General features: G+C 63.5%; 46 protein-coding genes (1 of these 46 running past the window's edge). 18 read left to right on the plus strand and 28 right to left on the minus strand.

Translation table 11 applies throughout. The annotated features are described in order from the left end of the window. Positions 1–142 precede the first annotated feature (142 nt). A complete protein-coding gene (locus tag Q2M23_RS27325) occupies positions 143–1,201 on the minus strand; it encodes a phosphotransferase family protein (RefSeq protein WP_092082388.1) in 1,059 nt (352 codons plus the stop codon). Between the two features lie 135 nt (positions 1,202–1,336). After that, positions 1,337–2,569 carry an acyl-CoA dehydrogenase family protein gene (locus tag Q2M23_RS27330; RefSeq protein ID WP_168857056.1) on the minus strand — a complete coding sequence of 411 codons (1,233 nt, stop codon included), beginning with the start codon at positions 2,567–2,569 and terminating at the stop codon, positions 1,337–1,339. Positions 2,570–2,898: 329 nt separating this feature from the next. On the opposite strand from Q2M23_RS27330, the gene Q2M23_RS27335 reads away from it, so the two are divergent. After that, entirely contained in the window at positions 2,899–3,588 is a 690-nt protein-coding gene (locus tag Q2M23_RS27335) for a TetR/AcrR family transcriptional regulator (RefSeq protein ID WP_057019566.1), read from the plus strand. A 29-nt stretch (positions 3,589–3,617) separates the two neighbouring features. Here the strand turns inward: Q2M23_RS27335 and Q2M23_RS27340 are convergent, their stop codons facing one another. Next, on the minus strand, positions 3,618–4,013 hold the full coding sequence (locus tag Q2M23_RS27340) for a RidA family protein (RefSeq protein ID WP_168857057.1): 396 nt from the start codon (positions 4,011–4,013) through the stop codon (positions 3,618–3,620). Between the two features lie 246 nt (positions 4,014–4,259). Next, positions 4,260–5,486: a CaiB/BaiF CoA transferase family protein gene (locus Q2M23_RS27345; RefSeq protein ID WP_076831417.1), complete on the minus strand. Its 1,227-nt coding sequence runs from the start codon at positions 5,484–5,486 to the stop codon at positions 4,260–4,262. Positions 5,487–5,770: 284 nt separating this feature from the next. Between Q2M23_RS27345 and Q2M23_RS27350 the strand changes: the two genes are divergently transcribed. Continuing rightward, the gene (locus tag Q2M23_RS27350) at positions 5,771–6,022 is read left to right on the plus strand and encodes a hypothetical protein (protein WP_076831419.1); all 252 of its coding nucleotides are present in this window, start codon (positions 5,771–5,773) and stop codon (positions 6,020–6,022) included. Here the strand turns inward: Q2M23_RS27350 and Q2M23_RS27355 are convergent. The 4 genes from Q2M23_RS27355 to nirB all read right to left on the minus strand — a co-directional run bounded on the left by Q2M23_RS27355 (position 6,019) and on the right by nirB (position 12,632). Continuing rightward, complete coding sequence (locus tag Q2M23_RS27355; RefSeq protein ID WP_244558918.1) at positions 6,019–7,074, minus strand: amidohydrolase family protein; 1,056 nt, start codon at positions 7,072–7,074, stop codon at positions 6,019–6,021. The two genes, Q2M23_RS27350 and Q2M23_RS27355, sit on opposite strands and share 4 nt — an antisense overlap. A 97-nt stretch (positions 7,075–7,171) precedes the next feature. After that, positions 7,172–9,835, minus strand: coding sequence for a molybdopterin-dependent oxidoreductase (locus tag Q2M23_RS27360; protein ID WP_316397674.1), 2,664 nt, complete (start codon positions 9,833–9,835; stop codon positions 7,172–7,174). 11 nt (positions 9,836–9,846) lie between these two features. After that, a complete protein-coding gene (gene nirD, locus Q2M23_RS27365; protein ID WP_076831426.1) occupies positions 9,847–10,176 on the minus strand; it encodes a nitrite reductase small subunit NirD in 330 nt (109 codons plus the stop codon). Continuing rightward, a complete protein-coding gene (gene nirB / locus Q2M23_RS27370) occupies positions 10,173–12,632 on the minus strand; it encodes a nitrite reductase large subunit NirB (protein WP_316397675.1) in 2,460 nt (819 codons plus the stop codon). Before nirB ends, nirD begins: the two co-directional genes overlap by 4 nt. Before the next feature lie 114 nt (positions 12,633–12,746). On the opposite strand from nirB, the gene Q2M23_RS27375 reads away from it, so the two are divergent. The 3 genes from Q2M23_RS27375 (at position 12,747) to Q2M23_RS27385 (ending at position 16,263) form a co-directional block, all read left to right on the plus strand. Then, positions 12,747–13,034, plus strand: a complete 288-nt coding sequence (locus tag Q2M23_RS27375; RefSeq protein WP_316397676.1) for a hypothetical protein — start codon at positions 12,747–12,749, stop codon at positions 13,032–13,034. A gap of 232 nt (positions 13,035–13,266) precedes the next feature. Continuing rightward, positions 13,267–14,526 (plus strand): MFS transporter, encoded by a 1,260-nt coding sequence (locus Q2M23_RS27380; protein ID WP_076831717.1) that lies wholly within the window; start codon positions 13,267–13,269, stop codon positions 14,524–14,526. 63 nt (positions 14,527–14,589) lie between these two features. Beyond that, positions 14,590–16,263 carry a bifunctional protein-serine/threonine kinase/phosphatase gene (locus Q2M23_RS27385; protein ID WP_316397677.1) on the plus strand — a complete coding sequence of 558 codons (1,674 nt, stop codon included), beginning with the start codon at positions 14,590–14,592 and terminating at the stop codon, positions 16,261–16,263. Between the two features lie 162 nt (positions 16,264–16,425). Here the strand turns inward: Q2M23_RS27385 and Q2M23_RS27390 are convergent, their stop codons facing one another. From Q2M23_RS27390 to Q2M23_RS27405, 4 genes are all read right to left on the minus strand, one after another. After that, positions 16,426–17,052, minus strand: a complete 627-nt coding sequence (locus Q2M23_RS27390; RefSeq protein ID WP_253639608.1) for a hypothetical protein — start codon at positions 17,050–17,052, stop codon at positions 16,426–16,428. After that, positions 17,049–17,543 carry a c-type cytochrome gene (locus tag Q2M23_RS27395; RefSeq protein WP_035631104.1) on the minus strand — a complete coding sequence of 165 codons (495 nt, stop codon included), beginning with the start codon at positions 17,541–17,543 and terminating at the stop codon, positions 17,049–17,051. The genes Q2M23_RS27390 and Q2M23_RS27395 overlap by 4 nt, the downstream gene beginning before the upstream one ends. Positions 17,544–17,677: 134 nt before the next feature. Next, positions 17,678–19,450 (minus strand): PQQ-dependent dehydrogenase, methanol/ethanol family, encoded by a 1,773-nt coding sequence (locus Q2M23_RS27400; protein ID WP_253639606.1) that lies wholly within the window; start codon positions 19,448–19,450, stop codon positions 17,678–17,680. Positions 19,451–19,585: 135 nt separating this feature from the next. Then, positions 19,586–20,056: a copper chaperone PCu(A)C gene (locus Q2M23_RS27405; protein ID WP_307720401.1), complete on the minus strand. Its 471-nt coding sequence runs from the start codon at positions 20,054–20,056 to the stop codon at positions 19,586–19,588. Between the two features lie 280 nt (positions 20,057–20,336). Between Q2M23_RS27405 and Q2M23_RS27410 the strand changes: the two genes are divergently transcribed. Beyond that, positions 20,337–21,179, plus strand: coding sequence for a phosphotransferase (locus Q2M23_RS27410; RefSeq protein ID WP_316397678.1), 843 nt, complete (start codon positions 20,337–20,339; stop codon positions 21,177–21,179). 45 nt (positions 21,180–21,224) lie between these two features. On the opposite strand, the gene Q2M23_RS27415 is transcribed toward Q2M23_RS27410, so the two are convergent. The 3 genes from Q2M23_RS27415 to Q2M23_RS27425 all read right to left on the minus strand — a co-directional run bounded on the left by Q2M23_RS27415 (position 21,225) and on the right by Q2M23_RS27425 (position 22,596). Next, the gene (locus Q2M23_RS27415; protein WP_168857061.1) at positions 21,225–21,407 is read right to left on the minus strand and encodes a hypothetical protein; all 183 of its coding nucleotides are present in this window, start codon (positions 21,405–21,407) and stop codon (positions 21,225–21,227) included. Positions 21,408–21,495: 88 nt separating this feature from the next. After that, positions 21,496–21,951, minus strand: coding sequence for a cupin domain-containing protein (locus Q2M23_RS27420; protein ID WP_253639602.1), 456 nt, complete (start codon positions 21,949–21,951; stop codon positions 21,496–21,498). An 87-nt stretch (positions 21,952–22,038) separates the two neighbouring features. After that, a complete protein-coding gene (locus Q2M23_RS27425; RefSeq protein WP_253639601.1) occupies positions 22,039–22,596 on the minus strand; it encodes a zinc-dependent metalloprotease in 558 nt (185 codons plus the stop codon). 621 nt (positions 22,597–23,217) lie between these two features. On the opposite strand from Q2M23_RS27425, the gene Q2M23_RS27430 reads away from it, so the two are divergent. Continuing rightward, the gene (locus tag Q2M23_RS27430) at positions 23,218–25,056 is read left to right on the plus strand and encodes a caspase domain-containing protein (RefSeq protein ID WP_253639600.1); all 1,839 of its coding nucleotides are present in this window, start codon (positions 23,218–23,220) and stop codon (positions 25,054–25,056) included. Positions 25,057–25,254: 198 nt separating this feature from the next. On the opposite strand, the gene Q2M23_RS27435 is transcribed toward Q2M23_RS27430, so the two are convergent. From Q2M23_RS27435 to Q2M23_RS27445, 3 genes are all read right to left on the minus strand, one after another. Then, positions 25,255–25,902, minus strand: a complete 648-nt coding sequence (locus tag Q2M23_RS27435) for a DUF4384 domain-containing protein (protein ID WP_256527870.1) — start codon at positions 25,900–25,902, stop codon at positions 25,255–25,257. A gap of 21 nt (positions 25,903–25,923) precedes the next feature. Further along, entirely contained in the window at positions 25,924–27,702 is a 1,779-nt protein-coding gene (locus Q2M23_RS27440) for a caspase domain-containing protein (protein ID WP_316397679.1), read from the minus strand. A 141-nt stretch (positions 27,703–27,843) separates the two neighbouring features. Next, the gene (locus Q2M23_RS27445) at positions 27,844–29,568 is read right to left on the minus strand and encodes a hypothetical protein (protein WP_076831460.1); all 1,725 of its coding nucleotides are present in this window, start codon (positions 29,566–29,568) and stop codon (positions 27,844–27,846) included. An 81-nt stretch (positions 29,569–29,649) separates the two neighbouring features. Here Q2M23_RS27445 and Q2M23_RS27450 point away from each other — a divergent pair, with 81 nt between their 5' ends. Then, positions 29,650–30,021 carry a hypothetical protein gene (locus tag Q2M23_RS27450; protein ID WP_316397680.1) on the plus strand — a complete coding sequence of 124 codons (372 nt, stop codon included), beginning with the start codon at positions 29,650–29,652 and terminating at the stop codon, positions 30,019–30,021. A gap of 88 nt (positions 30,022–30,109) precedes the next feature. After that, a complete protein-coding gene (locus Q2M23_RS27455) occupies positions 30,110–31,090 on the plus strand; it encodes a DUF4424 domain-containing protein (protein ID WP_316397681.1) in 981 nt (326 codons plus the stop codon). Positions 31,091–31,098: 8 nt separating this feature from the next. On the opposite strand, the gene Q2M23_RS27460 is transcribed toward Q2M23_RS27455, so the two are convergent. From Q2M23_RS27460 to Q2M23_RS27500, 9 genes are all read right to left on the minus strand, one after another. After that, positions 31,099–32,904, minus strand: a complete 1,806-nt coding sequence (locus Q2M23_RS27460) for a serine/threonine-protein kinase (protein WP_253639597.1) — start codon at positions 32,902–32,904, stop codon at positions 31,099–31,101. After that, positions 32,901–33,677, minus strand: coding sequence for a PP2C family protein-serine/threonine phosphatase (locus Q2M23_RS27465; protein ID WP_316397682.1), 777 nt, complete (start codon positions 33,675–33,677; stop codon positions 32,901–32,903). The genes Q2M23_RS27460 and Q2M23_RS27465 overlap by 4 nt, the downstream gene beginning before the upstream one ends. A 6-nt stretch (positions 33,678–33,683) precedes the next feature. Then, positions 33,684–34,385, minus strand: coding sequence for a type VI secretion system-associated protein TagF (gene tagF / locus Q2M23_RS27470; protein WP_168858792.1), 702 nt, complete (start codon positions 34,383–34,385; stop codon positions 33,684–33,686). Beyond that, positions 34,382–37,933, minus strand: a complete 3,552-nt coding sequence (tssM, locus tag Q2M23_RS27475; RefSeq protein WP_316397683.1) for a type VI secretion system membrane subunit TssM — start codon at positions 37,931–37,933, stop codon at positions 34,382–34,384. The genes tagF and tssM overlap by 4 nt, the downstream gene beginning before the upstream one ends. A gap of 45 nt (positions 37,934–37,978) precedes the next feature. After that, positions 37,979–39,214 carry a type VI secretion system protein TssL, long form gene (gene tssL, locus Q2M23_RS27480; RefSeq protein ID WP_256527869.1) on the minus strand — a complete coding sequence of 412 codons (1,236 nt, stop codon included), beginning with the start codon at positions 39,212–39,214 and terminating at the stop codon, positions 37,979–37,981. A 287-nt stretch (positions 39,215–39,501) separates the two neighbouring features. Then, complete coding sequence (gene tssK / locus Q2M23_RS27485; protein ID WP_316397684.1) at positions 39,502–40,839, minus strand: type VI secretion system baseplate subunit TssK; 1,338 nt, start codon at positions 40,837–40,839, stop codon at positions 39,502–39,504. 48 nt (positions 40,840–40,887) lie between these two features. Then, positions 40,888–42,261 carry a type VI secretion system-associated FHA domain protein TagH gene (gene tagH, locus Q2M23_RS27490; protein WP_316397685.1) on the minus strand — a complete coding sequence of 458 codons (1,374 nt, stop codon included), beginning with the start codon at positions 42,259–42,261 and terminating at the stop codon, positions 40,888–40,890. A 12-nt stretch (positions 42,262–42,273) separates the two neighbouring features. Beyond that, the gene (locus Q2M23_RS27495) at positions 42,274–42,837 is read right to left on the minus strand and encodes a DUF6931 family protein (protein WP_057019592.1); all 564 of its coding nucleotides are present in this window, start codon (positions 42,835–42,837) and stop codon (positions 42,274–42,276) included. A 5-nt stretch (positions 42,838–42,842) separates the two neighbouring features. Beyond that, positions 42,843–44,711, minus strand: a complete 1,869-nt coding sequence (locus tag Q2M23_RS27500) for a type VI secretion system Vgr family protein (protein WP_316397686.1) — start codon at positions 44,709–44,711, stop codon at positions 42,843–42,845. A gap of 349 nt (positions 44,712–45,060) precedes the next feature. On the opposite strand from Q2M23_RS27500, the gene Q2M23_RS27505 reads away from it, so the two are divergent. From Q2M23_RS27505 to Q2M23_RS27545, 9 genes are all read left to right on the plus strand, one after another. Beyond that, positions 45,061–46,374 (plus strand): type VI secretion system ImpA family N-terminal domain-containing protein, encoded by a 1,314-nt coding sequence (locus Q2M23_RS27505; RefSeq protein ID WP_316397687.1) that lies wholly within the window; start codon positions 45,061–45,063, stop codon positions 46,372–46,374. A 128-nt stretch (positions 46,375–46,502) separates the two neighbouring features. Continuing rightward, positions 46,503–47,030 (plus strand): type VI secretion system contractile sheath small subunit, encoded by a 528-nt coding sequence (gene tssB, locus Q2M23_RS27510; RefSeq protein WP_316397688.1) that lies wholly within the window; start codon positions 46,503–46,505, stop codon positions 47,028–47,030. Positions 47,031–47,047: 17 nt separating this feature from the next. Then, the gene (gene tssC, locus Q2M23_RS27515; protein ID WP_057019596.1) at positions 47,048–48,550 is read left to right on the plus strand and encodes a type VI secretion system contractile sheath large subunit; all 1,503 of its coding nucleotides are present in this window, start codon (positions 47,048–47,050) and stop codon (positions 48,548–48,550) included. Between the two features lie 52 nt (positions 48,551–48,602). Further along, positions 48,603–49,088 carry an Hcp family type VI secretion system effector gene (locus tag Q2M23_RS27520; RefSeq protein WP_016843423.1) on the plus strand — a complete coding sequence of 162 codons (486 nt, stop codon included), beginning with the start codon at positions 48,603–48,605 and terminating at the stop codon, positions 49,086–49,088. Between the two features lie 68 nt (positions 49,089–49,156). Next, positions 49,157–49,705, plus strand: coding sequence for a type VI secretion system baseplate subunit TssE (gene tssE / locus Q2M23_RS27525; protein ID WP_092082332.1), 549 nt, complete (start codon positions 49,157–49,159; stop codon positions 49,703–49,705). Between the two features lies 1 nt (position 49,706). Next, complete coding sequence (gene tssF, locus Q2M23_RS27530) at positions 49,707–51,674, plus strand: type VI secretion system baseplate subunit TssF (protein WP_316397689.1); 1,968 nt, start codon at positions 49,707–49,709, stop codon at positions 51,672–51,674. Continuing rightward, on the plus strand, positions 51,638–52,702 hold the full coding sequence (tssG, locus tag Q2M23_RS27535; RefSeq protein ID WP_316397690.1) for a type VI secretion system baseplate subunit TssG: 1,065 nt from the start codon (positions 51,638–51,640) through the stop codon (positions 52,700–52,702). The genes tssF and tssG overlap by 37 nt, the downstream gene beginning before the upstream one ends. 97 nt (positions 52,703–52,799) lie before the next feature. Beyond that, the gene (gene tssH, locus Q2M23_RS27540) at positions 52,800–55,436 is read left to right on the plus strand and encodes a type VI secretion system ATPase TssH (RefSeq protein ID WP_141339672.1); all 2,637 of its coding nucleotides are present in this window, start codon (positions 52,800–52,802) and stop codon (positions 55,434–55,436) included. A gap of 5 nt (positions 55,437–55,441) precedes the next feature. Further along, on the plus strand, positions 55,442–57,028 hold the full coding sequence (locus Q2M23_RS27545) for a class I SAM-dependent methyltransferase (protein ID WP_168858783.1): 1,587 nt from the start codon (positions 55,442–55,444) through the stop codon (positions 57,026–57,028). A gap of 56 nt (positions 57,029–57,084) precedes the next feature. On the opposite strand, the gene Q2M23_RS27550 is transcribed toward Q2M23_RS27545, so the two are convergent. After that, positions 57,085–57,671, minus strand: partial view of a hypothetical protein gene (locus tag Q2M23_RS27550; protein ID WP_316397691.1) — the 3' portion only. 43 nt of this gene lie beyond the right edge of the window; 587 of the gene's 630 nt are visible here — the last part of the coding sequence; the start codon falls outside the window, past its right edge; it ends in the stop codon at positions 57,085–57,087.

Here is a 57,671-nt window from a genome sequence, read left to right on the forward strand (position 1 = left end):
CCCAGCCGTCGGAAATCAACCATCTCACCTGACCAGATGGAGCTCCGCTATGCCTGAATTTCCCCGGACACCCCTGCCGCAAGCGGGGCGAGGTAAAAAGAAAAGCGGCGCGAGCCCTGTTGGATCGCGCCGCATTCTTGGATCAGGTTGCGCCGGCCTTCTGCGCGTATTCCCATGACGCCTGCGACAGCGGCACGGTGCGCTTGGCCGACTCGAGGGCCTTGGCATTCGCCGCGGTGCCGTCGCGAACCCGGCCCGCGATGCCCTGCGTGATGCCGGCAAGGCGGAACAGGTTGTAGGAGAAATACCAGTTCAGGTCCGGCACCGGGATGCCGGTCACGTCGCAATAGATCTGCGCCGCTTCATCCTGGCTCGGAATGTTCAATGCCTTGAGGTCGGCATTGACGAGGCCCGGCATGGTCCACTGCATCAACAGGTAGGTGAAGTCGGCCATGGGATCGCCGAGCGTCGACAATTCCCAGTCGAGCACCGCCTGCACCCGCGGCTCGGTGGCGTGGAAGATCATGTTGTCGAGGCGATAGTCGCCATGCACGATCGAGACGCGCTTCTGCTCCGGAACGGTTTTCGGCAGCCACTCGGCGAGCTTCTCGAATTCGGGAATGTGCTGCGTTTCGGAGGCGCGGTACTGCTTGGTCCAGCGATCGACCTGTCGCGCAAAATAATTGCCGGGCTTGCCGAAATCGCCGAGGCCGATCGCCTCGGGATTGAACAGATGAAGCTTGGCCAGCGTCTCGATCTTGCTGGCGAAGATCTTTCGGCGCGCGTCGGGCTCCTGGGTCGGCAGCGTCGGGTCCCAGAACACCCGCCCCTCTTCCATCGACATGATGTAGAAGGCCGAGCCGATCACCGCATCGTCGGTGCACAGGGCGTAGGCTTTCGCGACCGGGAAATTCTGCTTGCCAAGCGCCGCGATCACGCGGAACTCGCGATCGACCGCATGCGCCGACGGCAACAATTTACCGAACGGCTTGCGCCGCATCACATAGTTGCGGCCGGGGGTCTCGAGCTTGTAGGTCGGGTTGGACTGGCCACCCTTGAACTGCAGGACCGTGAGCGGCCCCTGATAGCCTTCGACGTGTTCCCTCATCCAGGCGTCGAGACTGGCCTCGTTGATACGATGGCGCTCCTCGACTTCCCTTGTGCCGGAAAATTCTTCGTCTTTCCTGACGCCGTCCGCCACGATGACGCTCCCTCAACTCGATTTTTCAAGGAGCGCGTCGGGGCGCTCCCTCAATCAGGCTGGCACGCCAGCCTGATCTCTCTTTTTCATTCTGAGCACGATGTGCGCGCGAACGCCATGCGTTCCGCATCATGCTCAGTGCGACGTGTTTGCATACTTCCGAAGTTCAAGTCTGGCAATGGCGCGATTGTGCACCTCGTCCGGACCGTCGGCGAGACGGAGCGTGCGGATGTGGGCATAGGCGCGGGCGAGGCCTGCGTCGTCGGAGACGCCGCCGCCGCCAAAGGCCTGAATCGCCTGGTCGATGATCTTCAGCGCCATGTTGGGAGCTGCGACCTTGATCATCGCGATCTCGGCCTGCGCGGTCTTGTTGCCGACCTTGTCCATCATGTCGGCGGCCTTGAGGCAGAGCAGACGGTTCATCTCGATGTCGGTGCGGGCATCGCCGATGCGCTGCTCCCAGACCGAATGCTCGATGATCTTCTTGCCGAACGCGGTGCGCGAGGCGAGCCGCTTCACCATCTTCTCCAGCGCCTCCTCGGCCTGGCCGATGGTGCGCATGCAGTGATGGATGCGGCCCGGACCGAGACGGCCCTGGGCGATCTCGAAGCCGCGGCCTTCGCCGAGCAGGATGTTTTCCTTCGGCACGCGGACGTTCTCGAGCAGCACCTGGGCGTGGCCGTGCGGCGCATCGTCGAAGCCGAACACCGGCAGCATCTTCTCGACCTTGATGCCGGGGGTATCGAGCGGCACCAGGATCTGCGACTGCTGCTGATGCTTGGCGGCGTTGAAGTCGGTCTTGCCCATCAGGATCGCGATCTTGCAACGAGGATCGCCGACGCCCGACGACCACCATTTGCGGCCGTTGATGACGTAGTGATCGCCGTCCTTCTCGATCCGAGTCTCGATGTTGGTGGCGTCGGACGAAGCGACCGCCGGCTCGGTCATCAGGAAGGCGGAGCGGATCTCGCCGTCCATCAGCGGGCGCAGCCATTTGCGCTTCTGCTCCTTGGTGCCGTAGCGGATGAACACTTCCATGTTGCCGGTATCGGGAGCGGAGCAGTTGAACACTTCCGAAGCCCAGGAGATGCGACCCATCTCTTCCGACAGCAGCGCGTATTCGAGATTGGTCAATCCCGCGCCGTGGAATTCATCGTCCTCATGCGAGGACGGCGGCATGAACATATTCCAGAGGCCTTCGGCCTTCGCCTTCTTCTTCAGATCCTCGAGGATCGGGATCACCTTCCAGCGCGGGCCCTCGGCATCCTGCTTGTCGTAGATCGGCACGGCGGGCCGAACGTGCGTTTTCATGAAGGCCTGAACGCGCTCCAGCCACTCCTTCTGCTTGGGCGACATCGTGAAATCCATGGGACGCTCCTCGTTTCCTAGACTTGGGCCACTCACTTGGGCCGTGAACCTGGGCCGCAGCCATTTGTCGACATTGTTGACCCCGCCTCCGCGGCTCGCAAGGGCGTTCGCGGAAGGGCGGCGTTGGCGTGCCAGAATGCTGCCCCGCGATCCGCGGATTGACATTTCCGACCGTTCAAACGATAGTTTCATACAAATGTTTGAAATGCAACCTCGCGTTCGTCATTCCGGGGCAGCCCGCAGAGCTGAACCCGGAATCCGGAAATTGTGGAGCGAGATTCCGGGTTCGATGCTGCGCATCGCCCCGGAATGACCGGAGGCTCTCAGCCATGGCCAGCGACCAGACCCGATCAGCCATTCTCGCCGCCGCCGAGCGTCTCTATGCCGACCGCGGCTTCGGCGACGTCACGCTGCGCGACATCGTCGCGGAGGCGAACGTCAACCTCGCTGCGGTGAACTATCATTTCGGCTCCAAGGACGAATTGATCGCGGAGCTGTTTGTCACCCGCAGCATCCAGACCAACCGCGAGCGCCTCAACGAACTGCGGGCGGCGGAGGAAAAAGGCGGCGGCCGCGCCGCGATCGAGGACATCATGCGCGCTCTCGTCGGCCCCACCCTGCGCGGCTGCCTCGGGCCGGATCGCGAGGGCTCGACCGCGGCGCGGTTCATGATCCGCGCCTCGATCGAATCCGTGCCGCCGATCCGCCGCATCAAGAATCGCGAGGTCGATCACCTGCGCAAGTTCGCCGCGGCGATGCGCCGCGCGATGCCGGCCAGCAGCGACACCGAGCTCTATTGGGGCCTGCACTTCGCGCTCGCGATGGCGCACCACACCATCCGCGAGAAGGAACGCCTGCTGCGGCTGTCGGAAGGCAAATGCGATCTCGACGACGTCCGCGGCATCATCGATCGCGTGGTCACGGTCTCGGTGATGGCGCTGACGATGGGCGACGTGCCGAGCAAGCCGGCGCCGCGACCGGTCGCGATGCACGGGCGGCTGACGCGGCAGGATTTGTGAAGCGAGGGCGCCGCTGCGGCGCCCTGCCCTTACACCATCGCGATGCAGTCGATCTCGACGTCGAACGGCCCGGTCCATTCCGGGATGCAGACGAAGATCCGCGCCGGCGGCTGGTGCGGGAAGTACCTTGCATAGACTGCATTGAAGGTTGTGAAGTGCTTTGCCGAAGTGCAGAACACGTTGCACTTCATCACATTGTCGAGCGTGGCGCCGGCCGCCTCGAGGCATTGCTTGAGCTGCTCCATGACCAGCTCGCTTTGCCGCTCGATCGACGCGCCGGCGGCGAACTCGCCGGTCGCGGGATCGAACGGCGGCAGGCCGGAGACGAACACCATGTTGCCGGCCCGGGTCACCGGCGATGCCGGCGCCTTCCAGCGCTCCAGCCAAATCGAGATCGGTTCGACGCGGACCACTTCCCGTTTCATGATTGGCACCTTCGATGAGGATCGATGGCGCCAACCTAGCAGGCGGATGTCAATGATGCTTCGATGCTGGTCGAAGTGTTGTTGCGGAATGACGACCCTGGTCCCGTCACCCTGAGGAGCGCGCCCTTGCGCGCGTCTCGAAGGGTCGACGGCCACCAGCGGGGCCGTTCATCCTTCGAGGCTCGCAAGAGCTCGCACCTCAGGATGACGGAGAAACTCCACCGCCCGCGGCCTCGAAGTCAGCGCCTACAGAATCCCCTGCGCCTTCAGTCCCTCGACCTTGGCGTCGTCATAGCCGATGGTCGCCAGCACGTCCTTGGTGTCGGCCCCTAACAGCGGCGGGGCGCGGTACTCGGTGATCGGCGTGCCCGAGAAGGTCAGCGCGTTGCGGATCAGCGACAGGTTCGGCTCGAACGGATGGTCGACCTCGACCCGCATGCCGCGCGACTGCACGTGGGGATCGCTGAACACCTGCTCGAAATTGTTGATCGGGCCGGACGGCACGCCGGCCTCCTCGAGCTTCTCCAGCCAGTAGGCCACCGGATGCTTCAGGAACAGCCCGGCGAAGATCGCCATGATCTCCTTGCCGTGCACGACGCGGTCGTTGTTCTTGACGAAGCGCTTGTCGTTCGCGAGCTCGGGCTCGCCGAGCACGGCGCAGGTGCGCTGGAACTGGCCGTCATTGCCGACCACCAGCATCAGCTCGCCATCAGTGCAGCGGAACACGCCGGCCGGCATGCCGCCATTGCCCCAGGTGCCGCGGCGCGGCGGGGTCTTGCCATTGACGAGGTAAATCTGCAGCCAGTGCGACAGCGATGCGATCACCGTGTCGAACAGGCAGACGTCGATGTGCTGCCCTTCCCCGTTGTTGGCGTCGCGATGGTAGAGCGCCGAGAGGATGCCGATCGAGGTGTTCATGCCGGTCATGTAGTCGACGATCGAGGGGCCGACCTTCATCGGGCCCTCGCCCGGCTCGCCGTCGATATGGCCGGTGACGCTCATCAGGCCGCCCATCGCCTGCAGGATCGCATCATAGCCCGCGCGCGGCGCGTAAGGTCCGGTCTGGCCGAAACCCGTCACCGAGCAATAGATGATACCGGGGTTGAGCTGCTTGATGGTCTCGTAGTCGAGACCGTAACGCTTGAGGTCGCCGACCTTGTAGTTCTCCATCATCACGTCGGCCGTCTTGGCGAGCTCGCGGATGATCGCCTGCCCTTCCGGCTTGGCGATGTTGACGGTGACCGACTTCTTGTTGCGGTTGGCGCAGAGGTAGAACGAGTTGTTGTTGTTCTGCTTGCCTTCGGGATCGGTGAGATAGGGCGGGCCGAAGGCGCGGGCATCGTCGCCGCCGCCGGGCCGCTCGATCTTGATCACCTCGGCGCCGAGATCCGCCAGCATCTGGGCCGACAGCGGGCCCGCGAGCACCCGCGTCAGGTCGAGAATCTTGATGCCCGAGAGTGGCAGAGCCGACATGAACCTTCCTCCAAATCTTGCGATATCTTGATTGTGTCGCACCGGGCCGCGTCCTGCCCGTGTCTTGAGCGCGCCAGAGCCTGCCGATACACCATTTTGGTGTCGCGAGCACTGCATTGTCGGCATGTAGCCATCCGCAGACGGCCTATGTACGACGCACCGGGGCAGCCCCGGGGGGAACCAGCTGCGAGAATCGGGCGATTGCCGCCACGCGAAATTGTGAAGATGACCGACACCCATTTGCCTCAGCGTCAGCGGTATTTTGCCGCGACGAGGAGGAAAACATGCGGACGATCACGACGGTCGGGCTGCTGCTGACGCTGCTTGCGGCCGCGATGCCGCCGGTCGGCGCGCGCGGCGGCCACGGCCATGGCGGCGGGCACGCGATGCACGGCATGCACTTGGGCGGCGCCACTGGCGCCGGCAGTTTTGCCGACGACAAGCGCCACGGCAACGACCCCTACACCAAGGCGGCCTCCGACGAAGAGGACCGCCTGCTCAACAGCAAGCTGAAGAGCATCTGCCGCGGCTGCTAGGACGACGTCCAGCGAAGCCGCGCCAGGATCGCGCGGCCCATGATCCAGTCCTTGTCGCTTTCGCTGAGGAACGGAAGCTCCTCGGTGAATTGCGTCACGCGCTGCCGGTAAGTGGCCCGGGCGAATGAGTTGGTTAGATCGGTCCCCCAGTGGCAGCGCTCCGGGCCGTAGGCGTCGAACAGGCGGTGGATGTGCGGGATCACGTCGCGGAATGGATATCGCTCAGTCGAAATCAGCGGGACCGACGACAACTTCACCGATACATTCGCATATTTTGCGAGCGCGGCCGCCTGGACGATAGCCTCCGGCACCATGTTGTTTTCCGATGAGCCGGGACGAGGGCGAAGTCCCGCGCCGACGCCCATGTGATCGATGATGAGCGTAAGTTGCGGGTGCCGCTCGGCGATGCGGGCGAACAGCGACGTCTGCCCCTCAGTGAGAAACATTACCGGCAGGCGGGCCTTCTCCGCCGCCGGCCAGAACCAGTCCGCGGTTCCGTCTGTCAGCCACGCCGCTTCGCCAGGGCCGACGTTCAACCTCACGCCCAGTACGCCGGGCTGGTCGCGCCAAGTCGCAAGCCGTGCCGCGCGGTCGGGCTTGTCGAGGGCGACACGCGCCATGATGGCGAAGCGGCCCGGGTACCGTCTGACTGCCTCCTGGGCATAATCGATGCGCTCACCTTCAAGCGACACTGGCGGAACGATGACAACGCGATCGATGCCAGCCTCGTCCATCAGTGGAATGACACGCTCGATGGTGAAGGGCTCCGGGAGCTGCGGCTTGGCACCGGGGAGCCAGGGTCTCTCCGGAGTGCTTGCCGGCCACAGGTGAACCTGCGAATCGACGATCACTCGTTTTTGCTGCGCGACTGCTACAGTGGCGCGTTGCATTGACAGCGCGACACCGGTCGCGACGGCGCCGGTCAGAAGATGACGGCGTGAAGGCATGTAATGTCCTTCCTGTTCTATGGCTTTGGTCACGACATGATGGTGATCGGCACGGCGCGCCTCAGCAGGGGTAACCGCAAACTGGCTCGCAATATTGAAGATCACATCAGGAAATTGCGGCCGTAGAAATAGGGCTCACGGTCAATTTGCGCCGCAGCAATCTTGAATCGCGCATTTCTCGGCTGGGCCCTGGCGCGGCGACCTACGACGCGATCGCCTGCCGCGGCTGCGCGGTGGCGCCGATCAGCTTGCCGATCTCGGGCTTGCAGCCGCCGCAATTGGTGCCGGCCTTCAGACAGCGGCCGATCGCATCGACGCTGTCGGCGCCCTTTTTGATCTCGGCGGTGATCTGGTGCCGTCCGACGCTGAAACAGGAGCAGACGATCGGGCCGACATCCTCGCCCGCGCCGAACGGCCTTCCCGCGAGCAGCGACATCCGCGCATTGGCCGACAATTGCTGCTCGGCGAACAGCCCGGTCAGCCAGGCCCGCGACGGCAGCGCGTGATCGGGCGCGATGAACACGCAGCCCTCGAGCCGGCCGTCGCGCACCGCCGCGTAGCGGAAGCGTCCCGCCGCCGGATCGCGATAGGCGATCCACTCGATCTCGACACCTTCGAGGCCGAGCTGCGCCCTCGCCCAGTCGCGCCAGCTCTCCGGGCGAGTGTCGAGCGCGAGCTCCAGCCGCGTGCAATCGCCGGCCTTGCCATAGACCCAATAGCCGCTTGCCGGACGCCTGATCGCGTCGCGGCTCAGGATGAAGGCGTGCCATTTCGGCGTATAGGGATCGGCCTTGACCGGCGTGTGCTTGGACTCCGGCTGGCCGGACACTGGATCTGTCGCCGGATTGACCAGCGCGTTGACGCGCCCCTCGCCGGCGAACTCCGCGTTCCAGTGCATCGGCACGAACACGCAGCCGCGGCGCTGGTCGGCGCTGACCACGACGCGCGCGATCATCTCGCCCCAGCTGCTGGTCAGCCGCACCAATCCCTCGTTTTGCAGCCCGGCCTGCCGCGCATCCTCGGGGTGAAACTCGGCATAGGGCTCGAACACATGCGCCAGCAGCCGGCCGGTTTTGCCGGTCCGGGTCATGGTGTGCCACTGATCGCGCACGCGGCCGGTGTTGAGCACCAGGGGAAAGTCGCGGCTGGTGGCGTGGCGCGCCGCGCGCGGCGCCACCGGTACGAAGCGCGCCTTGCGGTCCGGCGTGAAGAATTGCTGGCTCTCGAACATCCGCGACGTTCCGGCCGGATGGTCCGACGTCACCGGCCACTGCACCGGCGCCAGCGCGTCATAGGCGGTATCGTCCAGCGCCGCCAGCGCCGAGATGTCGAAATCGCGCCGGCCGCTATTCTCGAAGCCGGACAGTTCGGCGTGCTCGCGGAACACCTCGGCCACCGAGGCATAGTCGAAGCCGGAATATCCCATGCGACTGGCGACGTCGCAGATGATGCTCCAGTCGGCGCGCGCCTCGCCCGGCGCTGCGAGAAACGGCCGCTGCCGCGAGATCCGGCGCTCGGAATTGGTGACGGTGCCGTCCTTCTCGCCCCACGCCAGCGCCGGCAGCAGCACGTCGGCATGGCGCGTGGTGTCGGTGTCGCGCATGCAATCCGTCACCACGACGAGCTCGCAGGCGTCGAGCGCGGCGCGCGCGCGATCGGCATCCGGCAGGCTCACCACCGGATTGGTCGAGATGATCCACACCGCCTTGATGCGGCCGTCGGCGATCGCGTCGAACATGTCGACCGCTTTCAGCCCGGCCTTCTCCGCGATCACTGGCGCACGCCAGAACCGCTGCACCAGCTCGCGATGCGCGGGATTCTCGATCTCCATATGCGCGGCGAGCTGGTTGGCGAGCCCGCCGACCTCGCGGCCGCCCATCGCGTTGGGCTGGCCGGTCAGCGAGAACGGCCCCATGCCGGGACGGCCGATGCGTCCAGTCAAGAGATGGCAATTGATGATGGCGTTGACCTTGTCGACGCCGCTCGACGACTGGTTGATGCCTTGCGAATACAGCGTGACGACGCGCTCGGTGCGCGTGAACCAGTCGAAGAACAGCCCGACCGCGCCTTCGGTCAGGCCGCAGGTCGCCGCGGTCTGCGCCACGGTCTGGCCGCCGACCTGCTTCAGCGCGTCGACCACACCCGTCGTGCAATTGCCGACAAAGCCGCGGTCGACCGCGTTGCTGCCGGCGAGAAAGGCGAACAGGCCGTTGAACAGCACGGAATCGCTGCCCGAGCGCAGCGGCAGATGCAGATCGGCGCCCTCGCAGGTCGCGGTGCTGCGCGGATCGATCACCACGATCTTGCAGGCCGGATTCTTCTCCTTCGCCGCCAGCATGCGCTGGTGCAGGATCGGATGGCACCAGGCGGCGTTGGAGCCCACCAGCACGAGTAAGTCCGCCTGCTCGAGATCCTCATAGCAGCCCGGCACGGTGTCGCTGCCGAACGCGCGCTTGTGCCCCGCGACGCTGGAGGCCATGCACAGCCGCGAATTGGTGTCGATATTGGCGGTGCCGACGAAGCCCTTGGCGAGCTTGTTGATGACGTAATAGTCCTCGGTCAGCAGCTGGCCGGAAACATAGAACGCGACCGCGTCGGGCCCGTGCTCGCGTATGATCCTGCTAAAGCCATCGGCGACGCGATCGAGCGCGTCGTCCCATGACGCCGGCGCGCCGTCCACCATCGGCTCGAGCAGACGCCCGTCGAGATCGATGGTCTCGGCGAGCGCCGAGCCCTTGCTGCAGAGCCGGCCGAAATTGGCCGGATGCTGCCTGTCGCCCTCGACGGTGACGGCACCGGCCGCGTCCTTCGACGCGATGACGCCACAGCCGACACCGCAATAGGGACACGTGGTCTTGACGGACATTGCGTGACCGCTCAGCTCACCGCGGCCGGCTGCCGCACCGACAGCCAGACAACGCCGTTCTCGACCTTGGCCGGATGGGTATGGGTGCAGCCTTCGTCGGGCGCGACGGCCTGCCCGCTCGCCAGTTCGATGACGAAGTTATGCAGCGGACAGGTCACGCGCTTGTTGTGCACGATGCCCTGCGACAGCGGCCCGCCCTTGTGCGGGCAGCGGTCGTCGAGCGCGAACACCTCGTCGCTCTCGGTCCGGAACACTGCGATGTTGCCGCCCGGCGTGCGCACCACGCGCGAGCCGAGCCGCGGAATGTCGGTCAATGCGCCGATTTCGATCCACTGAGTCATGCGAGCTCCAATTCGGCGAGAGGCGCGAACTCGTTGCGGTCGACGCCGCGGCTGGCACGCTCGGCCCACGGATCGGTCTGCGCGAACTGCTGCGAATAGGCAAAGCGAGCGAACAGCGCCTTGCGGTTCGCAACGTCGTCGACCACCCGCTTCCTGATCTGCTCGAGACCAACGCGGTCACACCATTTGTACATGCGCTCCAGATACCAGCCCTCCTCGCGGTAGAGCTGGGTCAGCGCCACGATCACCTCGAGGCATTCGTCCTCGGTCTCGACCTTGGTCAGGAACTCGGTGCCCTTGATGTGCAGTCCGGCGGCACCGGCGAAATGGATCTCGTAACCGGAATCGACGCAGACCACGCCGACGTCCTTGCAGGTCGCTTCCGCGCAGTTGCGCGGGCAGCCGGAGACGCCGAGCTTGACCTTGGCCGGCGTCCACGAGCCCCACATGAACTTCTCGAGCTTGACGCCGAGGCCGGTGGAATCCTGGGTGCCGAAGCGACACCATTCGGAGCCGACGCAGGTCTTCACCGTGCGCAGGCCCTTGGCGTAGGCGTGGCCCGACACCAAGCCGGCGTCGTTGAGGTCGGCCCACACCGCCGGCAGGTCCTCCTTCTTGACGCCGAGCAGGTCGATGCGCTGGCCGCCGGTGACCTTCACCGTCGGGATGTTGAACTTCTCGGCGACGTCGGCGATCGCGCGCAGCTCGCTCGGCGTCGTGACGCCGCCCCACATCCGCGGCACGACCGAATAGGTGCCGTCCTTCTGGATGTTGGCGTGGACGCGCTCGTTGATGAAGCGCGACTGCTGATCGTCGCGATATTCGCCGGGCCAGGTCGCGAGCAGATAGTAATTCAGCGCCGGACGGCAGGAGTGGCAGCCGTTCAGGGTCTTCCACTCCATGAAGCGCATGACCGCGGGAATGGTCTTGAGCTGCTGCTCGACGATCACGCGGCGAACGTCGTCGTGGCTGTGATCGGTGCATTTGCACAGCGGCTTGACCTTCGGCGCCGCCGAATAGTCGCCGCCGAGCGTGAACGCCAGCACCTGCTCGACAAGGCCGGTGCAGGAGCCGCAGGACGACGATGCCTTGGTATGGGCGCGGACGTCGTCGAGCGTGAACAGCTTCTTCTCGCTGATCGCCTTGACGATGGCACCTTTGCAGACGCCGTTGCAGCCGCAGATCTCGGTCTCGTCGCTCATCGCGGCAACCGAGCTCTGGCCGCTGACGCCGCCATCGCCGAGATTGGCGGCGCCGAACACCAGGCGCTCGCGCATATGCGAGACGTCGGTGCCGTCACGCAGGTGCTGGAAGTACCAGGGGCCGTCGATGGTGTCGCCATAGAGCACGGCGCCGACGATCTTCTTGTCCTTCAGGATGATGCGCTTGTAGACGCCGCGGTTGGCGTCCTGCAGCACGATCTCCTCCTTGTCCGGCCCCGGCGCGAAGTCGCCGGCGGAGAACAGGTCGATGCCGGTGACCTTCAGCTTGGTCGAGGTGACCGAGCCGTCATAGGTGGCAAACCCCTTCATCGCGAGGTGGTTGGCGCAGACCTTGGCCTGGTCGAACAGCGGCGCGACGAGACCGTAGGTCTGGCGGCGGTGCTGCACGCACTCGCCGACCGCGTAGATGCGGCCGTCATAGGTCTGCATGGTGTCGGAAACGACGATGCCGCGCTCGCAGTAGAGCCCGGCCTTCTTGGCGAGCTCAAAATTCGGACGGATGCCGACCGCCATCACCACGAGATCGGCCGGCAGCTCGGTGCCGTCGCCGAACCGCACGCCGGTGACGCGGTCCTCGCCCAGGATGGCCTGGGTCTGCGCCGGCATCTTGAACACCATGCCGCGCTCTTCCAGCGACTTGCGCAACAGGCCGCCGGCCACCGGATCGAGCTGACGCTCCATCAGCGTGTCGAGCAGATGCACGACCGTGACGTTCATGCCGCGCTTCATCAGCCCATTGGCGGCCTCGAGGCCCAACAGGCCGCCGCCGATCACCACCGCGTTGCGATAGTCGGTCGAGGCCTTGATCATGCGATCGACGTCATAGATGTCGCGGAAGCCGATCACGCCCGGCAGGTCCTTGCCCGGCAGCGGCAGCATGATCGGGTTTGAGCCCGTCGCGATCAAGAGGCGGTCATAGGGCACCCGCTCGCCGGCCTCGGTGACGACTTCGCAGGTCCGGCGATCGATCATGGTGATCGTCTCGCCCTTGCGCAGCGTGATGTTGTTGTCCTCGTACCAGTCGACGGTGTTGAGCATGATGTCGTCGACGGTCTTCTCGCCGGCGAGCACCGGCGACAGCAGGATGCGGTTGTAATTGCCGTAGGGCTCGGAGCCGAACACCGTGATGTCGTAGAGATCGGGCGCGCGCTCCAGCAGCGCCTCGACCGTCCGGATGCCGGCCATCCCGTTGCCGATCACCACGAGCTTCTGCTTGGTCACTTTGTCGAGCATGGTCTGCCTTTCAATTCCGACGGCGCTGCGCAGCGACGCGGCGTGCGTCGTTGATGGGCACCGATAAAGGTTTGGAGTTGTAGGAAGCCCAGCCGCGGGCGCAGACCGTCTTCGATGACGACCGATGTTCCGTTGTTGATTGATATTCAAAACGCGTGCCAACTCGCGGCGGGCAAATCCGGCCGCAAAATCAAGAGGTTTCCGGCCGATCAAAATCCACCGGTCCGCGCGCCGCGCCGACAGCCGGCCGAAATTTTAGCCACGCCGATGATCTCTTGTGCATCACAGCATCGCCGGCCGCGATGCGATCGCGAAATCGCATTTGATGCGCGATCGCAGGGACTTGGCGCATCGCACAAAAAAGCACCAGCATGCACGTTTGCGCGGCGGCACTTGCCGTAAGCCACGCCACGCGCGGCGGCGGAACGCTGTTCGCGATTGCGCGGCAACGTCTTGCGACTGCACGGCAAAGCGACACGACCTGATCGATGGCACGGTAATTGCTGACCCCAGCTGTTGACGGAGTGCGTCTCAACGACGAGCGCACTCCCATTCACCAACATTCCATTTGTCTGCGCCTGAGATGGCCGCGCTTTCGCGGCTGCCTCCGCCGCATCAACGCGAGATGCTTGCGATGAAGCTAGCCGAGTTCAAGAAGGCAGGTCACTGGCCGACACTGCTTGCCGCGTTCCTGTACTTCGACATCAGTTTCATGGCGTGGGTCGCGCTCGGACCGCTGATCGTCTACATCGCGCGAGACATGAATCTGGCCGTGAACGAGAAGTTCACCCTGGTCGCCATTCCCGTGCTGGCCGGCGCGCTGCTGCGCGTGCCGATGGGCATTCTCGCCGACATCATCGGCGCCAAGCGCACCGGCATCATCGCCCAGCTCGTCGTGATCGCCGCGACTGCTGCGGTGTGGCACTTCGGGCTGACCAGCAAGCTCGCGATCGAGCTGTTCGGGCTTGCGCTCGGCGTCGGCGGCGCCTCGTTCGCCGTCGCCCTGCCCCAGGCGAGCCGCTGGTATCCGCCGCAATATCAGGGCGTGGTGATGGGGATTGCCGGTGCCGGCAATATGGGCGTCGTGCTCGACACGCTGCTCGCGCCGACCATTGCCGAGCATTGGGGCTGGCAGGCCGTGTTCGGCTGCCTGCTTATTCCCATGCTGATGGTGCTCGCCTATTACGCGGTCGCAGCCAAGGACGCGCCGGGCGAGCGCAAGAAGGTCTCGCTGCAGGCCTACGGCGCACTGCTGAAGGATTCCGACAGCCGCTGGTTCATGTTCTTCTACTTCATCACCTTCGGCGGCTTCGTCGGCCTCGCCAACGCGCTGCCGCTCTATTTCACCGTGCAGTATCATGTCTCCGGCGTCGCGGCGGGCATGCTGGTCGCGCTGATCGTCGCGTTCGGCTCGGGATTCCGTCCCGTCGGCGGCATGATCGCCGACCGGATCGGCGGCATCCGTTCGCTGTCGATCCTGTTCGGTGTTGTGGTCGCGGCCTATCTCGTCATTGCCTTCATGCCGGAGGGCCCGACGGCGCCGACGCAGGCCGGTTGGGCGTTGACCGAACTGCCGCGCATCGCCTGGATCTCGGTGCTGCTGTTCTCGATCGGCGTGCTGGCGCTCGGCATGGGCAACGGCGCGGTATTCCAGCTGATCCCGCTGCGCTTCCGTCACGAGATCGGCCTGATGACCGGGCTGGTCGGTTGCGCCGGCGGCGTCGGCGGCTTCTTCCTCGCCCAGACGCTCGGCGCCGCCAAGGGCATGACCGGCGGCTTCGGCGCCGGCTTCCTGTTCTTCGGCGGGCTGGCGTTGCTTGGCTTCATCGGACTTGCCATGGTCAAGGTTCGCTGGCGCACCACCTGGGGCGCGGTATCGGGAGCGCGCGTCTGAGGACTCCGCTCCGCAACGTGACGGGGCTCGGACGTGGCGAACGGTTCGCAACGGGACTTGGGGGTGCGCGTCGGCTTCGCCAGCGAGACCGGCAAGCGCGCCGCCAATGAGGACTATGTCGCGGCCTGCTTGGGCCAGCCGGGCACGCTGCATCGCGACGTGGTTGCCGCGGTCGCCGACGGCGTCGGCGGCCACAAGGGCGGACGCGAGGCCGCGGAGGTCGCGGTCCGCAGCTTCATCGACGCCTATTATTCGTTGCCCGAGACGCTCGGCGTCCGCCGCCGCGCCGCGCGGGCGCTGGAAGCCGCCAACAGCTGGATCCACGGCCAGGGCCGCGTCGATGCCGCGCGCAGCGGCATGGCCTGCGCGTTCTCCTCGATCATCCTGTCACGGCGGCAATGCCATGTGATCCATATCGGCGACACCCGTGCCTATCGCCTGAGCGACGGCCGGCTGGAACGCCTGACGCAGGACCATATCGCCGGCCGCGGCGACCTCGCCCACATGCTAAGCCGCGCCATCGGTTTCGAGGAGTTCGCCCGCTTCGACTACACGTCCCTCGGGCTCCGGCAGCATGATCGCCTGCTGATCTGCAGCGACGGGGTTCACGGCGCGCTCGGCGATTTGCGTCTCCAGCAATTGCTGGAGGAACGCACGCCGCCCGACGAGTCCGCGCGCAGCATCGTCGACGCCGCCCTCGCGGCCGGCAGCAGCGACAACACGACCGCGCTGGTGCTCGACGTCGTCGACCTGCCGCCGGCGGACCGCGACGACCTTACCCACGCGATCGCGACGCTGCCGATCCTCGATTTGCCGGTGACCGGCGATACGATCGACGATTTCAGCCTCGGCGACGTCTTGTCCGACGGGCGCTACAGCCGCCTGTTCAAGGCGATCGACAAGCGCGCCAGCCGCGAAGTGGTGCTGAAGTTTCCCCATCCGCGGGTCGCGAGCGAAGGCTCCTACCGCCTCGCCTTCGTGCGCGAGGCCTGGGTCGCCGCGCGTGTGCGCAGCCTCTGGATCGGCGAAATCATCGAGGTGCCGGCGGAGCGGCAGACCAGGCTCTATTCGGCGATGCCGCTCTACGAGGGCGAAACGCTCGAGCAACGGCTTGGTCGCGCGCCGCGGCTGTCGCTCACCGACGGCATCGCGATCGCAACCAAGCTGGTGCGTGCGGCCACCGCGCTGCACCGCGCCGGCATCATCCATCGCGACATCAAGCCGGACAACGTGATCCTGCTGAAGGACGGCGGGTTGCGCCTTGTCGATCTCGGCGTCGCGCGGGTGCCGCTCTTGGAGGATTTTCCCGCCGAGGACATTCCGGGCACCGCGAGCTACATGGCGCCCGAACTGTTCGGCGGCAAGGCCGGCGACGAGGCCTCCGACCTGTTCGCGCTCGGCGTCACGGTCTACCGCATGTTCACCGCGAACTATCCGTTCGGCGAGATCGAGCCGTTCTCGCGGCCGCGCTTCGGCAAGCCCGCGCCGCTGTCGCGCTACCGGCCGGATCTGCCGGCCTGGCTCGACGCGGTGATCGGCAAGGCGCTCAGCGTCGACCCGGCACAACGCTTCGGCGATGCCATCGAATTCGCACACGAACTGGAAAACGGCGCGACCTGGGCCGGCCCCGCCGTCACCACCCGCAAATCGCTGCACGACCGCGATCCCGTGACCTTCTGGAAGGTGCTGTGCGCGATCCTGGCCCTGATCGTCGTGGTGCTGCTGGCGCGGCATTAGACTAGCTCCGTCATGCCCGGCCTTGTGCCGGGCATCCACGTCTTCGCTGCAATCGCGTAAGAAAAGACGTGGATGGCCGGGACAAGCCCGGCCATGACGAAAAGAAAGAGAGTCATTTTAGATCAGTTAGGCAGCTGAAATTTGGCTATTTCAGTTTGCAGCTCAGGACCCGGCGCGGCGGATCGTGATGCGGGTCTCGTCGGTCATGTCCTTGAGCTCCTTGTTCGGCTCGCGGTAGAGATGGCGCTCGATCTCGACCGTGCGGCCGTCGATCGTCTTGGTGCATTTCTCGTCGACAAATACGCCGCCGACCTCCTGCTTGTCGGCGCCCGGCTGTGCCTTGGAACAGGTCCAGCCGTCCTCGCCATAGCGCGACCTCGCCTGCAGGCCGAGCAGGAAGGCCTTCTTGCGCAGATAGAGCCGCGCCTTCGGATCGGTCTCGATCATCAGCGCCGCGATCTTGGCGTCCTTGTCGATCATGACGGTGAGGATCGCGGGATGGCCGCCGACCATGGTGCCTTCCCGCCCACTCTCGCGATCGTACTCGAAGCGGATGCCGCGCAGCTGGTCCCGTCCGGCCTGGCAAGCCTGCCATTGCGCCCAGTCAGCCAATCTGTGGGTCTTCTCGCCGACGCAAGTCAGGTTGATGTAGCCCGCGTCCGGCACGCTGCTGATCGCCATTCCGACGCTGATGTCGCGCAGGTCTCCCGCGGTCGCCATCGCCGGCACCGCTGCCATGACGGTGACAGCGAAGACCAAGCCACGGATTGCCGATCCTTGCTTGCTCATGGCTTTGCCTTCTCGCTCTGATCGGACGGCGCGGCGGCGTGGCCGGCCTCCTTGTAGATGTTGCAGACCCGCGAGCCATCGCCGAAGAACGCGATGCATTCATCGTAGGTCGGCTCGCCCTTGCCCTTGACGCGGGCGAGCACGTAGTCGGCGACGGCCTCGATCTCGTTCGGCCGCAGGAACACATTCGCTTCGGGCGGCATGCGGTCCGCGACGTCCTGCCGGGTCATCTCGTAGCATTTCGTGGTGTCGTAGGAGCCGCGCACGAAGAACGGCATGCCGGTGCCCGGCCGGCCGCACGTCACGGTCTCGATGATCTGCTCGCGGGTCAGCTCGGTCTTGCGCAGCGACAGCGCGTCGCCGCCATAGCCGCCGCCGCCATTGCCGTGCCATTTGTGGCAGCCGACGCAATTGCCGCGCTTGAACACCGCCTTGCCCGCATCGGTCGGATCGCTCGCCGACTGCGCTTGCGCGGTACCGATAAATCCCATCACCAGCGCGCAGCCGAGCCACGTGCCAACCAGCGATATTTTTTTCATTTGTCTTGTTTCTTGTCTTTTTTCTTGTCTTTCTCGGCCAAATCGACGCGGGAGGCCTCGGTGAGAGGCCTCCCGCGCTTGCGACGTCAAAGGGCGAACACGTAGAGCATCGAGCCCGGCTGCATCCGCTTCAGCTCGGGCGTGGCATCGATGAACCACTTGTCCCAGGCACCGCCGAGGCCGACCAGGATCGCGACATACTGCTTGCCGTCCACCGAGAACGTCATCGGAGGCGCATTGACGCCGCCGCCGGTGTTGAACTGCCAGAGCTGCTGCAGCGATTTCGCGTCGTAGGCGATCACCTCGCCGGACGGCTGTCCGGAGAACACGAGGTCGGGCGTCGCCAGGATGCCGCCGAGGTTCGGGAATTCGGTCTCCGCCTTCCCTGCCACCTTGCCGGTGGTGACGTCGATCGCGGTGACGCTGCCGGTGATCTTGACCGGCTGGCTCGGTCCGCCGCCCGTGAAGAACTCGCGCTTCTTCAACTTGTCCGGCGTCGTCTCCTCGACCGTGATCCGGTTGCAGCTCTCGATCACCGGGATGTACCAGAGCTTCAGGTTCGGATTATACGCGGTCGGCGGCCAGTTCTTGCCGCCCATGTTGCCGGGGCAGATGTCCGTCACCTTGTTGGTGCGGCTTGGCGTCACCGCCGCGTTGTAGCGCTGCACGCCCTGCTTCGGATCATACTCCACCGGCTTGCCGGATTCGGGGTCGAGACCCTTGGTCCAGGTCACCTTCTTGACGAACGGCAGACCCCAGATGAACTTGCCGCTGTTGCGGTCGATCGCGTAGGCAAAGCCGTTGCGGTCGGCCTCGAGCGCGAGCTTCTGCGTCGTGTTGTTCGGACCGGGGACGTCGACCAGCACGTTCTCCGCCACGCTGTCATAGTCGTAGGGATCGTTCGGCGTGTGCTGGTAGTGCCACTTGATCTTGCCGGTGTCGGCATCGAGACCAAGCGAGGAGTCGGTGTAGAGGTTGTCGCCGGGCCGATACTCGTTGTCCCAGTCCGGTCCGGGATTGCCGACGCCCCAGACGATGGTGTTGGTCGAGGGGTCGAAGCTGCCGGTGACCCAAGTCGATCCGCCGCCGCTCGCCTTGGCGTCCTTGTCGTCCTTCCAGGTCTCGTGACCCGCCTCGTCCTTGCCCGGGATCGTGTGGGTGCGCCACACTTCCTTCTGGCTCTTCAGGTCGGTCGCCGCGATCCAGCCGCGAATGCCGTATTCGGCGCCGGCCACGCCCGTGATCGCCATGTCCTTGACGATCAGCGGTGCGCCGGTGATCACCTCGCCCTTGTCGGGATCGGCGACCTGGCGCTGCCAGGCGACCTGCCCGGTCTCCTTGTTGGTCGCGATCAGGCGGCCGTCGAGCGTGTGCGAGACGACGAGGTTGCCCCACAATGCGACGCCGCGGTTGTCGACGCCGCAGCAGGCGACTGCGCCGGCCCAGTCATGGTCGGTCTTCGGATCCATCTTCCAGAGCAGCACGCCTTTGCCGCCATGCGCATCGATCTTGTAGACCGAACCCCAGCCGTCGGTGACGTACATGAAGCCGTTCTCGACGATCGGCGTCCCCTCCAGGCCGCCATGCGACCAGATTCCGCCGCCCTCGACGCCGCCGAGATGCATGGTCCAGGCGACCTTGAGGTTCTTGACGTTGTCCTTGTTGATATCGGCCAGCGACGAGAAGCGCGTCGCCGAATAGTTCTTGTGGTGGTGCAGCCAGTTGCCTGCTTCCTTGTCAGCATTGAGCAGACGGTCCTGGCCGACATCGTCGGCGAGCGCGAAAGAGCCCGCGAAGGTCGCTGCGGATGCTACTGCCGCGGCGAGGATATGCGACTTTACCCAATTCAACCTTGTCATGAGTTCATTTCCTCCGGATCTAGCATTCTTCATTGATCGAACCGCCCGTCACACACGGGCGATCACGCGAGAAGCCTTGAGTCCCGGCGCATGGCTGTGCACCACCCGCCGTCTTGTTGGGTCACTTGTGTGAGGTCACTTCTGGACCTGTACCTCCGTCTCGATGGTGCCTGCTTTCTGAAAAACGATCGCGCATTTGAAGGTCTCGCCCGGCGTGAGCGCCTGACGCATCTGCAGCAGCATGACGTGATAACCGTCACGCTTCAGCTCGAGCATTGCCTTTGCCGGCACTGGTATATTGGATATCGAGCGCATCGCCGGTGCGCCTTCGCCGCGATCCACAGTATGACGCTCGGAAAAATTCGCAACCGGGCAGCGGACACGAAGCAGCGCATCGGCGCTGTCGGCCTCGTTCTTGATCGTCATCGTCAACGGTAGGTCCCCGCCCGCTTTGTCGACCGCCGGCACGCGCGCGTCCACAATCTGCAAGGACTCGTTCGCGGCGGCGTTATGCATCACTCCGAACGTGCTGATCAGGCAGAATAATGGCAACGCGATCCATGATCGGCACGCAACGGCGCAATGCAACTCCCGCTCGAACGACATCAAGTTCTCTCCCAACATGATTTTTGCAGCATTGTTTCATGCTTCGTCGTGCGCTGCCAGCAATAGATCGCGAACGCTGCATCAACGCGATTTTGGGCACGCATAGCGGCCATGCTAACTTCCTGCGCATGAGTGCTCGATAAACTTCCGCCGGCACAGCGCGACGCAGCACATGCCGCACTGCGTCAGGTGATCGGCACCGCGGCGATCGACGCGGTCACATCGGTCTCGGGCGGCGCAACGTCGGCGCAATTGTTCCGGATCGATGCAGGCGGCGAGAATGATTTGCTCCGAATTCGAAGGAATGCCGAACCCGCTGCGCAATCCGTTTCAGTATGTGTCGCTCAGGATCGCCGCCGAGGCCGGCATCGCGCCGCGACTCCATCATGTCGACGAGGCCTCGCGCGTCGCGGTGATGGATTTTGTGCAGCGGCAGCCGCTCGGCCGCTATCCCGGCGGCCTGCCGGCGCTGGCGAAGGCGCTCGGCGAATTGCTGGCGCGCCTGCAGGCGACGCCGACCTTTCCCGCTTTCGTGCGCTACCCCGACATCGTGGCCCGGCTCTGGGCCCATGTCGGCCGCACCGGCCTGTTCGCGCCCGGCGTGCTTGAGCGCTGCAACGCGCACCTCGCGCGCATCCGCGCGGCCTATGCCTGGGATGAGGCCAACTCGGTGTCGAGCCACAACGACTCGCTCCCCGCCAACATCCTGTTCGACGGCAACAGGCTCTGGATGATCGACTGGGAATCCGCCTATCGCACCGATCCGCTGGTCGATCTTGCGATTGTCGGCGATAGCCTGGCGCGGACGCCGGAGCTGGAAAGCATCTTGCATCGTGCCTGGCTCGGCCGCCCGCTCGACGAGCCGCTCCGCGCACGGTTCGCACATGTCCGCGCGCTCACCCGGCTCTACTATGCCGGCGTGCTGCTCAGCGCATCCGCGACGGCGCCGCGCACCATACCCGATACGAGCCTTGCCACACCGACGCTCGCCGAGCTCGCAGAGGCCACACGCGCCGGCCGGCTCAAGGCCGGCACGCCGGCGGCCAAGCACGTGCTGGGCAAGATGTTCGTCGCCTCGTTCCTGACCGAGGTCGCGACGCCCGGCTTCGATCTTTCGGTCTGACGTTCAACCCGGCGGATCGAACGTCGACGGAAACTGCGGCGCAGCTCACTGCGGCACCGGGTGCAGCCTTGCGAGCTGGTCGAGCGACAATTCGGCCTCGCGATCGCTCAGGGGAAAACGCACGATCACGTCCTGACGCGCCAGCTGGCCCCACAGCGCATCCGACGACCATTTCTGCGGCTCGGGTCCGCGCGGACCGTCGACCCAGATGAAATACCATTCCGCCATGGAGGCGACCAAAGCTCCTCGCCGGAACATTGGTCCTTCGCCGGCCAATCCGCAACGCCCGATTTCGTGCGCGGCGCGACAGGTGGGGCTATTCGTACGGCGTGCCGTCCTTGTGCAGGAAGCGGCCGTCGGAGCTCGGGCTCATCATGTCGATGTCGGAGCAGGTGATGACGTCGGCGCGCGAGCGCGAGCCGACCTCGAGATAGGTCGCCGTCATCTGCGACCTGTTGATCAGATGATGCCCGTTGCCGGAGTTCTTCGGAAACGCCGCGCAATCGCCGGCCCGCAGCACCGTCTCACCGCCGTCCTCCACCAGAACCACTTCGCCCGCGAGCACATAGACGAACTCGTCCTCATCCGAATGCCAGTGGCGCTGGCTCGACCAGTTGCCGGGCGGCAGCCGCATCAGGTTGACGCCGAAGTCGGCGAGCCCGCCGGCATCACCGAGACGCTGCCGCACCCGCTCGGCGCACGGCGCGGCGAACTCCGCCGGATAGCCGGTCCCGTTGCGTTCCGGCACGTTTGCAAGGTCGACCCTGGGCATGGCGTCTCTCCGGCGGTTGGCGGGCGAACGAGCGATCGGGCCGACTGCAATTGGTTTCATGGAAGGCGGCAGCAGGAAGTTCCGAGGTCAGCCGCCAAATCGCTGCACCAGTTTTGAACCTTTGGCCGTGCTTATCTGCTGACCGGTCAAATCGCTTCCCACGCTCAATCCCTTCGTCATCAAGTTGCTGCGCAGGGCGGCCTGCTTCTCATCGGCGTAATCTACGTCGACGTGGTCGAGACTCATCAAATGCCCAAGTTCATGGGCCCACGCGCGTCCGTTGGCAAAGTCATTGCCATACCATTGGACAAAGCTTGCCGGCTCGGGATCGCTATGAAGGTACGAGCCGCCACCGGCCGAGAGATTGACTATCGGATTGACGAGATAGATGTGGACCGCATTGTCGGGAGCATGCCGGAAACTGAGAACATCCAGCACGCGCTGATCATTGTTGCGCGCGCTCTTCGCCATATCGAGCGGCTTATCTTCCACGTAATCATTGATCACGAACGCGATCTTGGCCTTCGCCCAGATCTTATTGACTACATCCAGTGCCTTTTTGGCGGTCTCGCCAGTCCATTTTTGCGGCTCGGCGACACCTTTCTCGGCAAATGGCGTAATGTAGATTTTCAGCGGAATAGACATGTGCGTCTCCAGAGATTTCGACGACACCTGCGGTGGGCGTCCACACGTCGACGTCCGGATCCCGAGGACGCAGATTTCGATTCTTTCGGGACTCGCACGTCTCAGCTCGAACGGATCGGCGTTGCTTCCAGATAGACGCAGTTCGCGCTCCTATGGAAGAGGCCCGAGGCTGCGACAAACGGCCGAGACGACCGGGCTGAACCTTGTCGACGCCACCGAGACTAACAACGCGGCCGTCACACGCTGACGATCCGGCACGAGCATCGCTTGAGCATGCGAGTTCAATTCCGAGATCACTATCGAGAGATGGAACTTCGCTTGGCGAAGCCCAGGCGGATGCCGGCACTGCCAGCCATTCCGGCGCTAACGATAAAAAACAGATATTTCAATATCTTACAGGTCAATCGGCATTTGTTCGGCCGTGCACCACCGGCCCTACACGCTTCGGTGTATCCTTGAACAATCTCGCTGCCCCGGACGACAACATCAGGAATGGATTGGACTCAAGTTTGTTCTCTACGGAGGTATGCCGGCGCCCGTAACGCTTGACGCAGTGGAGTTTGCGCGCGGCCACCTTCGATAAAGCTGCCGTTGTTTCGAGCCGATTTTTGGACGTTCGCCATGCGCTACACGCTCCTCCGAGTTCTTGTTGTTCTTGCTGCTTCGGTTCTCCTGGCGTCTCAGCCAGCCTGGGCAACGAAGCGAGTGGCTTTGGTGGTCGGCAATTCGAACTATCAAAATGCGCCACTACTTCCGAATCCTGCCAATGATGCCACCGCTATCGCCGCGACCTTGAAGGGCGCCGGGTTCGATTTGGTGGAGTCTCGGCTGAACCTGACCTCGAGCGACATGCGGCGGGCACTGAGGGATTTCGCCGATCAAGCTCGCGATGCAGACATCGCCATCGTCTACTATGCAGGTCACGGAATCGAGATCGACGGGACGAATTACCTGATTCCGACGGATGCCAGGCTTGAACGCGACACTGATATCTATGACGAGGCCTTCTCGCTCGATCGCGTCCTGCTGGCCATCGAGCCCGCCAAACAGCTCCGCGTCGTGATCGTTGACGCCTGCCGCAACAATCCATTCGCCGACACGATGAAACGAACCGTCGCTTCGCGCGCGATCAGCCGCGGGCTCGCCCGGGTAGAACCCGCCGTATCCAATACGCTGATCGCGTTTGCGGCGAAGGCCGGACTGACCGCGCTCGACGGCAACAGCACGAACAGTCCCTACGCGACAGCGCTGGTGAAATATATCGCAAAGCCTGGACTGGACCTGCGCAGGGCTTTCGGCTTCGTCCGCGATGATGTCTTGCAAGCGACCGGCAACCGACAGGAGCCTTATGTTTACGGCTCACTGGGCGGTGAGGACGTTGCCCTCGTGCCAAAGGCAGAAGAGCCCGCGCCGCCGCCGGCTAACGCCTCGTCGGAGATTCGTCGCGACTACGAATTGGCCCTGCAACTGGGTAACAAGGCCGCTATGAGCGCGTTCCTCGCCCAGCACCCCGACGGCTATTACTCAAATCTGGCCAAGCTTCAGCTCAATCAGATCGACGCGGAGGACGCACGCGTTACCGCCACCCGGAAAGCGCAGGAAGCGGAGCAGCAGAAGGCTCGGCTTGCGTCCGAAGGTGCCCAGCGAGCGGAGCAGGAAAAGGCGGCCGCAGAATTCAAGGCCGCGGAGGATGCCCGTATCGCGGCAGAAAGAACAAAGCAGGCGGCGCAGGACCAAGCTGCCGAGGCTGAACGGAAGCGGACCGCATCCCAAACCTCAACGGTCGCCATGCTTTCCGCGAACGGACCCGCGCCCGACAGCGCCAAGCCGGATAATATTGCAACCGCTACCCCATCGCAGAATAGCGAGGGCGCGAAGGTTGCCGCCCTGAACACGGCGCCGCCGCAGGAGGATCTTGCCAAATCGGTGCAGAGCGAATTGAGCCGGGTTGGTTGTTTCACAGGCTCCATCGACGGTGAGTGGAACGCGGCCTCGCGTCGCTCCCTGACCTTGTTCAACCGGCACGCCGGAACCAAATTTGACGTCAAGCTTGCAAGCCTCGATGCGCTCGATGCGATCAAGCTGAAGCCGGCCCGGGTTTGCCCGCTGATCTGCGAACATGGCTACAAGGCCGACGGCGACCAGTGCCGCAAGATCACCTGCGCCGAGGGCTCGTTCCTGAACGAGGATAACGAATGCGAGAAGCGGCGCGGGAAAAAGCCGGTGGCGAAGCGCAACACGGATGAGCGGCCGTCGCGCGCCGATCGTCCGGTCCGTGAGAGGCCCGAGCCGCAAGCCGACACTCCCCGACGACAGGCGACTGCGAGACCCTCGGGTGGCAGCGGCCAGATCGTGTGTGATGCTTATCTATGCCGCCCGGTCCGTCGCGGATGTCATCTCGATTACCGTGGCGGCGGAGGTCCCGGCGGCGGTACCGGCAATGTTGAGGTCTGCAACTAGGACGGCCACGGCGGCGCGCTCGAGATCGGGCCGCCGTCTCCTCCGCAATCGGTCATGCCCGGGGGCAACGGAGCCAAACCGCAGGGCCCTGCATGCAAGAAGCCGAACAGCAGCCTCCGCCACAAGGATATTCACCACATGATCGCGCGGGACGGTCTCCTCGACCGCCCGGGCAGCCTGAGCAATGCGATCGCTGACCTACTTGATGGAGTATGATTTGATGTCGAACGACCAATTGTTCGGCAATAGTCTTCCGCCGCCGCTGTCCGGTATCCGCAGCTGACTGGTCCAATCCGACAGATAGCTCAACGTGTCGGCCGGCCCCTGAAGCTTGCGCTGAATGTCCGGCAGATCGAGCAATTGCACGCGTCGCTCGCTCAGGATCGCAACGATGACGGCGGACCCGGCCGGCGGCGCGACGACATATTCAAATCCACGTTGCTGTGCCGCCGGGGTCGGAACGATGAATTGGACGCCAGGCTTGACAAGATTCATGTCGGGTCCGACCGACTGCGCCAATAGCTCGGCAGTCGGGAAGATCTGGGACATCCGCCCTTCCGCATCAACATCCACCAGCATCAGATAGCCCGGCTTCCTGGCGGTTACGCCGAATGACACCTTGCCGCCAATGTTGACGGTTGGACCCGGCAGGATTTCAAGCGCCACGCCGGCGGCATTTGCCGGGCCGCGCGGGGCCTGTACGCGCCAGAGCAACGGAGCATTCGTCGCACCTGCCGATGGAGCGGCCGATGGCGGCGGCGTCGCCCACGCGGCCCCGCCTCCTGCCAGCAGCAGCACGATCGCGAACCAGGATTGCTTGCGGGAAACCAGTTTCGCTGGCGACATGACCGGGCTGTCACAGCTTCGTCAGGGAACGCTGAAAAAGCCGATTGACGCGATCCGCGCGTCCGCCGGCAGGTAGCGCTCCAGACTCTTGATCACCTGCCCCGAGGCACGGCGCCGGTTGAGCTGCATCAGGACCGTCTCCAGATCAACCATCCGCTGCTGCGAGGTTACCGCGACGATCTGCTCGGCGCCGAACGGCTCGCCTACCCGAAGAGGCAGCCGCAGATTTGCTGACCGAGCCATCGCGGCATCGGAACCCACCGGATACAGCATCTGGATGGTTCCATCACCGGACACGTTGAATAGCAGCACCGCCCGCGAACCGACGTCGGACAATTCGACCTCGACGGTCTGTCCGCTGCGCTGCTGTCGGTCATCCGGCCAAATACGCATCAGCTGCGGCGACTGCGTCGCCATGCGCTTCAGCTCCCGAATTGCCGCGGTTCGGTTGACCACTGTCGTCAAACCGCCAACGTCGACGCCATAGGCGACCACGTCGCCCCAGGCGATCACATCATGGGATACGGGGTCCCAGATCAGGTCGGGATTATCAGTCGGTTGAACGGCCTGCACGCTGGCGTCCTGCGGCTTGACGCTGGTGAAATAGCCCATCTTGCCGTCAAGCGCTGCCAAGCGGATCGGCGTGGTGAGGCGGAAGGGCGGCAGTGCGGCACTGGGCGCGGCCGGGGCGGTCGCAGCGGCACTGGTTGGACCGGTTTGCGACTTGGCCGTAACGGCCGGCGGCGGAGGGGTCTGCTTCTCGGCGGACGCGACGGTAGCGACCTGGCCGGAGGCAGCTCTCGCCGCCGTCCCCTGGATCAGCACCACGCCGCGGGTCAGTTCGAACGCGACCTCGGTTTCCGGCGTCTGTGCCGGCGACGATACCGTCACGATATTCTGGCGCTGGTCGGACAGTTGATAGACCACCTGCCGAACATTGCTGAAAAGCTCTTTCAGGGTCACCTTGCCATCATGATTGATGTCCGCGTTGCCCTCCACGGCGCGCGCAACGGCATAACTCAGGGCGCCGCGCAGGCCATCGATCCCCGGAATCCGCACTTCCGGCGCCTTGGTGTGCCGATCGACCGCGGCGATGAACGCGGTGTGGTCGAGATCGAGTTCGGACTTCGGGTCGTCGCTGCTCGACACCGGCTTCAATTCATCGACCAGCAGCGTGTAGCGGGGCACCTGCCGAAAACTCATCTCAGCCGCCCGCGGATCGATATCGCGCACCATTCCGCCGCCATGGCAGGTATCCGCGACGAAAATCACCCTTGCGCCGCGCAATTCGAACTGCCGGATGAAATGGTTGAATTCGCTTCCCAGAATGCGCTCGACAGATCCTGCCGGCGTGGTCGCGAATTCGGGCAGCAAGAACACGTTCTCCATTCCGTCCGGTTCGGAGCCCTTGATCCGCTCCGGCTCCTGCGTGCCGTGGCCTGCGATCGACAGGAAGACGAGATCGTTGCTCTTGGTCCGCTCCACCAGTGAGCTGATTTCGCGCAGCACGCTCGCCCTGTCCGCCTGTGCATTGGTCAGCTCGACCACATCGCTGACGCCCATGGTCCTCAGGCTCGACACGATGTCATTGGCGTCGGCGACCGCGCCCTTCAATTTGCGTACATGCTGGTAGTCGTCGATCCCGATGACGAGCGCCCGGAGCGCCGCACCGTCGGGATTGCTTATCGACAGTTCACCCGCCGCATGCGCGCGCTGGAGTGGCAGGCCGATCAACGCGGCGAGCAGGATGGCGGCACACAGCCAACCGGTCCTTCGATCAAAGCCCCTGAGCGTTCGCATCGCGATCCACCTCGATATCAAGCAGGTCCGCCCTGGAACCGCACCGGCAAGGCAGAGCGGCAGGAATGCCGTCCGGACCTCCGGAAACCAGCGCGCAGGCGGTGATCCATGTTCATCTGTAGCCTTGGCAAGACCTCAGGTTCAGCGCCGTTTGTTCGCCGTCTTGCGGCCTGTCGGCGCCTCGGTCTCCTGATAGGCGTTCGCGGAAACGGTCGTCTGATCGTCTGCGAACGCCCGAAAGCGGACCGGAACGTAACCGCGCGCAAGCAGGCTCGCGAGCGGGTAGACGTTGCGGCAGACCCGACCGTTGCAGCCACCCGTCGAGGATTCCATGACCTCGGCCTTGCGATCCGGGGTGAACCGCAGGAACAACATCACGTGGGAACCCGGTTTGTTCAGGGCGTCACCAGGCTTGAGGTCCCAGGGGTTGGTCACCGGCGCGGCGATCGCGGGAATGGCAGCGGTCGTGTAATGGACGGATAGTCCCCACGTGGCACTGACGAACGCCGAACAGTCGACACCCGCCACATCCGGCCGTGGCTCGTTACGGGTGCAGACATTGCCCGCCAGGGTCCCGCCGTCGATCCGCTGCCGGAAATTCGCGAGCGAACCGTGGCAGCCCCAGCAATAGGGCACACCCCGCACTTCCTGGTTTACCTTGCCCTGCAGATACCACGGCCGGCGAATACGGCTGAAACCGGAGCATTGGCTGTCGGGATCGCTGCCGTAGTTCGCCGGTGTCAGCTTCCACTGGATGCCCTCAAAGGCGAAGGCCGTCTCGATCGCCTGCTGACGATTGGACGGCCGCACGGCGGCGGTCGCATTGAACTTGATATCCGGCCGCGCCGCCGCCGGCGCGGCCGCCGTGCGCGACGGCCTGACGTCAATGACGGATACCTTCCCCAGGGGGCGGAAGCCGACACCAACCACCTCGACGCCATCCGGCTTGGTACGCAGAAAATAGACGTCGCCGTCGCCCGAGACGGTGACGAACCGCCGGGTCACGGGCGTGTTCTCCAGCGGCAGCTCGTAGATACCCTCAAGGCGTCCGTTCGCGGCATAGCGTGCGACGAAGGTGGAGGCATTCTTGCCCGACGGCGGAATGTCCTCGGCCAGCACGTAGAAGCGGTCGCTGTTGTCGATCTCGAGAAACTCCACGGTGCCGAGCTGGTTGCGGACGCGCAGGCCGAGCTGACCGATGGTCTCGTTGGAGACCATGGTCTGGATTTCGACCCGAACGCCGGCATTGCCCTTGTCGGGAATGATATCGGCGATCACCGATCCCTTGCTGCGCGAGGCGATATATTGCCGATCGGGCTGTCGCGTCGTCCTCACGATGGCCGCGCGCGTATTCTGATCCAGCAAGTCGGTCGGGCTGCTCAGCGCCTGCGAGCCCATCTGTGCGAAGGCCGAAATGGCGACCTGGTCGTCGGTTCCGCGGGATGAGACTTCCTCCAGTTGGATCTCGTCGCCGCCCAGCCCGCGTGTGGACTGTCCTGGTGCCGCCTTCAGCATTCGCACACCGCCGTCCCAAACCATGATGTCGTCGTTATGGACGACGAGGTCGGTGGGCTGGACGTCGCCAGGCATCTTCAGGATGTCGGGAGCAGTGTTCGGTTGCTTGGGGTCGAACTGCAGAATGCGGCCATTGATTTGATCGAGCACAAACAGATTTCCCTGTCCGTCAGCGCTGAGCGCTTGCGGGCCCGCGAGTTCGACGTCCTGGCTGGCCGCGACGATCCCCACCATGGATGCAGCCGAACCGCCGGCAAAGCTTCGCACGACCGCATCGTCGGCCCGTGCCCCGGTGGCCGCTATGGCAGTGCCAACGATAGAGAGCCAGATCCAGCTAGATCGACGAAGCATATCCGCCTCAATGTAACCGAACCGAATGCGGCGTCAGTCCGACTAATCCAAGACTGCCTAATCCAAGACTGCGCGAGTGCAGTGTCAATTGGTGGCGAGCAACCCCGATCCCGTTCAACTCTTTCACTGGACGGTGATAGTCCGAACTCCTTCAGCCTGCAGTGCAAAATCATGGCCAGAAACAGATTTGAGCAAGTCAGCGAAATCCAGCCCGACGCGATTACGCTGGTTTTGAGACGCGACAATGCCGGCGCCTCCGGGTCAATCGTGTTGCCGGCCGCCGCAAGCGGAGGTCGCCGGAGCAGCGACCAGGTCAGCGCCCATATGCCCGCCCAGGATGCCTTTCGCGGCGCAATCCGTCTCGCCAATGACATGAAGCTCGCGATCGTGGTTTGCGACCCCGATGGCGTCTGGAAGCCGGAATGGGGCGACCTTTATCAGGCGATCGATTGACCCGCACGGGCAGACGCTGCGGCGCCGCATGGAGGCCGGCATGGCAAATGGAGCGTTAAGCGGGCTGTCGTTGAGGTCGCGAGCCTTGATGATCGTCCTGTTGGCCGCAACCGGCTGGCCTGCGCGGGCGAACGATTCGGCAGCCGAATTGTCCATCGGCGGGCTGCAATTCGTCCGCACCAAGGACGTGGCCATGGCGAGCGAGGAGCTTCGTATCGGGCTGGACCGGGTCAGCGTTCGCTACCAATTCGTCAACCAGACGAGCAAGCCGGTTGCGCTCACTGTCGCCTTTCCGCTGCCGGACATCTACCTGTCCGAAGCCGAGAGCATTGCGCTTCCATCGAGCGATCCGGTCAACTTCGTCGAGTTCGAGACGAGGATCGACGGCAACCCGGTGCCGCTGGCCATCGACCAGCGCGCCATGGTCGGCAACAAGGATGTCACCGCCCTCCTCCGTCAGTTCAAGCTGCCTTTGCTGCCGCTCGGTGATCGGGAGATACGGGTGGCCGACCTGCCGGCGACAACCCGCACGAAGCTGATCGATGATGGCCTTCTGATGCCTGCCGGCATGAGCGACAACGGTCGCCAGCAATACACGCCCGGCTGGATAACCAGGACGTCGGCTGTTCGCGAGCAAGTGTTCCCAGCAGCGCATACCGTCACGGTCGAACATCAATATCGCCCGAGCGTCGGCTCCAGCCCTGACACGGTCCTGCGCGCGGGCCTACGTCGCAGCGCGGCGCTAGGCCCGGAGGTCGAGCGATACCGGAGAGACTATTGCATTACGGATGCGTTCCTTGCCGAATTGGACAAGCGCACAGGCGACAGCCAGGCCAATACCGCAAAACTGCAGGAGCGGCGCATTTCCTACGTGCTCAAGACGGGTGCGAACTGGGCGGGTCCAATCCGGTCCTTCACGTTGACGATCGATCCGGGCGGCGACGATCGCCTGGTCAGTTTTTGTCCAGGGCGACTCAAGCCGGCATCTGCCGACAATTCGCGGCAGTTCACGGCGAGCGACTTCAAGCCGGATGCCGACCTGAAGATCTTGATGATCGGCAAGTTCTGAACGGCAGCTCAATTGGTGAGCATCACATAGCGTCCAGCCGCGGTGATGGTCACGTTGCCGCGTTGAGCTTCGCTGGTTGCCTGCAGGAAGAATGTGTCGGCAGCCATCGGTCGCGGCTGGCGCAATGAATCCAGAACCCGCGGGGCTGCGACGGCCAACAGGAGTTGCGGACCGGTCGTACGCTCCATCGGCAGGGCAAAGGAAAGCGAGTCGACGCCCGGCTTCAGGAGGTAGGACAGGCTCCGCACCTCGCCGCGATCCGAGACCATGAGCAGTTCAACCACCCGGTTGGCAAAATTCTCGACGGTCCCATTAAGGGTCTCGCCGGCCTTCAGCTCCGTCGCCGACAGGTTGATGCGGGGCGCACGCGCTTGATCGCTTCCGACCTGACTGAGGAATTTGACGGCCGGACATTGTGCCTGATTCACCTGCCTGACGCCGACCGACGCCTCAAATCCCTGCTCCTTTCGAAACGCCTTGTCGAAGGTATCGAACGGGGCGGTCGAGGCGCCGAAGCCTTCAATGACGGCTGCGCTTGAGCTCACGGCAACAGGCAGGATGAAGAAGCAGTCGCCGCCCGCATATTGGGCAACATATTTGCGGATGCGCTCGGCTCGACCCGGCCCGTCGGGGGACGGAGACGGCGTCACCGTCGGCTGAGACGGCAACTTCACCGGCTCCTGACGCGCCGGCGGTGGCGGAGCAGGCTCGCTCGGCGGCGCGGATGTCCCGGCGAGTTTCGGAGGCGGCGGCAAAGCCGCCAAGCCCGATGTCCTCCAGACGAATTTATAGAAGGTGTACCCGCCGCCCCCCAGCAGAAGCAGCAACCCCGCGACGCAAGCGCTGAGCCAGATGCGGCGGGAGTTCCGCGTGGTTGATGGCACCCGCTCCTGCTGCGCAGACGTCCCGGCTTCCGGCTTCCCCAATGGATCGAAGCCGTAGAGCGGCGCGGCGGACGGCTGCGCCGAACCCGCCGGCGTCCAGTTGGCGACTTCCGCCATGGTTGGGCGCAACGCCGGGTCCGGCTGCAGCATCCTCTCGAGAAGCGGCCTGATGCGCATATCCACCGCGCCGAGATCGGGCACGCGCCGACGCTTCTCGACCAGTTGAAACTGGCTCCCGCCCATATCGAGCTTCTGTCCGGTCAGGGCATGGAACAGCACGAGACCAAAGCTGTAGACGTCGGATTTCGCGGTGACATCATTGCCGTACAAGCCGACCTGTTCCGGCGACGCGTAATTGTCCTTGCCGGCGAAGCCGGAGCCGATGATGGTTTTGTCACCCATCTGCGTCGACCGGGCGATCCCGAAGTCGATGATCTTGGCCCGCCTTACATCATCGAGCGGCACGATGATGTTGTCGGGGGAGACATCGCGATGGATAATGCCGTGCTCGTGAGCGGCCTGAAGGCCCGATGCGACCCGCCGCATCAATTTGATCAGCGCTTCGAAGGTCAGCGGCCCATCGTCGAGCATGTTCGACAGCGAGCGTCCGTTCACAAACTCCATCGCCAGATACGGGCGCTGCAGTGCGGGCTCGACCGTGAACAGGAAGTAGCGAACGATTGCTTCGTGCGGAAGATTGTGAAGCGCAGCCGCCTCCCGGCGGAACAGCGCAAGCGCCGCCTCGTTGTCGACCATGTCGGGGAGCAGCATCTTGACCGCGACGGGCGATCCGGTCTGGATCTCGCGGCATCGGTAGACCTCCCCCATGCCGCCTGCCCCGATCATCGCCTCGATCTCGTAAATGCCGTTGAGCCGGGTGCCGGCCGGCACACCGCGGTAGGATGACCGAAACGGATCGTTCGCGGTCATGGTCGCGGCTCCTGATCAAGCGGCGTCCTCGTCGGCTCTGAGGATCGTGGCGCGAGCAATCGCACGATCACGATCGTGACGTTGTCGAGTCCGCCGCGATCAAGTGCGAGCGCGAGCATGTCGTCGCAGGCGGCCTGGGCAAGGCGGGTGGCCGCGTGCTGCTCGATCTCGTCGTCCCGCACGTGCCGGGTCAAGCCGTCACTGCAAATCACGAAGATATCTTCCGGTTCGGCCGGACCGGTCACCACCTCGAGCTCGGGGTCGGCGACGACACCGACAGCACGGGTGATGGCATTGCTCGGCCAGTTCTGGACCTCTTCGCGCGACAGCGCGCCATCGGCGATCAGCTCCTCCAACTCGCTGTGATCGTGCGACACCTGTGTGATGCCGTGGCGGTTGATCAGGTACACCCGGCTGTCACCCGCCCAGATGCAGGCATAATGGCCGTCGCGTACGAGCAGGACTGCCGTTGTGGTCCCTACAATGGCACCCTGCCTTTCATGGCTGAGTGCCAGGATCTGCTGGTTGGCGCTGAACAGACGCGCCTCGCATTGCGCCAACAGGTCCGCCGCGGAGTCCGGCGCGCCGATGGAATCAAGCGCCTCCACCACGATGCGGCTGGCAAGATCGCCCGCCTCGTGACCGCCCATGCCGTCAGCGACGGCCCACAGGCCGACGTCGGTCCTTACCAGGCACGCATCCTCGTTCCGCGCCCGCACCCGTCCGGCGTGAGTGACGCTACCGACATCGAACAAGGAGGGGACGTGTACCATCGCGTGTCATCCCGTCCCGGCCACTTCGCGGCCAACGTCGCCGGTCAGCAGCGTGGAATAGCGAAACGGATCCGGCAATCCGCGGCAACAGAGTGCGACCGGCGAAAACCCTTCGCCCCCGGCGGTCCACCAGAAGCTAGCCGCGGCATAGACTTGAGGGTTGGCGCCGCAGAGCCTGCCGAACGACCCGGCAAACCCGTCGACCGTCGAAACCATTCCCAGCGTCGCGTCGCTCAGCGACACGACCGGCGGTCCATCAGTCCCCGGCGTCCGCAGACGCGGAAGCGCGAGACGATCCAGTGCATCGGAGATCTGCTCGAACGTCGCAGCCCGGTCCAGGGTCGAGAGCAGGAACGTCTCCACTTGCCCATACCACTCGTCCTGCGGATCGATGTGCGGCGGCGACAGCGCGGCGTCACCATCCGGCACCGCATGCAGCGTCAACGGATAGTATCGCCCCACACCGTCAAGCGAGGGCATGATCGCTCCTGCGACGGTGGTGCCGCAGATCGCGGCGCCAAGCCAGAATCGCCAAATCGGCGCGGTCAGGAATGCTTCCTGCCAGCCGGCGCCGAGTTGATGGCGGCTCGCGGAGATGGCTGCCTGCACCCACGGCTCCCAGACTTCCAGGAAGCTGCGCGGCGTCGCGATCGCGATGAAATCACGCTTCGCGCCGATCTTGCCGAATAAGCCGCATCGCATGGTCATATTCCGGTCGGGCAACGAAACTCGCGGAGCACTGACAGGTTTAACGGATTGCGCAGCGATCCGGTCGAAATCTGATAGTTGAGCTCGCGTCCGGCAACAATGAACGTTGCGCTGGCGGATTCCGCCTTGGCGACCAGCGAACCAGCCTCCAGCATTCGGAACAATGACCAGGGACCGATGCGCTCGAGTACGGATGGCGAGCCGGTCTCGTTGCTGACCGAAATTGCCGTCCGCGGCGATGGGCCGGGCCAGAGCACCGTCGTCGGTGAATTGCTCTGCGGTGGCGGCGGCGGAGGAGCGGGTTGCGGCGCGCCAAACATGGAGGGGGTTGTGGCTGGTCCTGGTGTGGTTGGGCTCGTGATCGTCGTACCGCCGATCTCGGTCTTGACTGTAATGCCCGGTCCCGCCGCAGCCGGCGGCCGGATCGCAAAGGACACCGCCGGCACACCGCCGCCGGTCTGGAAAAAGGCATCGCGGATATAGGCGGCGTTCTGGAACTGCTTTAGCGTATCAGGCGAGAACGATCGGCCGACGGGGCTCTCCTTCCGCCAGACCCATTCGGATCGCGACGTATCCGCATAAGGCGCCAGGAACTGAGTAAAGAACTTGTCCATGACACCGTTCGGGCTGAACAGTTTGGCAAAGTCCGCGAGCGGGACTTCCTGACCGCTGCTCCGTACGAACGGGTAGCGGTTGGTCACCGTCTGCTGACAGACCGGCGTGACCTGATCGCGCAACGACTGCAGGATCTGACCGGCCGTGGAGGCGGCGATGCTGCCTTCGAACTCCCCAGCCGCCGCCCGCAGCATATCGGAAAATGGTGGCGGCATACGCGAGGCATTGTTGCGCAGCGCCGCAACCTGGGTCTGAAGCCCCGCCGTTGCTTGCGCCGTCAGCTGCGGATTCTCGACCATCAGCGTCAGATTCTGCGCGATGTCGTTCAGGTTTGCGATCGTCGAGTCGATCGGCCGGCGGGTGCTCTCCCCTTCAAGCACTGCATGGTAGGGTTTGAACTGCGACTCGATCGCCGCACCGGGCGTACCATCCTGGGCGTTGTTGAACAGCGCCGGCGCGGTCACCGCGGGCGGCGCGGCCGGCGTGCTGCCGCTCGCCGGCTTCGGGCGTTCCTTGGTCAGCATCGTCTCATCGCGCACCGACTCCAGGATTTGCCGCATCGGCGAAGTCGGCGCCGAAAGCGCCCTCAGCACCTCGTATTTCGGCTTGTCCGCGAGCAATTTCTTCAGACGCAGACTGCCGAGCGCGGTCCGCCACGTCGTCACGAACTCATTGGAGTAGATGCTGAGCAGATCGCCAGCCAGATTGTCATACTGCTGGTCGATTGCCGACTGCTGGCCGGCGTCACCCAAGACCCAGCGCTCCCGCTTCATGCGCTCTGACAATCCGGGCAGTCGAGCGATGAACTTCTGATTGAAGCCGTTGTAGGTGAAGAACTCGGGCACCCGCACATTGTCCAGGGGCTGCCCAGTCGTGGTTTCGAAGACAACTGCCACGTCCGGACCACCTCGGCGGCTGGCGATCCAGTCGCCGGCGGTCGATCCACGAGCCTCCGACTTCAGGAACTCGTAGGCGCGTTGCGACACGCTGAGGCGCGCCAATGAATTCTGGGCCTGCTTGATCAGGCGTCCGTCAAGCTCGACCAGCGGCGGCTGCTCGGTTTCGAGGTCGAACATGGCGACGAGATTTTCATCGAGCAGACGCCGTCCCTCCGCGTTGGTCGCGCCGGGATAGAGGTTGTCCGCCCAGTCGCGCTGCATCCAGGAACGGATGAGCTCGCGGTCCGGGGATTGCAGGCCGCCGAGCATCAGGTAGACCTTCAGCGCCTCATAGACGAAGGCAGGCTCGTTGATGCGCGCATTGAGCTGCTCCTCCAACCGGTACAGCAAGCGAGGCCGGAACATGCGCTCAAGCGCGGTGTGATAGGCCGCCTTCGCGGGCGACAACAGGCGCGCGTGCTGACTGAGCCCGTAGCGCGCCGACAGTGCTACCGGCTCATTCCGTGAGGCATAGCCGGCCGGGGCGTTCCGCAGCCGATAGAGCAGCGGCAGCACCTTGTCGAGATCGTGATCGGCGATCAGCGTTTGCTTGATGAGCGGCGCCCCGGCGGCCGCATACTCGTTGTCCGCCTGCAAGCTCTGCTCGATCAGGTCGGAGTTGCGCTTGTAGCTGGTCAGCCACGCACCGACCAGTCCGATCGCCACCAAACCTATCAGCGACAGCGCCGCGGTCTTGAGGATCAAGGCGCGACGCACCGCAGCGCGGTCAGTCGAGACCCAGTCGGCCTCGCCGATGATGACCTTCGAAATCAAATCGGCAAGGAAAAAGCTCTTGCCGGTTCCGGAGTACGATCCGGCACCGACTTCCTCCGCGCCGAACGTACGCGCCAACGATCCGATCAATTGATCGATCGGCGTACCCTGCTGGGTGCCCGACGTGAAATAGAACCCACGCAGATTGGCATTCACGTGATACCGTGTCGGCTCAAAAATCTGGTTGAGGAAATCGTGGATTTGCGGCTTGAGCCGCGCCATCTGCGCCGGGAAGCCGAACAACTGCACCCGGTGCTGCGGCGTCGGCTCGTCCTGCAGACGATCGAGCGTTTCCTCGCTCAGACGCTCCAGCAGGCGATCGAACTCGACCGGGACCTGCCCCACCAGATTCTGGGTCTTGTCGGCGGTCTGGAACGTGGCCCCCCAGACCTGGCGCCGGCCGGCCTCGCCGAGATAGGCGAAATATTCGGTGAAACCGGCAACGAGATCGGCCTTGGTGAACAGCGCGTAGACCGGGAAGCTCACTTTCAGCCTTTGATGCAGTTCGAGGAGCCGCATTCTGATGGCATCGGCATGAAGCGCGAGTTCCTGCTTCGGCAGCGTCAGCACGTCCTCCAGACTGATCGCGACGAGAACGCCGTTGATCGGCTGGCGCGACCGATTTTTTTTCAGGATGTCCAGGAAGGACAGCCAGCTTTCCTTGTCGGCTTTGCTGTTCGAATCCTGGGTCGTGTAGCGACCGGCGGTATCGATCAGCACCGCTTCCTCGGTAAACCACCAATCGCAGTAGCGAGTCCCGCCGACGCCGGCGATCGCCGCCGGCGTCGCCCCGCGCGCGAGCGGAAACTTGAGTCCCGAATTGACCAGCGCGGTGGTCTTTCCCGCACCGGGCGGGCCGATAATGACGTACCAGGGTAGATCGTAGAGATATCCGGACTTGTTGCCGCTCGCGGTCTTGAGCGTTGCGAGCGCATCCTTCATGCGCTCCTTGAGCACCGGCTCGTCGCTGACAGCCTGGTCCGCAGCGCTGACGCCGTCGGCGATCTCTTTGGCATTCTTGCGTCGCTTGAAGAAATGAAGGCCGGTGATGCCTGCCGCCGCCGCGCCGAGCAGCAGGATCGCGATCTGGCGAACGATGTGATTTTCCAACGGATGCCAGTCGCCGAAAGCAACGAAGGGACCGGCAAGGTAGATCACTGCTCCAAGCGAGCTGAGCCCGACTCCATAGAGAACGATGCGTAGAATGTCCTTGGCGAGCATATTGACCGGTACCTGTCGCTTATCGCGTGAGCTTCTGGCGTCCGCCTATTCGCTACGTTCGATGAAGATTTCGACCCGACGGTTTTTGGCACGCCCCTCGGGTGTCGAATTGCTGGCAATTGGTGAATCCGACCCCTTGCCGTCGACATCGACGCGCGAACCATCGGCCAAGCCGGGCTTCAGCGCGGCGGCAACCGCCTTGGCGCGCTCGACCGACAATTCGAAATTCGAGGGGAAACGCACGGTGCGGATCGGCGAGCTGTCGGTATGGCCAACCACCCGGATTCGCCCCGGCTCCTTGTCGAGCGTCGCCGCGACGCGGGCCGCGATCGGCTTGAAACCATCCAGGATGGTTGCCTGGCCCGAGGCAAACAGTGCGAGATCGCACACCCTGATCACGATGAAGCTCGCCGTCTGATCCGCGGTCATGGCGCACGCCGTCTTCTCCTGTGCAAGCGCGTTGCGAATGCGCTGCAGCTGGGTGATGCGGTCCGGCGGTGGCGGCGGAGGCGGTGGTGGCGGCGGCGCAACGACGCGGCGCTTGAGCTCGATCGGATCGCCGGGATGCAGTGCCAGCGCGACTTGCGCAGCATTCTCCGCACGGCCAGCCAGCAACGTTCGCAGAACGAAATAGGATCCGGTTAACAGCGCAGCGACCACCGCCGCCACCAGCCAAACCGGAATGCGCAAGTGCTTCCGCCGACCGGCCAAGGCCTGTCCGCGCCAGTGCGGCGACAGATCGTTGGTCGGCTTGGGCCGAACCCGGCGCAGCGTTTCATAGAGGTTGCGCTGGATCACCTGGAGGTTCGCAAGTCCGCCCGGCGACGTCCGGTGGATTCCCTGGAATCCGAGCGCAAGGCAGGCGTGCTGAAGCTCGAGCACCGGATAGTTGACGAGCGGATCAGTCTTCAAATGGTCGAGAATCTCGAAGAAGCGTACGCCGCCCACGCGCTCGCCGAAGAACCGGCTGAGCATCGAGTATTGGGCCCAGACGTGCCGGTCGTCGGTCGGAATGTGCTGCACAATATCGTCGGCGGTCGCGCACAAGATATACTTCGCCGTATTGGCCTGGTGCTCGGAAATGCCCGCCGAGCGGATATCCTTCTCGAAGAACTTGATGGCGTCGGCGACCTGCTCCATCAGGCTCGCGAATGACGCCCGCATCAGCGCGACGCGCAGCCGGCCGAGCAACTGCAGCAAAGGGCCGCCGGCGCGCATTACCGGATTGGCGTTTGGCGCAACCAGATCGTCGACACGCAACGGCGGTCCGGGCGGCAGCATCGGTTGCGGCGCCTGAGCCTGCGCCGGTGTCGAAATCCATTCCTCCGAGGGCTGGCTGGTCGGCGGGGCGGCGTAGCTTGCGCCCTGCGGTGTGGGAGAAAACGAGGGCGGTGGCGAAGGGCCACCCGGCGAAGCCATGGGCGATGGCGAGTACGCCGGACGGCTGGCAGGTCCCTCGCCTGCTGGAGGTTGAGGGGCCGGAGCCGGCGGCATCTTCCCGCCAGGGTTCGGACGGATGATGGTCCGCTCACCCCGACCGAAAGGATTAACCGGCTTGTCCCTGTCGGTCATGGCCGCTCTTCCAGGATGGCCCAAAGGTACAACTCAAGCTCCGGCCAGTCGCCGGAAAAATGCATCCCGATCGAGGCCGCGGTGCTGAACTCGGGCCACAGCGGCGACTTGCGATCGAGATAGAAATAGACGTGGTCTGTGATGGCTCGGATGTGCGGTGGCGGCGTCGGCAGATGCACCAGGGTCAAACCCGGCAGGTTTGCGTGCACGATCTCGGTCATTTTTGTGTTGGGCCCGACCTTGAACAGGTGCGGGAATTCATTCTGAATCTCCACGAGAGGCCGCCGCGCGGCGACCTCCAGCACCAAGGTCGCATTTCGGAACAACGCGCGATCGCGGATCGGCGATACAAATGCGTTCTGGGCGCGTTCGATGATCTCCAGACGAATCGCCCGCCTGCCCAGCCGCGCGCTCAGGAAATCCTGGATGTCGCGGACCAGGGGCGTGAAGACGTATTCGAGGTTGTCGTGATCGTATGTCGGGTAGTCCCGTGCGCGTCGTTCGGTGGTCGCGAAGGTCGCAAGCTCACCGGCAAACCTCAGCAATTCCTCGTAGAGCCGTTCCGGATGTACACTGCCGGATCGTTTGAAATGAGTCAGCACCGGAATGGCCCGGTTCAGTACCTGCAGCACCAGATAGTCGACGCTCTGCAAACCGCCGCCGGACGACGGATCGACTGCGTAGCGCGCAAGCTCGTCGAGCTTGGTCTCGACCCAGCCGATGATTCGATTGAGCCAGCCATCGACAACCGGATGCGCGGCGCAGACCAGCATCGGCGGCACAAACTTGTCGTCGAACAGGATGTTCTTGTCGCGCACTTCGAGGATGCGAGCGATGCCGAGACCCATGTATCCCGGCTTGCTCGTCTTGCGCAGCTCGAACGACAGGCGTGGATAGACAACGTCAATTTCTTCTTCGATGCGCAGCGCCGAGGTTGAATCGATAAACGTTTCGGCAGTCCGAACGTAGCGACTTGCGCTGTCGGTGCGATCCTCATCCACCTCCCGCGTATTGGGAGCCGCGACCGGCATCATCAGCCAGACGATCTGGCCTGCGGCCGAATCCGGCACTTCGATGGCTTCCGGGATCGGACTGTCGGCAGGAATATCGAACGGCGTTCCATCCGGCATGACGCCGGTCGCACTGCGCACGGCGAATTTGCTCTGCTGGGTAAGATCGTTATCGATCTCGAGCTGGGCAAAGCCCCAGGGGTACGGTGTCGTGTAACGAACGCGCTTTTCCAGCAGATGCTCGAGATAGCGATCGTTCTGCTGCAGATGATGCGGCCGCAGGAACAGACCCTCCGACCAGAAAACTTTGCTGTACCAAGACATTCCTACATCCACTTGGCAATGATCGGCGACTGCATCGTCACCGACAGTTCACTTTGACCCCGACTTGTCTGCGCGGTCGTAATATTCGGAGAAATGCAGCATGAAGGTATCGATCGGCGCGCTCTCGTCGCGACCGAGATGCGCGTTCCAGCGCGTCAAAAATTCATCCCAGAGCTTGCTCTTGTTCGAGCCAAACAAGGATCTTGCGCCGCGCTGAAGCTCGAGCTCGCGCGCCATCAGCGTCGGATCGATACTGGCGATCAGTCCCCGGACGGCATGCTGCATTGCCGCATAGGTCTTCAATTGATGGGATTTGAGGTCCTTGAAGCCCTGGGCGAAGGCATGCGGCGCATCGAGGTAACTGCGGGTCGGCGGCCCGAATAGGATACGCATCGCGTCTTCCGCGGTCGGCGAGAATTTCAGCGGATTGTTCTCGATGGCCTGGATGGTGGTTTGGCTGGTGCTGCGCGTCAGCTGCTTGGCCTGGGTGCGCGCCTGCAGCAGGGCCATCAAGTTTTCCACCGTCATGCGCAGGATGACGCCGAGCTGTTCCGCAAGTTCAGCTTCGGTCTTGTCGGCAAAGAAACCGTCCGGTAGCCCGGCAGCACGTGCGATCAGGCGCGCAAACTCGGGATTGCCGATCGACGCGGCCGTGGCCGGTGCCGGCTCGGCCAGTTGCGGCCGCGGCGCTTCCACATGCCCTGTCGGTGAAGGCGGCGGCGGCGGGGCAGCCGCTTCGTCGTCGGCCCATACCGACGGTCGGCGCGGCGTCGGCATCGCGTGCAGCACGTCGACCGGCGGTTTTGGCGTGGCGACCGGACCGGCTGCCCAGCTCATGTCGTCGTGCAGCGGCGGCTCGCGTTGAGGCATCTGCGGCGAATACCGGACAGGATCCACACCCGCCGCGGGAACGCTCGCTGCCCAGTCCAGGAATTCTGGATTGACGGGCCGCGCGGCCTCGCGCGGTTTTCGCAACTGCTGCGGGTCGATTGGCGGCGGCACGTCGCGACCGGGAGCCCACAGTTCGTGGTAATCCGCGTGCTGCTGAGCGAGCGGAGCTTGCTGCTGCGCACCATGGCTCGGAGTGTCCTCGGCAGGCTCATCCAGGTCCAGCGAAACGCCAATGACATAGTGGCCGATGACGAGCCGATCGCCGTTGCGCAGCCGATGCTCTCCCCGCATACGCTGGTCGGCACCATTGAGAAAGGTGCCGTTGGTCGAGACGTCGTGCAGCCAGTAGCCGCCGTCGCGATAATGGACCTCGCAATGCTTCCCCGAAATCATCCGTGCCGGGTCGGGCAATGTCCAATCGAGATGGCGGTCCCGGCCAATGTCGACCGAACGCCTTCCGGTGACGGTAAATGACACAGGGCCGCCGTCTGGAAGGTTCGGCTCGTTCTCGATGTTAAAGCGAAGCACCATCACATCGTCTCGTCAGCGTGGAGGGCGCGGTTCGCCGCGTGCCAATTGAATACCATCCTCCAGGCAGGCCGTCATTATCCGGTCCCTGGACTCACGGGTAAGCCGGCAGAGGCCGATCAAAAGGGCTGCGCGAACCGCACGCGCCGTCTGATCCGGCTTGGCTTCGACCGGCGCAAATTCCGCCGGAACCACGCTTCCGCCGGACCAACCCGCCGCCAGCGCCAGCCAGGTCGCCGGCTGCTCGGGATCGTTGGCATTGCCGACCGCCAAAGCCTTGTTACGCGATTGCTCGTCCGGTTGCCGGACCCAGGTTTCGGCAAAATTGAGCGACCTGCCTTCATTGCCGTCGAAATGATCGAACATCTGCCGCAACGAGCGACAGCCCCAGGCGACGGCCACACGCCTGGGGAGCAGATACGCGCAGAAGGATACAGCCTGGTGCCAGTTGCCCGCATCGGCCGCCTCCTGCAGGAAATCCAACGAGAGTTTGTCCGGAGCGGCTTTGCCGACGTCGTAGCGCGCCAGCGGATAGGCTTCGAAGAGATCGCGGACTGTGCTGAACCGAACCTGATTCATGGCTGTCAGCCGACAATGGTTGGCGTGCCGTGGGCAACCAATGGTCCGCCGGCGGCGAGCGCCATGGCGGCCTGCGCGGTCATGGTGATGGTTGGCGCGTTGATGACGATGCCGGCTGGAGACAGGATGATCTGGCTTGGACCAACCTGCAGGGTGATATTGACGTTGGCCGAAAGGGTGATGCTCAGGCCCGCATCGACGGACTGATCCATCGCCAGCTTGACGTGCTGACCGCCCAATTCGATATCAAGCTTGTCGTTGCCGTTCTTGAGCGTGGTCTTACGGGTATCGCCGCCGAACGCCGCCTCACCGATGGTCCTGGTCTCGGTGTCGCGGACCGTGACGTCGTAGTCCTTCTCGGCGTGCAGGGTGATCTTCTCGGACCCCTTCTTGTCCTCGAAGTTCCATTCGTTGTAGCCGCCTCCCCCCTTGGTCGAATCGGACTTCAGACCCGCAATCGTCTTCTTGGACGGCAGGTCGTAAGGCAGCTTGTACTCATCGTTATATACGGTCCCTATCACCAAGGGCCGGTCGGGATCCCCCTCCAGGAATTCCACCACCACCTCCTGCCCGACGCGCGGGATGATCTGACCGCCCCAGCGCTTGCCGGACCAGACTTGCGCCACGCGCAACCGGCACGACCGCTTCTTCTTTCGATCCCAGAAAAAGCGAACATAGATTTCGCCCAGCGACTCGACGTCGATTTCCTCGCTCGAATTGTCGTCCTTGGTCACCACCTTGGCTGTCTGAATGCCGTTGATCCTCGGCTTCGGCGTCGTCATGGGAGATCGAAACGGCCGATCGCTCGGCAGAAATTCGTAGCTGCCGAAGTAGACGTGCTGCCCGGCGTCGCCGTGGCCGCCAGTGCGATAGGATTCGATGGAAAACGAGTGAGCTGCCCGTACCACGAGATATTCGACGTTCTGCGAGTCTTTCGAGTGCTTCTCGAGCTTGGTTAGTCCGCCCGGAAACAGATTGACGGCGTCGCCGTTGCCCCGGCGGCGCCGATCCATCGCCTGCTCGGCCTGGAGCTGGATCTTCGCGTATCGCTCGCCGTCGGATTTTTCCTTGAACTTGCCGGGATAGTCGTAGAACTCCATCTCGGATCGTGTGTAGTGCTCGGAGCCCTTGGCGTCGCTGATCATCTGTGCGTTGGGCTTCTGGTAGTTGTAATCGTTGAGCTCGATCTTCCCGGTGCGGAACCGGCGCTCGGACGCCCATTCATAAATATGCTGCTCGCCGCGACGATCGGAGCCGGTAAGCGGGATGTAGGGGATCTTCGCGAGACCGTTGATTGGACTGTGCGAGGACTTGGAATCGGCCAGCACCAGCGTGTGCTTGCCGCCTTCATGCTTGAAGAAGTAGTAGATCCCGTGCTGCTCCATCAACCGGCACACGAAATCCAGATCGGTCTCGCGATATTGAACGCAGTATTCGAGCTTTGGACATGAGCCCTCTTCGGTAAGCTTGGACTCATAATCCGTGAAGCCGCGCTCGTTGAAGACCTCCTTGATGATGTCGGGCGCCTTCTTGTCCTGAAAGATCCGGCAATCGGTGGTCCGCGACAGCAGCCACAACCAGGGCCTCAGCACGATCCGGTAACTGAAATAGTCGTTCTTCACCCCCAGCCATTGGGCTTCCGTGAGAATGCCGCTGAACTCGCGTTCCTTCTCGTGCAATTTGATGGTGAGGGTGCACTGCTTGCCGATGGCCCGATCGAAGTCGAGATCGGCTTCCTCGCTGAGACATTCAATGCGGTATTCGAACAGTTCACTCAGACCTTCGGCGGCCTCGAACCGGGCAAAAACCAGAACGTCCTTGCCAAGGGGGGTCTTGAGCTCGCAGAGGCGGGTATCCTGGGTAAGCTGGCCCATGTGGGCGTTAAACTCCCTCGTTGACCGCACGAGCTGCGCAATCGGCGCATCAGGCGGTCAAGCACGAACGACCGAAATCCGAGCCGTCCATCGGTGGGATGGCCGGCAAGTCCGCTCGGTGTCACTCTCCTGACGCGGCAACGCACCCGCCCGGGGAAGCCACTGCGGCACTCATGTAGTCGGTTCCAAGCGCTTGCTGGTTCACGGGAAACCGCCACCATCGCGGGAATGAACCGAGGCCGGCGTTGATCTGACCTACCAGTCAATCGGATCATGATCCCCCGCGTGATCCGCCAGATGTCATGGACCTGGTCGAGGGGCCAGGGCCTCGCAGACGGATCCTCTTTGCATGCTCGACGTCGCATCCCTGACCCAGCCCATCGGCCCCGACGATCCCTGCGGGCCCGACCTCGATGCGGCCGGCGACGTCCAGTACCTGAACTTCTTCGCAGCTGCGGAATCGCTGCTGCCGATGTCGTATTTCGAGGTCGTCAACGCGAATGGAGAGCGCGGACGCTTCGACCCGAAGGCCATCGATATTGCCGGCCAGTTCGCCGCTGCGCAGCCCCTGTTGGCTCGCACCCGCGATCTGCGCCTGACCATGCTGCTCGCCAAATTTTCCATCCTGAACCGCGATCTCGACGGCTTCCTCAGCTGCCTGCGGGCAACCAGCCTGCTGCTCCGCGAACAATGGGAAGCGGTTCACCCGAGGGGCGAGGACGGGGACTATGCCTTTCGTGCGGTCACCATCGAGGCGATCGACGTGTTTCCGACGGTGATCAACCCGCTCCAATTCCTTCCCCTGATCGAAAATCGACGGCACGGCAGCCTCAACTACCGAGCCTATCAGATTGCCAAGGGCGAAATTCCCGCCGGCGATGCCGATGTCGACATGCCAGATCTCGGAACCATCGAGCGCATCGTCGCCGAGACCGATCTCGACACCCTCAAGGCGGTGAGCGCCCGCTGTTCGGCGGTCGCTGCCGAGATTGCCGGCATCAAATCGGTTTGGCACGAAAAGTTGAACTCGGGGCAACCCATCAGTCTCGACAGGCTGGCGGGCGTCGCGAACGGCTTGTCCAGCTGGCTCGCAGCTCTGGTGACCGCACGCGATCCGGCCGCAGCTGCCTCATCCCCGGAGGAGACCGCCCAAGACGGCCCACAGCCTCCGATCGAAATCGCCGGCGCAGTCACGTCACCCGGACAGGCATCCGCGGCGCTGGCGGCGGCTGCCGACTACTTCGCTCGGAAGGAACCGTCGAGCCCGGCGCTGTTGCTGGTGCGGCAGGCGCAGGACATGGTTGGCAAATCGTTTATCGAAGTGATGCGGATGCTGATGCCGGCCCACGTGGAAACCGCCGCCATCAATATCGGTCGCGACAAAGTCTTCGACCTGCCGATCGAGCGCATGGCGGAATTCGCCACCTCGCTCCCATCCGCGGCCGAAAATGAGGCTCAAGGTACTGTTTTTGCAGCCGAAAACAGAGCCCAGGCGTTGGACTTGCTGAGCAAAGTCGCGTCGTTCTTCCGGGCCGCGGAGCCGTCCAGCCCGATCCCGTTCCTGGTCGATCGCGCACGTGAACTCGCACAGCGAGACTTCCTCAGCCTGCTGAACGAAGTGCTGCCGGAGGGCGCTCTGAAGGCGATCGATAAATCGAATTGAACCCGCCTTCCGTTCGACGGGACTAACTGAACGGAAGGAAGCTCCGCCGACGAAACACCGAGGCACTTCCCTGCCTGCGTCGCGCAAGTCGGCTTCCGCAGAGATTTTTTTGTGAAGAGGGCAACCCAATGGCAACCGACAGCGGTCAAAAATTCATTCGCCGAAACCGCGCACCGCGCGTGCACATCACTTACGAAGATCCCTACGACGCCGAGCGGCTGATCGAACTGCCGTTCGTCATGGGCGTCCTGTCCGATCTTTCCGGCAACAACCCCGGCATCGAGAAGACGAAGGTCGAGGAGCGCAAGTTCCTCGAGTTCGACATGGACAATTTCGACAACCGCATGGCGGCGATCCAGCCCGGCGTGACGGCGCGCGTCGCCAACCGTCTCAGCGACGGGTCCGACGAAAAGATCTCCGTCAACCTGCGCTTCAACAAGATATCCGACTTCACGCCGGTGGCGGTCGCCCGCCAGGTGCCGGCGACGGCCAAGCTGCTCGAAGCGCGTGAACAGCTCGCCAACCTGCTGCGCTACATGGATGGCAAGGTGGGTGCCGAGGACCAGCTGAAGAGGCTCCTCGCCGATCCTCAACTGATGGCCGCACTGCGCGAGCGCGCGACCAGCCAGTCCACCGAATCCGACAGCAACAGCTAAGGGAAGGAATGGGGACCATGGCAAAAGAAGCAATCCACAAAGAGACCACCGCCAAGGTCGGGACCGTCGAGGCTGACGAGTTCGCCGCCCTGCTGAAGCAAAGCTTCAAGCCGCGCACCGAACGTGCGGCGACCGAAGTCGAGAACGCGGTGTCCACGCTCGTTCAGGAAGCGCTTAAGGATACGAGCGTCATCAAGTCGGACGTGCTCGACACCATCGAGGAGATGATCGCGCGGATCGATCAGAAGCTGACCGCGCAGATGAACGAGATCCTGCACGCGCCCGAATTCCAGGCGATCGAAAGTGCCTGGCGCGGCCTCCACTACCTCGTCTTCAACTCCGAGACCGACGCCAACCTCAAGATCCGGGTGATGAACGTCTCCAAGAACGAGCTGTATCGGAACCTGCGGCTCTATCCCGATGCGCGCTGGGACCAGAGCCCGCTGTTCAAGCAGATCTACGAGTACGAATTTGGCCAGTTGGGCGGCGAGCCGTTTGGCTGCCTGATCGGCGACTACTATTTCAGCCACCTCCCCACCGACGTGCAGTTGCTCCGCGATCTCAGCAAGATCGCCGGCGCCGCGCACGCCCCCTTCTTCAGCGGCGCCGAGCCTACGCTGATGGGAATGGACTCGTGGACCGAACTGTCCAACCCTCGCGACATCGGCAAGGTGTTCGACACGCCGGAATACGCCGCATGGAAGGGACTGCGCGATCAGGACGACTCGCGCTATCTCGGTCTGTGCATGCCGCGCGCACTGGGCCGCCTCCCCTACGGCGCCAAATCGGAGCCGGTGGAAGAGTTCGCCTTCGAAGAGGAGACGGACGGGCACACCGGTGACAAATACGGCTGGATCAACGCCGCCTATGCGATGGCGGTCAACATCAACCGCGCCTTCAAGGAGTTCGGCTGGTGCACGCGCATCCGCGGCGTCCAGTCCGGCGGCGAGGTCATCAACCTGCCGACGCATACGTTCCCGACCGACGACGGTGGCGTCGACCTGAAATGCCCGACCGAGATCGCCATCAGCGATCGTCGCGAGCACGAGCTTGCAAAGGCGGGACTGATCCCGCTGATCCATCGCAAGAACACCGACAAGGCCGCCTTCATCGGCGCCCAGTCGCTCTATAAGCCGAAGAAGTATTTCGGCGACAAGGGCGTGGATGCAACCGCGTCCGACAACCTGTCGTCACGCCTGCCCTACATGTTCGCAGTATCCCGCTTTGCGCATTATCTGAAGTGCATGGTTCGCGACAAGATCGGATCCATGAAGGAAAAGGATGAGCTGACGGTCTGGCTGCAGACCTGGATCAACGAATACGTTGATGCCAATCCGGCCTTGTCGTCAGAAGCTCAGAAAGCGCGCAAGCCGCTGGCCGCTGCGAAGGTTGAGGTCATAGCAAACGAGGAGAACCCGGGATATTACAACGCGCGCTTCTTTCTCCGTCCACACTTTCAACTGGAAGCGATGGACGTCGGTCTCAGTCTCGTTTCGCGCCTGCCAGGCCCGAGCTCCTGACGCCGCGCTATTGCAACCGTCACTCATCAGAGAATTTTGAAAGGGCTATGCTATGGCTGTCGACATCTTTTTGAAACTCGATCCGATCAAGGGCGAGTCGCTCGACGACAAACACAAGGACGAAATCGACATTTTGAGCTGGTCGTTCGGCGAGAGCCAAAGCGGCACGTTCCACAGCGGGTCGGGCGGCGGCGCCGGCAAGGTCGCGGTTCAAGACCTCCACTTCACGCACTTCGTGGACAAGGCGACACCCGAGCTTTTCAAGGTCTGCGCCAATGGAAAGCACATCGACAGCGCCATCCTCACGGTACGCAAGGCCGGTGAACACCCGCTCGAATATCTCAAGATCGAGATGAAGCACGTTCTGGTTTCCAGCGTCTCGACGGGCGGATCGCACGGCGAGGATCGCCTCACCGAAAACGTCAGCCTGAACTTCCAGAAGGTCAAAATGACCTACAAGACCCAGACCGAAAAAGGCGGCGCCGGCGCGTCTCCGGTGTTCGGATGGGACGTTGCGGCCAACAAGGAATGGGCCTGATCGCAGGCTTCCTGCCCGGCGCCGGTTGCCAATAGCGGCAATCGGCGCCGGCTGTACGGGGACCGTCAATGACCGTTACGCCAAGGAAGGACCGGCTCTCTCCGCCATTGATGCTGGCCTTTCGTGCGGCTCATGATGCTCGCGATGCGCGCAAGGCACTCGAACTGCGCGATCAGTTCGGCGAGCGAGTGATAGCGGGACGGCGCAGCGCTGGTCGTTTCCCGATCTCGGAGACGCTGCTAAGGCGCGAGGTTTCGCAGGACGTCGAAACACTCCTCAATACCATTGCCCTCGAATCGACGCTTGACCTGACCGGTCGCGGCTGCGTCCGCACCTCGATCCTGAACTATGGTTTCCCCGATATCGCAAACCGTTCGATCGACGAAGTCACCGACGAGGAGCTTAGCGATGCCCTGCGCATGTCGCTCACGACCTACGAGCCGAGACTCGATCGCAAGTCCATCCGGGTGCGGCGCGACACCTCCGTGGGCGCCGAGCAGCTCAAACTGCGCTTTGTCGTGCATTCCGACCTGAAATGCGAACCGCTCAACGTGCCCGTGGAATTCGTCGCAGACGTCGACCTCGACAGCGGCGATATACAGATCAACCGATTATAGCATGAACCGCGAATTCCTCGACTTCTACAATCGTGAACTGTCGCTGCTGTACGAGCACGCGGAAGGTTTTGCCGAGGAATATCCTGGTATCGCCGAGCGCCTCGGCGGTCTGGTCCGCGACCGCTCGGATCCGATGATCTCAGGCCTGCTAGAGGGCGCTGCATTTCTCGCCGCGCGTGTCCAGCTCAAGCTCAAGCACGAGTTTCCGGAATTCACCGCGAACCTGCTTGAGCAGTTGGTTCCGAATTATCTCGCGCCGACTCCGTCCGCCATGCTGGTCAAGATTCAGCCGACCTACGCCGATCCGGCGTTGCGCGACGGCAAGAAGATCGCGCGAGGCGCCTATTTCGACGCGAGCTATCGCGAAAGGGAACGGAGCCTCGCCTGCCGGTTCCGGCTTTGCCGCGATATCGTGCTTTGGCCTTTTGACGTCACCGGCGCCGAATATTTTGCGACCGCGGGCGCGTTGCAGGCCCTCGGGATTCCAGTCGGCGGAGAGGTCATCGCCGGGCTCAGGGTCTCCTTGACACACCGTACCGCCGCGCGGCTCGACGAGGAGCCGGCGGACGCGGAGACTCGCAACAAACCGGAGACCTGGTTCGCTGGTTGCCGCACCAGCGAACTGCCCATCTATCTGACCGGCGCCGAGTCGGACGCCATCGCACTTTACGAACAACTGACCTCGAACTGCGTCGGGCTCTATTTTCGCTATCTCGACGATTTCGGCGATCCGGTCGTCATCCGGGCTCCGAACGACTGTGTGCAGCAAGTCGGCTTCAGCGAGAACGAATCCCTGTTTCCGAACGACAACCGGGTCTTTCGCGGGTCGGAGTTGTTGCGGGAATATTTCGTGTTTCCGCGCAAGTTCCTTGGCGTCAATCTGACGCAGCTTCGCGCTGTGATGCCGCGGTTACGCAGCAAATCCATCGATATCGTCTTCGCGTTCGATGAACACAACTCGCGTCTCGCCGCCTCGGTCCGGGCGGATACGTTCAGTCTCTACACCGCCCCGGCGATCAACCTGTTCGAGAAGACCAGCGATCGCATCCCGATCAAGTCGAATACCTACGAATACCACGTGGTGCCCGACCGAAGCCGCTACCTCGAATACGAGCCGCACCAGGTGCTGGAGGTTTACGCGCACTTTCCGGCGGAAAAGGACAAGCGGCGCGTGCGTCCGCTGTACTCCGCCGCCGTCGACAGGACGGCCGGATCGGTCGAGGGACTTTATTACACGGTTCGTCGGCTGCCGCGGCGGCGCACCGTCGAAGAGAAGACCTATGGCGCGGCCTCGGACTATACCGGAACCGACATGTTCCTCTCGCTGCTCGAGCCCGGCGACCCGAGCGGCGACGGATCCGCCGCCGAGCTGAGCGTCCGCGCGCTGTGCTCCAACCGGCATCTCACGGAACATCTGCCGGTCGGCCAGGGCGGAGCCGACTTTCGCCTGCTGGACGACACCTCGCTCGAGCTGATGTGCATCGCCGGCCCCACCCGACCACGCGAGCCGGTGGTGGCGCAGTTGCGCAGCCGCAGCGAAATCGCCAATAGCGGCGTCGTCAGCTGGCGCCTGATCAACATGCTGAGTTTGAACTATCTCGGCCTCGTGGAACGCAGCGGCGGCAAGAACGCCGGAGCACTGCGGGAGATGCTGTCATTGTTCGCCGACCAGTTCGACGACGCGACGGAGCGAAAGATTCGTGGCGTGCGCAGCGTCGAGAGCAGGCCCGTGGTGCGGCGGGTGCGTGAGCGTACCGGCAGCGGCGCGGCGCGCGGCCTGGAGATCACGGTCACGCTTGACGAGAAGGCATTCGAGGGCAGCGGCGTGTTCCTGCTCGGAGCTGTGCTGGAACGCTTCTTCGCCGACTATTCAGGCTTCAACACCTTCACCCAGACCGTCATCTCGACCCCGGAGCGCGGCGAGATCATGCGTTGGCCGGCCCGCATGGGCACCCGGAGGCCGCTGTGACGCTGATCGACCAGATGAAGGCCGAGCCCTGGCGGTTCGATTTCTTTCAGACGCTCCGCCAGCTCGAGCGATGCAATCCGGATCGACCGCGGATCGGCGACAATGCAGCGCGTCGCGAGGAGTTTGTCGACCTCGGTCAAACCCCCTATCTGGAATTTCCCGCCTCCAATCTGAGCTCGGTCGACGATCGTGATGGCAGGCTCAAAATTCTGGTCAAATTCCTCGGCCTGCTCGGACCGCAGGGCGCGCTGCCGCTGGCTACCACCGATGAGAGCGTCGGCTGGCAGTTGATGCGGGACGACGCTTTCCCCCGTTTTCTCGACCTGCTGAACGGACGCTTTCTGCAGTTGTTCTTTCGAGCCTGGGCAGACGCACGGCCGATCGCCCAGCATGATCGGCCATCCGACGACCGCTTCATCGCTTATGTCGGCTCCTTCGCCGGCCTCGGCTCCGATATTTTTGCCAATCGGGATACCGTGCCTGACATGGCGAAGCTGAGCTTCGCCGGGCTGGTTTCACCGAGAGCGAAATCCGCATCACGACTGGCGCGGCTGCTGCAAGGGCTGTTCGATGTCAGGGTCGAGATCGACGAGTTCGTCGGCACGTGGCTCCCATTCGACCCAAGCCATTGCAGCCGGCTCGGCGGGACGCACGCCAAGCTTGGTCACGACGCGCTCCTGGGCTCGCGTGTGTTCAGCGTCGAAGACAAGATCAGGGTTCGCGTGTTCGTGAAGGATTTTGCTCAATACGAGCAGTTCCTGCCCACCGAAGCGCCGAACCTGTCCGAGCCCCTGGCTGACGCCGTCTACTTCTACATCGGCGACGAACTCGAGTGGGAGGTGGAACTTGCCATTCCGGCGGGAGCGGTTGTCCCGATGAAGCTCGGGCAGAGCGGACGCCTTGGATGGACCAGCTGGGTTTCGCCGAACTGGGCCTCGACCGAGGAGTATCGGCGCGATGCACGCTTTCACCTTGCCGAGCGTCTCAGAGCCCGGCGCAACGCTGCGACTGATCAGCAGCCGATTTGAACCTAAGCATCGCTCCGATTGTCCTAACATCATGGGAATTCGAGCCGATTTCCGCGACGACCCGGCATCGCCCGGGGATTGAGCAGGAGGCGCCATCGTGACCGATATCAGCCTTGAGGCCGTGACTGGCAAACTGAACCGGGCCGGCTACGATGCCTTCATACAGGCCCTGCGCCACGCCAAGAGCGTCAGCAACCGTAACGTGGAGCTTGCGCACTGGCTGTTTCACATCCTGCAACAGGAGCGGACCGACCTCAGCCTGTCGGTGGATCACTACAAGCTCGACCGCGCGCGGCTGCTGTCGGACCTCGCAGGCGTCATCAACGGTTTCCGCAAGAACGAAACCGACATGCCGGGCGTCGCCAATTCGGTCATCGATATTCTCGACCGTGGCTGGCACTACGCCACGCTGTTCTTCGGCGAGACCCAGATCCGCACCGGACATCTCCTGGTCGCCGGATTGAAATCGAACGAGATCCGTCGTGCGCTCAACAACATCTCGCAGGAATTCGCCAAGATAAATGTCGACGCATTGGCTGCGGAGCACCGCGCCATCTGGGCAGGCTCCGAGGAGGAGACCATGCGTCCGATGGACGGCTCCGGATTGGCCGGTGCCGGTACTGACGGTACGGACCGGGCGAATCCCAAGGGGACGACGCCGCTCGACCGGTTCTCCCAGGATCTGACCGCCAAGGCCAGATCGGGCCAGATGGACCCGATCCTCGGTCGAGACGACGAAATCCGCCAATTGATCGACGTGCTGATGCGCCGGAGGCAAAACAATCCGATCCTCACCGGCGAGGCCGGCGTCGGCAAGACTGCCGTGGTCGAGGGATTTGCCCAGCGCATTGCCGCCGGCGAGGTGCCGCCGCCGCTGCGCAACGTCAGGCTCTGCGCGCTGGATATCGGCCTGATGCAGGCCGGTGCCTCGATGAAGGGCGAGTTCGAGCAGCGCCTGCGCTCGGTGATCGACGAGGTACAGAACTCGCCTACCCCGATTATCCTGTTCATCGACGAAGCGCACACGCTGATCGGGGCCGGTGGCGCCGCCGGCACCGGCGACGCGGCCAATCTCCTCAAGCCTCCCCTCGCCCGCGGCACGCTGCGGACCATCGCCGCCACCACCTGGGCAGAGTATCGCCAGTACATCGAAAAGGACCCCGCACTCACACGGCGCTTTCAGCCGATCCAGGTCGATGAGCCGGATGTAGAGACCTGTTGCATCATGCTGCGCGGTCTCCTGGGCCCGATGGAGAAGCACCACGGCGTTCGCATTTCGGACGCCGCGATCGTGACCGCGGTCAACCTGTCGCATCGCTACATTCCGTCCCGACAGCTGCCGGACAAGGCGGTCAGCCTGCTGGACACAGCTTCAGCACGGGTAGCCATCAGTCAAAGCGCGACGCCGGCCCTGATCGAGGACGCTCGCGTCGCGATCGCGGCCCGCGAGGCCGAACGATCAGCGCTGGTCAGCGACGGCGATCTCGGGGACGAGAACAGCGAGCGCATCACCACAATCGACGGCGACATCGCGACGCTGAAGGCCAAGCTGTCCGGCCTGGAGGCCGACTGGGCCAAGGAACAGGAGCTCGTCAAGGACATCCGCAGCATTCGCGAAATCCTCTCCGAGAACGGCGACGAAGATCGAGCGACGAAGCGCGTCGAGTTGCGCGGCAAGTTCGAGACACTGGAAGGCATCAATCCGGAAAAGCGGATGATCTACGCCCATGTCGACCAGCAGTCGGTGGCCTCTGTCGTGTCCGACTGGACCGGTATCCCGACCGGCAGAATGATGCGCGACGAGATCGAAACCGTCCTGAAGCTACCCGAAATTCTCAATCGCCGCGTGGTCGGCCAGTCCCACGGGCTGACGATGATTGCGAAACGAATCGAGACCAGCCGCGCCAAGTTGGACAACCCGTCCAAGCCGATTGGCGTTTTCATGCTGGCCGGACCGTCCGGCGTGGGCAAGACAGAAACCGCCCTCGCGCTTGCCGAAACCCTTTATGGCGGCGAGCAGAACATGATCACGATCAACATGTCGGAGTTCCAGGAGGCCCATACGGTCTCGACCTTGAAGGGCGCACCTCCGGGTTACGTCGGCTATGGTGAAGGCGGCCGGCTCACCGAAGCGGTCCGGCGCAAGCCCTACAGCGTTATCCTGCTCGACGAGGTGGAGAAGGCCCATCCCGACGTCCATGAGATCTTCTTCCAGGTGTTCGACAAGGGAGTCATGGAGGACGGCAACGGTCGGCGAATCGATTTCAAGAACACATTGATCATTCTGACCACGAACGTCGGCACCGATCTCATCATGAGCCTGGCGCGCGATCCGAAGTATCGCAACGAGCCGGAAGAACTCGCCAGGCTGCTGCGGCCGGAATTGCTGAAGGTGTTCCCTGCCGCCTTGCTTGGGCGCATCGTCTCGATCCCCTACTTTCCGCTTTCGGACGAGATGCTTGCCGGCATCGTCAGATTGCAGCTCGACCGGATCGGACAGCGCCTCCGCGATAATCACAAGGCTGCCTTCGGCTACGACGATGCAGTCGTCGAGCACATCGTATCCCGCTGCAACGATCCGGACTCCGGCGGGCGGATGATCGACAACATCATCACCAACACGCTGCTGCCCGAACTGTCGCGTGAATTCCTCAGCAAGTCTCTCGCCAAGGAGGAGGTCAAGCAGACGCGCGTCTCGATCGTGAACGACAAGTTTGCATATTCGTGGAACTGACTGCGATGAACATCCAGACCGAGCACCGCCAGCCGACCACCGGCACCACAGCATACGATGAGGTGTATTATCCCGGGCATGTCTACGGGCTCACTCACCCGAACCATCTGGCAACGATCGCTACGGTCTACGGCATGCAGCCGGCTCCGGTCGAGCGCTGCAGGGTCCTGGAGCTCGGCTGCGGCGTTGGCGGCAATCTGTTGCCGATGGCTTTTCAATATCCGGACAGCGAGTTCATCGGTATCGACCTGAGCGGCGTTACGATCGAACGCGGACAGCGGAACATCGCCGCGTTGGGCTTGGGCAACATCAGGCTTCTGCATTGCGACATCATGGATGTCGACGCTGCCTTCGGACAGTTCGACTACATCATCGCCCATGGCGTGTATTCATGGGTGCCACCGGTCGTGCGCGAGAAGATGATGTCCATCTTCAAACGGAATTTGGCGCCACGGGGGCTCTGCTATGTCAGTTACAACGCGCACCCGTTCTCGCATCTTCGCGACATGGTCCGCGACATGATGCGCTACCACACCCGGCGCATCACCGGGATGAAGGAGAAAGTCGGACAAGCTCGCGCGATCGTGAAATTTCTCAGCGAAGGATCGAAGTCCAGCTCGGTGCACGGTACAGTCATGCGTGACCAGTGCAACCGCGTGCTCAAGGCTCCGGACGAGTTGCTTTTTCACGACGATCTCGATTCTGGCGCGACGGCGTTCCTGCTGCACGAAGTCGTCGAAGACGCCGGCCGACATGGGCTGCAATATCTGAGCGACGCCGATTTCTCACGACGCTATCTTGCCGGTTACACCGAAGAGGTCCGCGCCACGCTGCAGCGCTTTCCCGAAAGCGAGTTCATGGCGCGCGATCAGTATCAGGACTTCATCGACGGCAACGGGTTTCGGCGTACGTTGCTCTGCCACGAAGGCATCTCCCTTGACCGCAAGGTCGATCTCGACTTCATCACCGCCTTCTATCTGCTGAGCACCACCAGCCCACGTCGCCCCGACGCCTGCCTGACCGACGATTCCGAGATGGAATTTGAAAATCAGGACGGCAGCCGAATCACCGTGACCAATCCGCTCCTGAAGGCCGCACATCTTTGTCTCGGCCGGGCCTGGCCGCGCGCACTCTCGTTCACTGAACTGCTCGATGGCGCCCGGACGCTGCTGGACGGCCGGCAAACAGCCGATGACCAACGGATATTGACGGAAGCGCTCTATATCCTGGCCTGCAGCGGCGAGGTCTCCTTTCTGAAATCACGGCCGTTTCTCGTGAAGGAAGTCACGGATTGTCCGCAGGCGAGTCTGCTCGCCCGCAGACAGGCGCAGAGCGGCCCGCTGGTCACCAATCTGCTTCACCAAACCGTGCAGTTGGAGGACGACAGGACGCGCCACTTTCTGCAACTGCTCGACGGCTCCCGGACGATCGAGCAAATCACAGCCGAAATGACTGAAATCTTCGGACCGACCATCCAGGTCAAGCAATTGGATGATGCCGGGCAGCCCGCCGAGCCGTTGCTGCTGTCAACCCGACAAAGCGTTGACCGTTCGCTGGCGACGGTCGGCAAACTGGGTTTGCTGGTGGCCTGAGGACGGGCGGCAAGGAGCCGGCCCGTCATTTTGTGGAGCGGACGCCCCACGTCCCATCAGCCGTCGTGGGTGTATTGTTGGCCGAGCAGCCACCCGGTGAGAATGCCGCCGGGTCCGCTGGCATAGACCGCGCTAAGGCCGACACCGGCGCGCAGCATCTGCCATTCATGCTCGCCGACCCAGGGAATGCCGGGATCACCCTTCTGGTATTGCGACAGCAACGTTCGGGCGACTTCCGCGGCATTGGCGTAGATCGTGCCGTTCGCCCAGCGGGGTCGCGGCAGGCCCGTCATGCGGCAGTAGAGCGCGGTACAGACATAGGCGGACGCCTCCTCCGCATTGCCGTCAAGGCCGGTACGCAGCAGATCGTAAGCCGCATGCAAGGCCTCGTGGACGATATAGGCTTCGTCCATTCGCCCCGTCGCCGACACGACCTCCAGCGTATTCGCCGCGACGACCGTACCGTCCGCCCGGGTCCGCGCGACGTCGTTATATTGTGCCGCAACATTTGCCGCGAGGTCCGTCGGAACTCTGACGCTGACCTGTCCCAACCGGATCGCGCGAGCGACGTGATGGAACGTTTGCGGTGCAATCGTCACGTGGCTGCCACGGATCGGAAACCGGAAGCGAATGCGTGCGACCG

The organism is Bradyrhizobium sp. 33ap4, from assembly GCF_032654765.1.
In the GTDB taxonomy this organism is placed as follows: domain Bacteria; phylum Pseudomonadota; class Alphaproteobacteria; order Rhizobiales; family Xanthobacteraceae; genus Bradyrhizobium; species Bradyrhizobium australafricanum.

Excerpts from the sequence above, each read along its gene's own strand:
- Q2M23_RS27410 (WP_316397678.1), top strand. The coding sequence starts at position 20,337 with ATGATTTGCTCCGAATTCGAAGGAATGCCGAACCCGCTGCGCAATCCG.
- nirD (WP_076831426.1), bottom strand. The coding sequence starts at position 10,176 with ATGACTCAGTGGATCGAAATCGGCGCATTGACCGACATTCCGCGGCTC.
- tssK (WP_316397684.1), bottom strand. The coding sequence starts at position 40,839 with ATGTCTTGGTACAGCAAAGTTTTCTGGTCGGAGGGTCTGTTCCTGCGG.
- Q2M23_RS27425 (WP_253639601.1), bottom strand. The coding sequence starts at position 22,596 with ATGTCTATTCCGCTGAAAATCTACATTACGCCATTTGCCGAGAAAGGT.
- Q2M23_RS27395 (WP_035631104.1), bottom strand. The coding sequence starts at position 17,543 with ATGGGATTTATCGGTACCGCGCAAGCGCAGTCGGCGAGCGATCCGACC.
- tssL (WP_256527869.1), bottom strand. The coding sequence starts at position 39,214 with ATGCTGCCGCCCGGACCGCCGTTGCGTGTCGACGATCTGGTTGCGCCA.
- Q2M23_RS27435 (WP_256527870.1), bottom strand. The coding sequence starts at position 25,902 with ATGTCGCCAGCGAAACTGGTTTCCCGCAAGCAATCCTGGTTCGCGATC.
- Q2M23_RS27375 (WP_316397676.1), top strand. The coding sequence starts at position 12,747 with ATGACGACCGATGTTCCGTTGTTGATTGATATTCAAAACGCGTGCCAA.
- Q2M23_RS27465 (WP_316397682.1), bottom strand. The coding sequence starts at position 33,677 with ATGGTACACGTCCCCTCCTTGTTCGATGTCGGTAGCGTCACTCACGCC.
- Q2M23_RS27500 (WP_316397686.1), bottom strand. The coding sequence starts at position 44,711 with ATGGGCCAGCTTACCCAGGATACCCGCCTCTGCGAGCTCAAGACCCCC.
- Q2M23_RS27420 (WP_253639602.1), bottom strand. The coding sequence starts at position 21,951 with ATGCCCAGGGTCGACCTTGCAAACGTGCCGGAACGCAACGGGACCGGC.
- Q2M23_RS27360 (WP_316397674.1), bottom strand. The coding sequence starts at position 9,835 with ATGTCCGTCAAGACCACGTGTCCCTATTGCGGTGTCGGCTGTGGCGTC.
- tagH (WP_316397685.1), bottom strand. The coding sequence starts at position 42,261 with ATGGTGCTTCGCTTTAACATCGAGAACGAGCCGAACCTTCCAGACGGC.
- tagF (WP_168858792.1), bottom strand. The coding sequence starts at position 34,385 with ATGACCATGCGATGCGGCTTATTCGGCAAGATCGGCGCGAAGCGTGAT.
- Q2M23_RS27545 (WP_168858783.1), top strand. The coding sequence starts at position 55,442 with ATGAACATCCAGACCGAGCACCGCCAGCCGACCACCGGCACCACAGCA.
- Q2M23_RS27405 (WP_307720401.1), bottom strand. The coding sequence starts at position 20,056 with ATGTCGTTCGAGCGGGAGTTGCATTGCGCCGTTGCGTGCCGATCATGG.
- Q2M23_RS27380 (WP_076831717.1), top strand. The coding sequence starts at position 13,267 with ATGAAGCTAGCCGAGTTCAAGAAGGCAGGTCACTGGCCGACACTGCTT.
- Q2M23_RS27340 (WP_168857057.1), bottom strand. The coding sequence starts at position 4,013 with ATGAAACGGGAAGTGGTCCGCGTCGAACCGATCTCGATTTGGCTGGAG.
- Q2M23_RS27505 (WP_316397687.1), top strand. The coding sequence starts at position 45,061 with ATGCTCGACGTCGCATCCCTGACCCAGCCCATCGGCCCCGACGATCCC.
- Q2M23_RS27430 (WP_253639600.1), top strand. The coding sequence starts at position 23,218 with ATGCGCTACACGCTCCTCCGAGTTCTTGTTGTTCTTGCTGCTTCGGTT.
- Q2M23_RS27330 (WP_168857056.1), bottom strand. The coding sequence starts at position 2,569 with ATGGATTTCACGATGTCGCCCAAGCAGAAGGAGTGGCTGGAGCGCGTT.
- Q2M23_RS27345 (WP_076831417.1), bottom strand. The coding sequence starts at position 5,486 with ATGTCGGCTCTGCCACTCTCGGGCATCAAGATTCTCGACCTGACGCGG.
- nirB (WP_316397675.1), bottom strand. The coding sequence starts at position 12,632 with ATGCTCGACAAAGTGACCAAGCAGAAGCTCGTGGTGATCGGCAACGGG.
- tssM (WP_316397683.1), bottom strand. The coding sequence starts at position 37,933 with ATGCTCGCCAAGGACATTCTACGCATCGTTCTCTATGGAGTCGGGCTC.
- Q2M23_RS27400 (WP_253639606.1), bottom strand. The coding sequence starts at position 19,450 with ATGACAAGGTTGAATTGGGTAAAGTCGCATATCCTCGCCGCGGCAGTA.
- tssE (WP_092082332.1), top strand. The coding sequence starts at position 49,157 with ATGACCGTTACGCCAAGGAAGGACCGGCTCTCTCCGCCATTGATGCTG.
- Q2M23_RS27460 (WP_253639597.1), bottom strand. The coding sequence starts at position 32,904 with ATGACCGCGAACGATCCGTTTCGGTCATCCTACCGCGGTGTGCCGGCC.
- tssB (WP_316397688.1), top strand. The coding sequence starts at position 46,503 with ATGGCAACCGACAGCGGTCAAAAATTCATTCGCCGAAACCGCGCACCG.
- Q2M23_RS27445 (WP_076831460.1), bottom strand. The coding sequence starts at position 29,568 with ATGCTTCGTCGATCTAGCTGGATCTGGCTCTCTATCGTTGGCACTGCC.
- tssC (WP_057019596.1), top strand. The coding sequence starts at position 47,048 with ATGGCAAAAGAAGCAATCCACAAAGAGACCACCGCCAAGGTCGGGACC.
- tssF (WP_316397689.1), top strand. The coding sequence starts at position 49,707 with ATGAACCGCGAATTCCTCGACTTCTACAATCGTGAACTGTCGCTGCTG.
- Q2M23_RS27440 (WP_316397679.1), bottom strand. The coding sequence starts at position 27,702 with ATGCGAACGCTCAGGGGCTTTGATCGAAGGACCGGTTGGCTGTGTGCC.
- Q2M23_RS27455 (WP_316397681.1), top strand. The coding sequence starts at position 30,110 with ATGATCGTCCTGTTGGCCGCAACCGGCTGGCCTGCGCGGGCGAACGAT.
- Q2M23_RS27350 (WP_076831419.1), top strand. The coding sequence starts at position 5,771 with ATGCGGACGATCACGACGGTCGGGCTGCTGCTGACGCTGCTTGCGGCC.
- Q2M23_RS27335 (WP_057019566.1), top strand. The coding sequence starts at position 2,899 with ATGGCCAGCGACCAGACCCGATCAGCCATTCTCGCCGCCGCCGAGCGT.
- Q2M23_RS27390 (WP_253639608.1), bottom strand. The coding sequence starts at position 17,052 with ATGAGCAAGCAAGGATCGGCAATCCGTGGCTTGGTCTTCGCTGTCACC.
- Q2M23_RS27520 (WP_016843423.1), top strand. The coding sequence starts at position 48,603 with ATGGCTGTCGACATCTTTTTGAAACTCGATCCGATCAAGGGCGAGTCG.
- Q2M23_RS27495 (WP_057019592.1), bottom strand. The coding sequence starts at position 42,837 with ATGAATCAGGTTCGGTTCAGCACAGTCCGCGATCTCTTCGAAGCCTAT.
- Q2M23_RS27415 (WP_168857061.1), bottom strand. The coding sequence starts at position 21,407 with ATGGCGGAATGGTATTTCATCTGGGTCGACGGTCCGCGCGGACCCGAG.